The sequence below is a fragment of the Streptomyces sp. CC53 genome (genome assembly GCF_001865245.1).
Classification (GTDB): domain Bacteria; phylum Actinomycetota; class Actinomycetes; order Streptomycetales; family Streptomycetaceae; genus Streptomyces.
The window spans coordinates 29936-76114 of sequence record NZ_MKXB01000137.1; the positions used below are offsets into that span (position 1 = coordinate 29936).

Below are 46179 nucleotides of genomic sequence, written 5' to 3' on the forward strand. Positions count from 1 at the left end.
GCAGCGGTTCGAAGACGCCGGGTCCTGCGGCGACGGTCAGCTCGCGGGAGGGGCCGTTGCCGGGGCGGCCGCCGGTGAGCGCGCCGGCCTCGCGGGCGATCAGGTCGCCGGCCGCCAGGTCCCAGGGGCTGAGCCCCCGCTCGTAGTAGCCGTCGAGGCGGCCGGCGGCGACGTCGGCGAGGTCGATGGCGGCGGAGCCGCCGCGGCGGATGTCCCGCAGGCGGGGGATCAGCCGGTGGGCGACCTCCGCCTGGTGGGTGCGGACCTCGGAGACGTAGTTGAAGCCGGTCGACACCAGGGCCTTGTCGAGCGGTGCGGCGGGGCGGCAGCGCAGCCGCCGCTCCCCCAGGAACGCCCCGCGGCCCCGTACGGCGTGGAAGGTCTCGCCCCGCAAGGGGGCCTCCACGACTCCGACGAGGGTCTCGCCGTCGCGTTCGGCGGCGATGGACACCGCCCAGGTCGGCAGGCCGTACAGGTAGTTCACCGTGCCGTCCAGCGGGTCGACGACCCACCGGATGCCGCTGCTGCCCTCGGTGGCACCGCCTTCCTCGCCGAGCAGTCCGTCGTCGGGCCGGTGCTCGGCGAGGTGGCCGCTGATCAGTTTCTCGGCGGCGATGTCCATCTCGGTGACGACGTCGACGGGGCTCGACTTGGTGGCGGCGACGCCGAGGTCGGCGGGGCGGCCGTCGCGCAGCAGCGCGCCGGCCCTCCGGGCGGCCTCCAGGGCGACACGGAGGAGGTCGTCCAGGAGCTGCTCGTCGTTCTGCGGGTCGGGCACGGGGACTCCTCGTGGGGCCTACGGGGGTGCAGGGGCGCGGGACGGGGCCGGGTGCGGTCCCGTCCCGTCCGCGTCAGGCGTACGGGCTGTCGGCGCCCGCGGCCGCGGGGCGCTCGCTGCGGGCGGGGCAGCAGCCGACCGGGCACACGTCGTGGGACGGGCCGAGCGCGCCCAGGGCGCAGCGCTCCACGGTGGCGCCGCGCTCGCTCGCCGCGCGCTCCAGCAGGAGGTCCCGCACGGCGGCCGCGAACCGCGGGTCGGCGCCCACGGTGGCGGACCGGCGGACCGGCAGGCCCAGCTCGGCGGCCTTGGCGGCGGCTTCGGTGTCGAGGTCGTAGAGGACCTCCATGTGGTCGGAGACGAACCCGATCGGGACCATGACGACGGCCGGTGCCCCCGTCTTGTGGAGTTCCTCCAGGTGGTCGCAGATGTCCGGCTCCAGCCAGGGGATGTGCGGGGCGCCGCTGCGGGACTGGTAGACGAGCTGCCAGGGGTGGTCGTGGCCCGTGCGCTCGCGCACGGCGTCGGCGACGAGCCGGGCCGCATCCAGGTGCTGCTTCACGTACGCCCCGCCGTCCCCGTGGTCCCCGACGGGCCCGGAGGTGTCGGCGGCGGCGTCGGGGATGGAGTGCGTGGTGAAGGCGAGGTGGGCTCCGGCGCGGACGGGCTCGTCCAGTTCGGCGAGGGAGGCGATGACCCCGTCGATCACCGGCTCCAGGAAGCCGGGGTGGTTGAAGTAGTGCCGCAGTTTGTCGACCCGCGGCACCGCGAGGCCCTCCGCTTCGAGGGCGGCGAGGGCGTCGGCGAGGTTCTCGCGGTACTGGCGGCAGCCTGAGTACGAGGCGTACGCGCTGGTGGCGAGGACGGCGATGCGGCGCCGCCCGTCGCGCACCATCTCGCGGAGGGTGTCCGTCAGGTACGGGGTCCAGTTCCGGTTGCCCCAGTAGAGCGGCACGTCGAGCCCGGCTGCGGCGAAGTCCTCGCGCAGGGCGGCGAGCAGCGCCCGGCACTGGTCGTTGATCGGGCTGACGCCGCCGAACATGAAGTAGTGCTGCCCGACTTCCTTCAGGCGCTCCTTCGGGATGCCCCTGCCGCGGGTCACGTTCTCCAGGAACGGGACGACGTCGTCGGGGCCCTCGGGGCCGCCGAACGAGAGCAGCAGCAGGGCGTCGTAGGGGGCGGGGTCGGACCGGTCTGACTGGGCGGGCACACGCTGATCGGACATGGGGACGATCCTGCCACCCACCGTCGACGGCCGGGAAACCACCGTGCGCCGTCAGCCGTTCGGCCGTAATCTGTCAAGGCTGTCCATACGCCTTACGTGCGCCGTCGTGCCCCACGTCGTGTCCTCCGTTCGGAGCGCCCCTTGCCCAGTCCCTACCGCGCGGTCTTCGCCGCGCCCGGCGCGCTGAGGTTCTCGGCCGCCGGCTTCCTCGGCCGCATGCCGCTGGCCATGACCGGCGTCGGCATCCTGACCATGGTCTCCGAGCTGACCGGCCGCTACGGGCTCGCCGGAGCGCTGACCGCGACGGTGGCGCTGTCGGCGGCGGTGCTCGGCCCGCAGATCTCCCGGCTGGTCGACCGGCACGGGCAGCGCCGGGTCGTGCGGCCGGCCACGCTCGTGTCGGTGACGGCCGTGGGGGCCATGCTGCTGGCGGCGCGGCAGGGACTGCCGGACTGGACGCTGTTCCTGTGCGCCGCGGGGGCCGGGTGCGTGCCCAGTGTGGGTGCGATGACCCGGGCCCGGTGGGCGGAGATCTACCGCGGCAGGCCGCAGCAACTGCACACCGCCTACTCGGTGGAGTCGGTCGTCGACGAGATCTGCTTCATCCTGGGACCGCCGGTGTCCATCGGCCTGTCCACGATGTGGTTCCCCGAGGCGGGGCCGCTGCTGGCCGGGGTGTTCCTGCTGGTGGGCGTGTGGTGGCTGACGGGCCAGCGGGACACGGAGCCCGCGCCGCACCCGGTCGGCAAGGACGGGCGCCGGCAGTCCAGCGCGCTGCGCTCGCCGGGCCTTCAGGTGCTCGTGGCCGCGTTCGTGGCCACGGGGGCGATCTTCGGTGCGGTCGACGTCGTGACGGTGGCGTTCGCGGAGGAGCAGGGCAGCAAGGCCGCGTCCAGCCTGGTACTGGCGGTGTACGCGCTGGGTTCCTGCCTGGCGGGCGTGGTGTTCGGCATGCTGCACCTGAAGGGCGAGCCGGCGCGGCGCTGGGCGGTGGGCGTCTGCGCGATGGCCGTGAGCATGATCCCCCTCCAACTGGCCGGGTCGCTTCCGCTGCTGGCCGTGGCGCTCTTCGTCGCGGGTCTTGCCATCGCGCCCACGATGGTGACCACCATGGCCCTCGTCGAGGCGCACGTACCGCGCGGCAAGCTCACCGAGGGCATGTCCTGGACGACCACCGGGCTCGCGGTCGGTGTGTCGGCGGGTTCCTCCGTGGCCGGCTGGGCGGTCGACGCGCACGGAGCGGCGGCGGCGTACGCGGTTCCCGGCCTGGCCGGGGTGCTGGCGGCGGCGGTGGCGTTCCTCGGGTATCGCCGGCTGCGCAGGCCGGTACCGATGCGGGAGGGGCAGCGTGAGCAGCAGGAGCAGCGGGAGAGCGCCGGGCACGTGGAGCAGCCGGCTGGGGCTGACGGGGGCGCTGGGGGCGGCGGGGCTGACGGGACCGGCCGGGCGGAGCCGACCGGCGCGGCCGGGCGGGGCTGACCGGCCGGGGGCACCGGACGGATCTCCCGGTACGTGGCGGAACTGGGCGGGGAACGTGTCGATGCGCCCCGCCCGCGTGGCGCGGCCCGCGTCCGTGGAGGAGCTGGCCGCGGAGGTGCGGGGCGCGGCCGCGGACGGGCTGCGCGTCAAGACGGTCGGCACGGGCCATTCGTTCACCTCGATAGCGGCGACGGACGGGCTGCTGATCCGGCCCGACCTGCTGACCGGCATCCGGCGGATCGACCGCTCCGCCATGACCGTGACCGTCGAGTCGGGCACGCCGCTGAAGCGGCTGAACGCGGCGCTGGCCCGGGAGGGCCTGTCGCTCACGAACATGGGCGACATCATGGAGCAGACGGTCGCGGGGGCGACCAGCACCGGCACCCACGGCACGGGCCGTGACTCGGCGTCGATAGCGGCGCAGATCCGCGGGTTGGAGCTGGTCACCGCGGACGGGCGGGTGATGACCTGCTCGCCGGAGGGGTCCGAGGAGGAGCGTGCGGTCTTCGCTGCGGCCCGGGTCGGGCTCGGCGCGCTGGGCGTGGTCTCGGCGATCACGTTCGCGGTGGAGCCGCTGTTCCTGCTGACGGCACGTGAGGAGCCGATGAGCTTCGACCGGGTGACGGCGGAGTTCGACGCGCTGCACGCGGAGAACGAGCACTTCGAGTTCTACTGGTTCCCCCATACCGGGAACTGCAGCACCAAGCGCAACAACCGCAGCCACGGCCCCGTCGACCCGCCAGGCCGGCTGAGCGGCTGGTTCGAGGACGAGTTCCTGTCCAACGGCGTGTTCCAGGTGGCGAACTCGGTCGGCCGTGCGCTGCCCGCGGCGGTGCCGGCGATCGCCCGGGTGTCCAGCCGGGCACTGTCGGCCCGTACGTACACCGACATCCCGTACAAGGTCTTCACCAGTCCGCGGCGGGTGCGGTTCGTGGAGATGGAGTACGCCGTGCCCCGGGAGGCGGCGGTGGCGGCGCTGCGCGAGCTCAAGGCGATGGTGGAGCGCTCGCCGCTGAGGGTCAGCTTCCCGGTGGAGGTGCGGACGGCGCCGGCGGACGACATCGCGCTGTCCACGGCATCGGGCCGGGACAGCGCGTACATCGCGGTCCACATGTACCGGGGCACTCCGTACCGCGGGTACTTCACGGCGGCCGAGCGGATCCTCACGGCGCACGGCGGGCGCCCGCACTGGGGGAAGCTGCACACACGGGACGCGGCGTATCTGGAGGGCGTGTACCCGCGGTTCCGCGAGTTCACGTCGCTGCGCGACCGGCTGGACCCCGGCCGGCTGTTCGGCAACGACTACCTGCGGCGGGTGCTGGGCGCGTGACGGCGGGCACGCGGTGCCGGCGGCCTGCGGCGCGGTGCGGCCCGGCGGCACCGGGTCGGCGCGGTTCAGTCCCCGGGGCCGGGCTCGTGGGCCCCGCCGCTCCCCTGGGTGCCGGGTGCCGCCGGGGCGGTGCCGCCGGAGTCCGTCTCCGTGGCGGGCTCCTCTGCCGGGGTCCCGGAAGGGGACGGCGCGGGAGCGGACGCCCCGGGATCGGCCGGTCGCGTCGTGGACGGTGCCGTGGTGGACGGCCCCGGTGCCGAGGAGGGTGAGGCGCCCGGCGAGGACTCCTGTCCTCCGGGGGTCTCCGACGGGTCCGGGGTGCCGGACGGTGAGGCGCCGCCGTCCGTGCCGGGCCGCCCGTCCTGCGAGGCGCCGTCCGGTGCCGGGGTGCGGCCGGTCTCCTCGGCCCGGCCGGCGCCCCCGCCGCCGCCTCCCGGGCCCCCGGCCGCCGTGCCCCCGCCGACGACCGCCCCGAACGTCGTGGTCCCCTTCCCGCCGCTGAGGTTCTGCCCGGAGATCAGCTCGTACGCGGTGATGCCGGTCATGGCGACGGCGAAGACGACGACGGCGGCGAGGACGGACCGCCGCCGGCCGCGCACCCGGCTGCCGTACGTCGTGGCGTCGCCGTACCCGCCGTCGGTGGGAGGTCGGGGCGCGCCGCCCGGACGGGCCGTGCGGGTGGTGGCGCCGCGGACCTTCTCACCGGTGCGGCTGAAGAGGTGCTGCAGGAGCGGACCGCCGCAGGTGGCGATGACACTGATCACACCGGCGCCCACGACCGTGCCGTAGACGCCCAGTTCGGAGGCGAGGGTGGCGGCCAGCACGGCCGCGACGGCACTGGCCGCGACCTGGGCGCCGCTCAGATCGAGCCGCTTTCCCTCCTTGACCGCCGCTTCGCCCCCTTCCGTGGCGTCCTTCGTCTTACCCACCTTCTGATACATCTTCAGCCTCGACTCACGATCATCCCGGCTTGTTCTGTAAAGGGACTTGTGCGCCAACCGGATAGTTCCGTTTCGGTCACTTCTGTGAAGGAGGCCACGCTTCGGGACCACGGGAAACCCCGTGACCACACCGCACGGCCGCGGTTCCGGCGGCGCGCCGGTCCACTGCGGTGGCCCGAATGGAGTACTGTGACGAACCCTGGGCATCGGTCTCTTACGGGTGCCCGGGATCAACGGGAGGGGCCGAAAATGGCACTCGATCCGGCGGCGCCACGGCAGCGCACGGAGGTCTGCCACGGAGCGTGATCGACCAGTCACGTTGCGTGGTCAAACAGGCAACCGTGCCACGCGGCGCACCAGGGCCCATGCCCGACACGCCGGTTAACTCGGCAAGGTTGTGGCAGGCTGCACCCGGGCAGGCCACACTCGACTAGCGGAAGCAGCGACGCACGTGACGTCGGCAGGCACCACCCGGGAGGTCCCCATGCCCGAACTGCGTGTCGTGGCCGTCTCCAACGACGGCACACGACTGGTGCTGAAGGCTGCGGACAACACGGAGTACACGCTTCCGATTGATGAACGGCTCCGCGCCGCCGTCCGTAACGACCGCCCCCGCCTCGGGCAGATCGAGATCGAGGTGGAGAGCCACCTCCGCCCCCGGGACATCCAGGCGCGGATACGTGCCGGTGCCACCGCCGAGGAGGTCGCACAGCTCGCGGGCATCCCCGTCGAGCGGGTGCGCCGCTTCGAGGGCCCCGTGCTCGCGGAGCGCGCCTTCATGGCGGAGCGGGCCCGCAAGACCCCCGTTCGCAGGCCGGGTGAGAACACCGGGCCGCAGCTGGGTGAGGCGGTCCAGGAGCGGCTGCTGCTGCGCGGCGCCGAGAAGGACACCGTCACCTGGGACTCCTGGCGCCGCGACGACGGCACCTGGGAGGTGCTGCTGGTCTACCGCGTGGCCGGCGAGGTGCATTCGGCGAGCTGGACCTACGACCCTCCGAGGCGGCTCGTCCAGGCCGTGGACGCCGAGGCACGCGCCCTGATCGGCGAGACCGACGACACGGTGTCCGTCCAGGAGCCGAGCGGGCCGTTCGTCCCCCGGATCGCGCGGCTGCCGCGGGAGCGGATCCTGGAGCGGGCCGCCGACCGGCCGGCGTCCGGCGGCGACGAGGACGCGGAGCCCGAACGCGACTCGCTCACCAGCCTGTTGGAGGCCGTGCCGAGCTTCCGGGGCGACCTCGTCGTGCCCGACCGGCCCTCCGCGGACGCGTCGGCCGACACGGAGGAGGACGCGGAGGACGCCGTGGAGGAGCGCCCGGCATCCGCCGCCTCGGCCGGAGCGGGAGCGGCGTACGCGGACGTGCTGATGCCCCGCACGGTGAGCGGGCACCGGGACCGGCTGGTCGGCACGACGGACCGTCAGGCGGAGGCGGACGGCGTGCGCCCGGGGCGGCGCGCGGCCGTGCCGAGCTGGGACGAGATCGTCTTCGGCACCCGGAGGAAGAAGCAGGAGTAGGCGGCCGCACCCGGCATGCGGCGCACACGATCCGCGAAATCACCCGCCTGTCCACCGGCCGGATCCACCGGCACGCGGGGCGCCGACCGGGCCGTCCTCCGCGACGGCACGGTACCGGGGCAACCCCGGCCTGATCAGCCGCTATCTACTTGCGCGGAGCACCTGGTGGGCGGGCGGTCCCTGCTGCACCTCCTCCCAGGGCCCGTACCGGGGGGATGCGCCCCCGGTACCGCGTGCTCGTTCCCGGGTCGGGTCGCCTGCCCCCGGGGTGGCCGCCCCTGTGCTCCTCGGCCGCCTGACCTCCCAGCGGGCAGGTCTGCCCGGCGGGAGGGAGGACCGTCGTCCGTCGCGCCCAAGCCCGCCCGGACGCTCGCCGGGGAGGCCGTTCCGGTGCCGAGCCGGATCGGCGCTCCCTCGGCTCTCCCTTGCCGCCCGCAGAGACGGGCGCCCGGTACTCCGGCCCTTTCTGCCGCGGGACGTGGAGGTGCGTGCCCGCGGCCGCCCGGTCCGAGGCGACGGGTGAGAGCGGGGTCCGCAGGCTCGGTGGCGTGAGGAGCCGGCCAGGAGCCGGAGATCTACGATGCGGACGCTCCCCGGCCCGAGGCCGCACGCGCCACCGCGGCGCGCTCCCGTTCCACGCGTTCGACGAGCCGTTTGACCTCGACCGCGGCGAGCGCGCGGGCGTCGACGAGCGTGTCGGCCCGGAAGGGGATGCTGTAGCGGACGGGTCGGCCGGTGGCGCGGGACCGGGCCAGCGCGTCGGCCTTCAGTCGCGCGGCGACGGACGTGTAGACGGGGCCCGCTCCCGGGTCGGAGCAGGTGAGCGTGCCGGAGACGGTGCTGCCGGAGAGCGGGAAGGTGCCGCGGCGACTGGTGCACCCGCCCGCGGACCGGTCACCGATGGTGAAGGTCGCGTTCATGACGGCGGTGACCGTACCGCCGGTGATGCGGGACTTCGCCCGGGTGGTGACGCTGCCGCGGAATCTCTGGGTCGCGGTGCATCCCCTCGGGCCGCACTCCACGTCGCCCGAGCCGTCGAGCCGGAACCTGATGCCCTGGTCGGTCGCGTCCTTGAGCTGTCTGGTGTACTCCAGCAGGGTGTCGAACATCGCGTCGACGGCGTCCCCGTCGACGACGGTCAGGTCCATTCCCTCGGAGGAGTGTTCCGCGAGAGGGCCCGTGGTCACCCGGGGCATCTCGGTCGGCGTCTCGCCCTCCCGCCATGCGTCCAGCATTTCGGACAGGTCGTACGGCTGTAGGCGCAGGACCCGGTGCGGTCTGTGCCGGGTGATGAGGAGGCGGCCTGCCGAGGTGTCGAGACCGAGTGCGGGCGTGCCGTTCACGGTGAGACCGCGCCGCGGCTCGCCGGCCTGGCGCCGTGAGCCGGACTGCTCCGCCAGGGCCCGGGACAGCTGAGCGGCGAGCCGCGCCGGCGGAGGACGGTTGTCGAGGACCTCCTTCAGGATGTCGGACGTGTCGTAGGCCCCCACCGTCCAGGCGCCGGGCTTCTCCGCGGCGGGCTTGCCGTCCCCGGCGGAACGGTCGGGGGCCGGGTCCACCCGGTGGCGCGTGAACTCCTTGCCCCCGACGCGCAGGACGTCCCGGTCGTGACGCCTGACGCCGGAACCCGTCCGGCCGAACTGGCTCCCGGAGGCGGTGACGGTGATGTCCCGCTCCGTGATCCCGGCGATCGCCGTGTCCCGGTAGCGCAGTCCGGGCGCCTCACTCAGGTCGGCGACGGCCTCCTCGAACGGCTTCAGGTACGCGGGGTCCCGCCGTGCCGTCGGCGCGCCGGAGCCGGTGGAGAGGTCGCCCCATGCCAGCAGTCCCGCCACGAACGCCAGGGCCAGGACCGTGGTCGCAGCGAGCACCAGGACGCGACGGCGCCCGCTCGGCAGGCGCAACCGCCGCCCCTGCGGGGGAGGCACGGGCGTCGGCGGGTGGCCGGGGGGACTCGGAGCGGTCGGCGCGTCTGGCCGCGGCTGCCGACGGGGGCTCGGCTCGGTCATGGCAACTCCCTCGACTGGTCGACCCGGCTCCGCACAACTGCCCCTCCGGGCAGTGCGCTGCGGGCCGGACGCGGAGTCCAGTGTGAGGGCCCCGGACAAGAAATTGGAGTCCTTTCTAGAAAAAGTTTCAATACAGATGATCTAGGCTGGTCGCGATCAGGTCCAGGGGGACCCGATACGCCCGGACTGAGGAAGCCTCCCCGATGAGCCCGAAGCAGCAGCGTGGCGCGGCCACGATCGACCAGGTCCTGGATGCGGCGATGCGCATCTACGCCTCAGCCGGCGAGGACGGCCTGACCCTCGGCAACATCACCAAGGCCAGCGGGGTCAGTTCAGGGAGCATCTACCACCACTTCGGCAGTCTCGACGGTGTGATCGGCGCCCTCGCGCTGCGCCTGGTGGACCGCCTCCTGGTCGACCTCGCGGCTGCGGTGGCACGAACGACCGACGCCCGCACGGGCGTCGAGGCCGTGGTCCTGGCCTATCTGGACTTCGTGCGGGCGCATCCGGAGGAAGCCCGCCTCATGCACTCGGTGGCCGCCGACCGCGAAGGCATGGCGCACGGGGATCGGATCCGCGACTCCCAGGAGGCCCGGCTGACGCCCATCGCCCTCTGGATCCGCGCGCACCAGGAATCCGGCGAACTCGCCGAGCTGTCCGTCCCCGTGATCGAGTCCCTGGTCATGGGCCCGGTCGTGGGCGCCGTGCGCCGCTGGCTCACCCTGGGCGACATCGATCTGGAGGAGGCCGCCCGCGTCCTGCCGGATCACATCTGGCGTTCCGTCAGCCGAAGGTAGGCTGCCCGGCATCGCGTTCCGGTCATCGCGGACCAGGCGCCCTGCCCGCCCTCACCGGGACACCGTGCCCGTCGAGGAGGCGGAGCAGCACCGCAGCCTTCCGCGAGGAGCCGAGCGACGCGCTCGGCACGGGCGGGCGCGGTCAGCCGCGCCGCCGCCCCCGGCCGCCCGGCGACTCCGCCCGCACCCTGCCCACCACCGCTCCCCCTTCACACGCGCGGCCCCGGTGGCGCCGCCCCCGACCCGTTGCTGTGCGGGGGCCGATGCGCGCGACGCGGCGTCCTCCACCGGCACCGCCTCCGCGTCGGCCACGAAGGCGAGCGTCACGCGCGGCGGCCGACCCCGGTCCCGGCCACGCATGGCCTGGTGAAGAGCCCGGCGCACACGCGCACGCGCACGCGGGGGACGTTCCGGGACCCCGGGGTCCCACGGCCGTCGGCGGGGCGCGACGCGGCGGGCGTGCAGGGCGGGCCGTCCGGTGGCCGGCAGCGCGTCGGCGACCGGCGCGGCCCGGGCGCCCCTCCCGTTCCCGTGCGGGGCTCCTCCGCCGCGGCCCGACGGCGGGCGCGCGGCGCAGGCCGGACGATCACGCGGCCGTGAACGCCGCCCGCGAACAGCTGCCGCGGGGGCCGGCTCAGCCGCGTTCGGGGCCGGTGGCCACCGGGCGGGCGGGGTCCCCGCACCACTCGGACCAGGAGCCCGCGTAGAGGGCCGCCGTGATCCCCGCGACCTCCAGCGCCAGCACCTCGTGCGCGCCCGACACCCCGGACCCGCAGTAGACGCCGACTCGCGGCGCCTCCATCGCGCCCAGTTCCTTGAAGCGCCGCACCAGCGCCTCCCGCGCCAGGAAGCGCCCGTCCGGGCCGACGTTCCGGGTGGTCGGCGCCGAGGCCGCGCCCGGGATGTGCCCGGCCACCGGGTCGATGGGCTCGACCTCGCCCCGGTAGCGCTCCTCCGCCCGCGCGTCCAGCAGCAGACCCGACCTCGCCAGCTCCGCGGCACCGTCCGCGTCCAGCAGCGGCAGCGCCCCCGGAACGGGCCGGAAGTCGCCCGGAACGGGCTGCGGGACGTCGGTCGTCAACGGTCCGTGCCACGCCGCCAGGCCACCGTCCAGGACCCGGACGTCCCGGTGACCGGTCCAGCGCAACAGCCACCAGGCCCGCGCCGAGGCCCAGCCCTGCCCGCCGTCGTACACGACCACCGGCGAGTCCGCCGAGACCCCGGCCCCGCGCATCGCCGCCCCGAACGCCTCCGGGTCGGGCAGCGGATGGCGGCCGCCGGGCCCCGGCGGGCCGGCCAGCACCTCGTCGAGGTCCACGTACACGGCACCCGGGAGGTGCCCGGCCTCGTACGCGGGGCGTCCGGGCGGGCCGCCCATCTCGTAGCGGACATCCAGGAGGACCGGCGGCCGGGTCCCGGCGGCGCCGAGTCGGGCCGCAAGGTCCTCCGGCGACACGAGGGGGTGCGGGCGGTCGGCGGTGGGGTGCGCGTGGGCGTTCATGCCGCCATCCTCGCGCAGAGTCCGGGCGCGTCGGGACCCCGCGGGGAGGATGGTCCACGAAAATTCGGGCATCCTCCTGCCGGATCGCGCCAATCCGCGGCGCGACCGGGGCGCACCGCGCGACCTGCGGTGCGAGCATCTGACGGGGCGTGGAACAGCCGCCACCACGGCGTTTCCCCCGGTCCCCCCGTACGGCCACGACGATGGTCCGAGGAGAGTGTGACGATGACCGAGGCGACTCGGCGCAGTCCGGGCACCCCCTGTTGGGTGAGCTTGATGGTGCACGGCCTTGACGCGACGAAGGAGTTCTACGGGGAGTTGTTCGGCTGGGACTTCGCGCCCGGGCCGCAGCAGCTCGGCCCGTACGTGCGCGCCCTGCTCGACGGCCGGGAGGTGGCCGGCATCCGCCAGCTCCCGGCCGACCGCGACCTGCCGATCGCCTGGACCCCGTACCTGGCGTCGGACGACGCCGACGAGACCGCCGAATCGATCCACTGCAGCGGCGGCACGGTCGCCGTGGGGCCGCTCGACGCGGGCGAGGCGAGGCGCATCGTGATCTGCTCCGACCCCACCGGCGGGGTGTTCGGGGTGTGGCAGGCCGCCGTGTGTCCGGACACGCCCGCGGCGGGCACGCCCGGCACGCCGGTGTGGAACGAGCTGCTCACCCACGACACGGAGTCGGTCGCGAAGTTCTACGGGACCGTCTTCGGATACGACCTGGTTCGGGCCGAGCCCGGCGGCAGCGATCTGGTGACGCTGCGGGCGGGCGGGCGGCCGGTGGCCTCCCTCCGCGGAGTCGGCCCCGCCCTGCCCCGTGACCGGGGCGCGCACTGGATGACCTGGTTCGAAGCCGCCGACCCCGACGCGTCGGCGGCGAAGGCGGAGGAGCTGGGCGGCCGGGTGCTGGAGCCGCCGCACGCGGACCCGGCGGGGCGGCGGGCGACGGTGGCGGACCCGGAGGGCGCGGTCTTCACGCTCGTACGGTCTGCGGGGCGCTGACCGGCAGGAGGCAGGAGGCAGGCGGCAGGCGGCAGGCGGCAGGCGGCAGGCGGCAGGCGGCAGGCGGCAGGCGGCAGGCGGCAGGCGAGGGACCGTACACCGGTGGGGCGCGGGAGCCCCCTCAGGACTTCCCGGCTCCGCTTTCCGGCGTGACCCCGGTTCGCCCCGGGCGCCGCAGGCGCCGCTGAGGCCGTCTCCGGGTGCTCCCGGCTGCTGACCACGGCGCCCGTCCGACGGCCCTGTTCTCGCGACCGGACGCCGCCTGCGCACCGCCGGGAGCCCGCGTGCAGACCTGCGGGTCACCTTGCCGGTGCGCGCACCCGCGCGCCCCCGCATCACGGCGCCGCCGGCCGCCTGCCGTGCCCTCGCGACCGCTGCCGACCGGTGCCTACCGGTGCCGCCGGGACGCCCGCAGCCGTCGCGTGCGCCCGCGTACCGCCCTGCCCGCCGTGGCGATCGCTCGCTCGGCCTGCCGCCGCCGCGCACGCCCGCGTACCGACGCCCTCCGCGCACCCCCGCCGCGTGTCCCCGCACGCCGTGCCCCGGACGGGCTGTTCTCGTCCGCGGCCGCGTGTCGCCATGACGCGAGCCGGGCGGACTGGTATTCGGGTGCGCCGAAGAGCGGTCACGTAAGGGCATATGCGGCGTGACATCCGATCACAATCGGTCGCGCATGAGCCCGGCTCGGTCAAGGGCTGGATCTCGTTCTGAGGCGGTCACGCGGCGTACGCGAACTGTCTATGCTCCCTCGTGCGTTGCGCTGCTCTCACAGCGAGTAACCAGCCGCTGTGGGGTGCCCGGGCGGGACCCGGGCTCATCGGGTGCTGCCACCGGAACACGCGTGCCCGGCCGGGCGAGGTCCGGGCCGCCCTGTCGGCGTACCGCAGCACTCAGCCCTTTGATCGCAGACTGTTTGGGGACCCTCGATGGTTGGTGCAGGTTCATCTGCTGGAGCCCCGCCCCGCACAGGGGCTCCGGCATGGCTCATCCCCCCTGGCGTCCTGGCCGTGGCCTGCGGCATAGCGCTGCTCCTGGTACCCGCCCCGATACGTCCGACGGTGGCCTGGTGCGGCCTCGCAGCGACCGCTCTGGCGGCCGTGGCCTCGCTGGTGGCGACGCGCAGGGAGCGCGCGGCGGAGGCGACCCGCCACACCCGCGGGAGAGCCGCCCTGGAGCAGCACCACGCCCGGCGCGAGGCCGCCCTGCACAAGCGCCTGGCGGACCAGCACACCGCCGTGCTGTGGCTGGCCGAGGAGATGCTCCCCGTGGCGCTCAAGCGGCTGCGGAAGAACACCCCCGCGTCGGAGATCGTCCTGGCCACCAGCTTCGGCGACCACCTCGACCCGGAGTTCGCCGGGGCGCTCAGGACGGCGCTGCGCAGGCTGCTCGAAGCGGCGGAGATGGAGGAGCAGACCAGGGACTCCTCACAGCGGGCCCTGGTGGCGATCGCCCGCCGGGTGCAGGCGATCGTGCACCAGCTCGGCAAGGACCTCCACGACATGCAGATGGTGCACGGCACCGATCTGGTGCTCGCGGAGAGCCTGCAGAGCGTCGACCACCGCAACGCACTGGTCGGCCGCCTCGCCGCGAGCATCGCGGTGCTGGGCGACTCGCGGCCCGGACGCCAGTGGCAGAAGCCGATCGCCCTCTACGACGTGATCCGCGGCGGCATGTCCCGCATCGTGGACTTCCCCCGCGTGCAGCTCCAGTCGGTCGTCGAGGTGGGCGTGCTCGGCCGCGGCGCGGAGCCGCTGATGCACCTCCTCGCCGAACTGCTCGACAACGCCACCACGTTCTCGCCGCCCTCCTCCCCCGTGCTGGTGAGCGCGAGCGAGGTGCCCACCGGTGTCGCGATCGAGATCGAGGACCGCGGGGTCGGGCTGACCGAGGAGGTCCGCGAGCGCATCGAGCGGATCATGCGCGACGCCCTGGACGGCCGGCTCGACCTGTCCAAGCTCGGCGAGACGACCCAGCTGGGCATGCCGGTGATCAGCCGCCTGGCCCGCGACAACAACCTCGTCGTCGACCTGCGCAGGTCGGCGTACGGAGGCGTCCGGGCCGTCGTGCTGGTCCCCCGGGACATCCTCACCACGGTCCCCGCGTACTTCCGGCGCTGGGAGCGCATGGCGAAGTACCGCTTCCCGCCCGGCGCGGCGGCGGCGACGGCGACGACCGCCACGGACGACGTCCCGGACTCCACCGAGGGCCTTCAGACGTCCAGCGGTCTGCCGCAGCGGAGGCGCCACACGCCCGTCCAGACACCGATCGTCTCCACCTCCCCCACTCCGCCCACCCCGTCGCAGAAGTCCGGTCCGCGCCGGCCGCCGGGCCTGATGTGGGAGGCGTTCAAGGGCGTGACCTCGTACGACGAAGACCTCGACAGCCACATCAGCGAGTCATCAGACAAGGGTGAGTAACCGTGCCGCCACTGCCCAACATCGACTGGATGCTCACAGAGCTCATGACCAGTGTCCCGTACGTGCGGCACGTGGTCGTGCTGTCCGCGGACGGCCTGTGCATCGGTCAAGCGAACACGGACCCCGACACCGCCGACGCCATCGCCGCCGCGTGCTCGGGCATGCAGAGCCTGTCCAAGGCCATCGCGCAGCAGTTCCCCGACGGCGACGGCACCGTGCACCTGGTCGGCGTCGAGGTGGACAGCGGGTACTTCGCCCTCATGGCGGCGGGGCCCGGTGCCTACCTCGCGGTGCTTGCCGGCGAACGGGTGGACGTGGGCCTTCTGGGCACCTTCATGCGCCGCCTCGTGCACCGCATCGGCCAGCACATCACCAGCCCGCCCAGGGACGACATCGGGCAGGCGATGTGACATTAGAGAACCAGGGTCCCTGGGATGAATCCGCTCCGGTCCCGCTCTACCTCATCTCCGGTGCTCGTGGCAGCACGGCCAGGAGCCTCGACCTGGTCACCCTCATCACCTCGCGGTCCTCGTCCCAGTCGGGGATGCCGCCCGAGGAGTCGGCCATCCTCACCATGTGCCACTACCCGCTGTCGGTGGCCGAGCTGTCCGCACACCTCAGCCTGCCCTTCAGCGTCGTCACGGTGCTGGTCGCCAAGCTCATCGAGGACGAGCGCGTCGAGTCCACCGCTCCGGTTCCTGTCGCGGCGGTTCCCGAAATCGGCCTTCTGGAGGCGGTGATCCATGGACTACGTAAGCTCTGACGCCCCTGCCGCCGCTCCGCGCGGCGACCTGCTGCTGCCCTACGGCGCCAGGGGGGTCAAGGTGGTGGTCGTCGGCGGCTTCGGCGTCGGCAAGACGACCATGGTCGGGGCGGTGAGCGAGATCCCGCCGCTGACCACCGAGGAGACCATGACCCAGGCCGGCGTCGGGATCGACCACAACCCCGGCGTCGCCGCCAAGAACACCACCACCGTGGCCATGGACTTCGGCCGCATCAGCATCAACGAGCAACTGATCCTCTACCTCTTCGGCACCCCGGGGCAGGAGCGCTTCTGGTTCCTGTGGAACGGCATCTTCGAAGGCGCCCTCGGCGCCGTGGTCCTCGTCGACACCCGCCGGATCGAGGTCTGTTTCGACATCATCACCCGGCTGGAGGACCGCCGGGTCCCCTTCGTCGTGGCCGTCAACGCCTTCCCCGACGCCCCGGCTCACCCGATCCCCGCCCTGCGCGCCGCCCTGGCCCTCAACGACTCGGTGCCCATCGTCTCCTGCGACGCACGCGACCGTTCCTCCAGCCGCGACACCCTGCTCTCGCTGATGGGCTACCTGCGCACCCTCGCCGCCGCCCAGGAGTCCGCATGACCGTCCCCGCCCACGAGCGCACCGCCGCAGCCTCCCAGGGGCCCACCCCGCCCCCGGGCTGCCCGGCACACTCCGACACCGGCCCGGGAGGGGTGACCCGGCTCTACGGGCCGACCGCCGGCACCGACCCCATGGGGCTCTACGAGAGGCTGCGGGCCGCGCACGGCCCGGTGGCGCCCGTCCTGCTCGACGGGGACGTACGCGCCTGGCTCGTCCTCGGGTACCTGGAGAACCGGGACGTGGCCACCCGTGCCACCCAGTTCTCCCGCGACCCCCGCTACTGGCACGGGTGGCGGAGCGGCGAGATCGACCCGAACACCTCGCCGCTGGTACCGCTGATCGGCTGGCGCCCCGACTGCGTGTCCGCCGACGGGGAGGAGCACCAGCGGCTGCGCCGCGCGGTCACGGCCAGCCTCGACCAGTTCGACCACCGCGGGATCCGCCGCCACGCGGCGCGCTTCGCGCACCAGCTGGTCGACGGCTTCTGCGAGCGGGGCAGCGCGGAACTGGTCAGCGAGTTCGCCGAGCACCTGCCGATGCTCGTGCTGACCCAGCTCCTCGGCATGCCCGACGCGTACGGTCCGCAGCTCGTGCACGCCTGCCGCGACCTGATCAAGGGGTCCGAGGACGCCCTCACCCACAACGCGAACCTGCTGAGGACGCTCGAACAGCTCGTCACTTCCAAGCGGGCCATGCCGGGGCACGACATCGCGTCGGTGCTGATGGACCACCCCGCCGGCCTCACCGACGACGAGGTGATGCACCACCTGCGCCTCATCCTGCTCGCCGGGTACGAGACGACCACCAACCTGCTGGCCAACGTGCTCCGCATGGTGGTGATCGACCCGCGGTTCCGCGGCACGCTGGCCGGCGGCCACATGACGCTGCCGGAGGCGGTGGAGCAGGTGCTCTGGGACGAGCCGCCGCTGATGGTGTGCCCCGGCCGCTGGGCGACCGGGGACACCTCCCTGGGCGGGCAGGACATCAAGGCGGGGGACATGCTGCTGCTGGGCCTCGCCGCGGGCAACGCCGACCAGGCCATCCGCCCGACCCCGGGGGCGCGCGTCCACCACAACCGCGCGCATCTGTCCTTCAGCGCCGGGACCCACGAGTGCCCCGGTCAGGACATCGCCCGCGTCATCACCCACACCGGGGTGGACGTGCTGCTGGCCCGGCTGCCCGACGTCGACCTGTCCGTCCGCGAGGAGGAGCTCGACTGGCGTTCCTCCACCTGGACCCGGCATCTGACGGCGCTGCCCGTGGTGTTCGCGCCCCGGGCCCCGTACGTCGAGGAGGACGCGGACCCCATGCCGGCCCCGCCCCCGCCGAGCGCGCTCGTGCCGCTGCCGCCCGAGCGGCCGGTGCACGACCCCGTGGTTCCGGCGCCCCCGGCTCCCCGCCTCTCGCTGTGGGCCCGGCTGACGCGGTTCCTGCGGGCCCGGTAGACCGGCCGCGCGGCCTTCGCGGTCAGCCGTCGAGCCAGTCGCCGCCGGCACGGTCCGCTGCGTGGCCCCGGCCGTTCCACAGGAAGTCCGGGTGCGCGCACCCGACCATGCGGGCGAACAGGGCGGTGTCCTCCTGCCGGGTCGGCGGCCGGTGCGGCACGGGGAACGGTTCGGCGCCGACCGTACCGGAGCCGGTCTGGACCGCGCGCGCACCGGCCCCGCCCGCGAGGGCGGCGGTCACCGCGGCGACGTAGGTGCGGTGGAGGATCTCCCACACGGCGTCCGGGTCGCCGCGCCACTCACCGTGCAGGGCTTCGAAGGCAGCCGGCTCCCTGCGGAACGGGCGCCGGGCGGCCGGCCGTCCGGTGCGGCAGCGGTCCGAGAGGGCAGCCGCCCGGCCGACCAGACGCCGCGCGGTGGGCCGGGGCCCCGTCCGCAGGGTGACGCCGTCCGTCAGCAGGCCGGAGCAGGGGTGGGGCTCGGTGCCGCGCAGGGGGCAGTCCTCGCCCGGCAGGATGGTACCCGCGTACCTGCCGTCCCCGTGGGGCTCGGGCGCGAGACACCCCGGCTTCGCCACGTGGTGATCGGTCCGCCCGCTGCCAGGGCCGCGTGCCGGGCGCCGTCGTGACCGCCCGGGTTCAGCCCGACGTGACCGGCAGCACGTCGGGCGAGAGTGCCGCGGCTCGCGCCGTCGCGCTCGTCATCCGCTTGCGGTGGTGTCTGCGGCACAACACCTCGTACCCGACGACTTCCGCAGCCACGCCGACGTCCCCCACCACCACCTGCTCGCCCTCCACCACCATCTCGCCGTCGACGGTGCGGGCGTTGTGGGTGGCGCGGGCTCCGCACCAGCACATGGCCTCCACCTGGAGGGTCTCCACGCGGTCCGCGAGTTCCAGCAGGCGCTGCGAGCCGGGGAACAGTTTCGTGCGGAAGTCGGTGGTGATCCCGAAGGCGAACACGTCCAGCCCGAGGTCGTCGACGATCCGGGCGAGCTGGTCGACCTGCCCGGGGGCGAGGAACTGCGCCTCGTCGACGATCGCGTAGTCGCAGCGGCCGCCCCGGGACAGGTGGTCGACGACGTGCCCGTACAGGTCGAAGCCGTCGCCGGCCTCGACGGCCTCCGTCACCAGCCCGAGGCGCGAGGAGAGCCTGCCCTCGCCCGCACGGTCGTTGCGGGTGAAGATCATGCCCTGGAGCCCGCGTGCGGACCGGTTGTGCTCGATCTGCAGAGCCAGGGTGCTCTTTCCGCAGTCCATCGTTCCGGAGAAGAACACCAGCTCGGGCATGGGTGGGAGACGGCCTTTCAGGTCAGGGGCAGGGGTGGGACGAGGACTTCGGTACGGGCGCGGGACGCGGGTTACGAGCGTACTTCGAGCAGCGGGACGAGCTGCTCCGCCGCCGTCATGGAGCCGTGCATGCCCGCCATCGCCGACTCGTGGGGCTCCGCGGCGGACGCCGTGATCGCCACGTCGTCGTGCGCGGCGGCGACGACGTCGCCGATCCGACCGTGCACCCGCTCGTCCACGCCCGGCCCGAACCAGCCGGCGGCGACGGCCTCCTCGCGGCTCGCGACCCAGAACCGGTCGCCCAGCACCTCGCGCCAGCAGGCCAGCACGTCCGCGGCGGCGCCGGGCACCGCGTACACGTGGCGGGCGCGCCCCTCACCGCCGAGCAGGGCGACGCCGGCGCGCAGCTCCCAGTCCTCGTCGAAGTCGATGCGGCTCTCCTCGTCGAACGGGATGTCCACCATGCCGTGGTCGGCCGTCACGTACAGCGCGGCGCGGGGCGGGAGCTGCTCGGCGAGGCGGCGCACCAGCTGGTCGGCGTGCATGAGCTGGCCGCGCCAGGCGTCGGAGTCGACGCCGAAGCGGTGGCCCGCCCCGTCGACCTCGCTGTAGTACGTGTAGACGAGCGTCCGGTCGGCGGCGCCGAGCTGGCGGGCCGCGAGGTCCATGCGGTCTTCGCCGGAGAGCCTGCCGTGGAACGTCCCGCCGCTGAGCGCGATCTTGGTGAGCGGGGTGTCCTGGAACGCGGGGGACGACACCTGGGCGGTGTGCACGCCCGCCGCGTCGGCGAGCTGGAAGACCGTCGGGTAGGGCTGCCAGACGGCGGGGGACGTCCAGGGCCGCCACCGCAGCTGGTTCATCAGCCCGCCGGTGCCGGGGTCGCGCACGGTGTACCCGGCGAGACCGTGGCCGCCGGGTGGCAGTCCGGTGCCGACGGAGGCCAGCGACGTCGCGGTGGTGGCGGGGAAGCCGGAGGTCAGGGGCCTGCCGGTGCCGCCGCGTGAGGTGGCGAGGAGCGAGGCGAGGAAGGGCGCCTCGTCCGGGTGGGCCCTGACCTGCTCCCAGCCGAGTCCGTCGATGAGGAAGACGCAGACCCGGTCGGCCGGGGTCAGCTCGGCGATGCGGTGGTCGCAGCCGGGCACGCCGAGACCCGCCGCCAGGGTGGGCAGCAGGTCGGCGAGGGAGCCGGAGCCGTACGCGGGCACGGGCGCGGTGTCGAGGGCGAGCGGTACGGGCTCGTCGGGCCAGGCGGCGGCCGTGGTGGTGGGCTGGACCATCAGCGGACGGCGGCGGTGGCTTCGGACAGGGCCTGGGCGAAGACGAGGGCCTGGCGGACCGTCTCGGGGCCGTCGCCCGCCTCGCTGACGCGGAGGCTGAGGTCGTCGGCGGTGGAGTTGCCGGTGTAGCCGTGGTCCGCGTCGCAGTTCGGGTCGCCGCAGGCGGCGGGTTCCAGGTCGATGCGGGAGACCGCGCCCCAGCCGATCGTGAGGACGACCTCGCGGGGCAGGGTGCCGGGCGTGTACGCCTCCGGGTTGGCGACGACCCGGCTGAGCACCACGGACGAGATGCGGCCCAGCTTGACGGACTCGGTGGAGGTGGTCGCGTAGGGGGTCGGCGAGGTCGTGTCCGCGTTCTGCTCGTCGGTGTGGCTGACGATGAAGCGGGTGCCGGTGAGGACGAGGACGGTGACGTGCCGGCGGACCTCGTTGGCGTCGAAGGTGGTCTCCTGGTGCACGAGGTACGACGCGATCGCCTCGCCGCCGACGGCGGCCTCCACCGCCTCGGCCACCAGAGCCGGGTAGTAGCCGCTGCGCTCGATCGCCGCGCGCAGCCCCTGGGTCGTCGTACCGGTCTTCGCCATGGGCTCCATCCTAATCCCCGGGTGGGCCGCCTCAGCCCCGGCGAGAACGGCGCCGCGCGCTGCCCCCTCCCCCGGGCCGCCGCCGCGCCCGCCGCCTAGGCGGAGCCGGACGCATCGGCGCCGCGCCCTGCCCCGCCGGGGCGGGGCAGCGGGGCGCCGAGCAGCGGGGAGGGGTGGGGATGACGTACGGGCAGGAGCCGGCCCTGCGGCTCCGGGGGCCTCCGGGTGGGCCGGCTCGGCGGAGCCGGACGCGGGGGCCGCCTCCACCCGGGGTGCCGCGCTCGCCGTACGGGCGAGGGGCCGCGGCGGCGGGCGCGGCGCCTCGGCGGCAGCGGCAGGGGCCGCGGAGCGGACCGGCGCGCACCGGGCGGTGGCCCGGGGGCGGTGGCCGCGTCGTGACGGTCCGGGAAGGCCGTCGCGGGGCGGCCGGCCGCGGCTGCCTCCCTCCGGGGACCGCCGCGCGGGGTGCTGCACGCCACCCGCGGGGGTCGTCGCCCTCGCGCGGTGGCCCGTACGCCCCTTCGCCCCGGGCGCCTTACGGCCGCCGCCGCGTGCGCCGGCCCGGGGTGGGCCCGGCACCCGCGGTGCCCGGGCCGCCCCGGGCGGGGGCCGCTCAGTACGCGGGGAGGCGGCGGGGCCCGAGGTCGGTGCGGGCGGGCGGCGGGGCGAGCCGTACGGTCGCGTCGAGCACGGCGAGGCCGTGCGGGGCGACGACCACGGGCTCCAGGGCCACGGCGGTGATCTCGGGGTGGTCGTCGACCAGCCGTGAGACCCGGAGCAGCGGATCCTCCAGGGCCCGGGAGTCGACGGGGGTCGAACCGCGCCAGCCGAAGAGCAGGGGCGCGGTGCGGATGGACCGGATCTGCTCGGCCACATCGCGGTCGGTGGCGGGGACGAGGCGGTGCGCGGTGTCCCCCAGCAGCTCGGCGGGTGCCCCGGCGAGGCCGAAGGAGAGGACCGCGCCGACGCCCGGGTCGATGGCGGCGCGCACGACGGTGTCGACGCCGCGCGGCACCATCGACTGCACCACGGGGAGCGTCTCGGCGGGCTTGCCGAGCGTCTCGGTGAGCTCGGCGTACGCGGCGCACAACTGCTCCTCGCCGGCCAGGTCCAGGCGCACCCCGCCGAGGTCGGGGCGGTGGCGCAGGTGCGGAGCGGTGGCCTTGAGCGCCACGGGGTAGCCCAGGCGGGCGGCGGCCCGGACGGCGGAGTCCGGGTCGGGCGCGGCGAAGGCGGGGCGCACGGGGATGCCGTAGCGGCCGAGCAGCGACTGTGCCTCGGCCGGGGCGAGGGTGACCCCGTGCCCGCCCACTTCCTGGGCGGTGAGCAGGCGGTCGATCTGGGCGGCGGCCCCGGCTTCGTCGATGCCCTCGAACTCGGGCACGCGGCCGGGCTCCGCGGCCTTCCTGCGCCACTCGGCGTACTTCACCGCCTCGGCGAGGGCGCGGACCGCCCGCTCGGCTGCGGGGTAGGCGGGGATGTGCCGGGGGCCGGCGGGCTCACGTGGCCCGTCGGCGTCGGGGCGGTCGGGGAGCGGGCGGGCGCCGACGGTGCCGGTGCCCCCGGTGGCCGAGCCGTCGTGGCCGGGGGCGGCGGACGCCTCCGGGCGGTGCTGCCCGGCGGGGTCTGCGGGGGCTGGTCCAGCCGACCCGGCCCGTGCACGGTCGGCCTGTGTGCCGTCGGCGCGCGGGCGGTCGGTGTGCGGGCGGTCGGTGTGCGCCTTGTCGTCCTCGTGCGGCCGGGCACTGCCCGTGGGGCGGTCGTTGCCCGGCTGTCCCGTCGGCTGCCGGGCGAAGGCGCGCAGGCCGAGCGCCCACCATCCGGCGGTCCGGCGGCCGGGAGCGGGGCGGGAGCCGCCGGGGGAACTGTCGACGCCGTCCGGGTCGGCCGTCTGGTGGTCGGGCGCCGGGCGGTCAGGGTCCTGTGCCGGGGAGTCGGCACGTCGGGTCTCGTCGGCGGCCGGGTGCGGTGCCTCCGGGGCCCAGTCCGGCGGAACGGGCCGGGTCGGAGGGGCGGCGCCGCGTCCGGCGGGGGTCGCGGCCCGTTCGGACGGTGGTGCCTCCTGGTGGGACGGCACCGGGCCCCGGCCGAGCGGGGAGGCATCGGCGCCGGGCGCGGAGGGGGCGGCCTCCGGACGCAGGGCTTCGTGGGCGGGCGGGGTCGCCCGGTCGGGGCCTCCGTCCGTCCCGCCCGTGGCGGGCGGCACCGGTCCCTCGCTCGCGGGCACGGTGCCACGGTCCGGGGCGGGCGGCGGGGCGTCCTCGTCCGGCCGGGCGGCACGGTCGCCCGCCGGCGGGTGAGGGGCGGAGCCGTCGGGCACCTCCCCGTTCGCACGGGCGGGCGGCGCAGCCGTCCCGGGGTCCGCCGGGTGCGCCGGTCCTGCGGGTTCCGGTGCCGGGGCGGTGCTCGTCGCGGCGGCCAGCGCGTCGGCGAGCGCGCCCAGCTCGACGTGGACGACGACGACGGGCTTGGCCGGCGCCGTCGCGGACGCCGCGCGCAACGCCTCCGCCAGCACCTCCCCCTCGGCCTGCGGCTCCGTCGAGCCCTGCTCGCCCACCCACGGGATGGCGGTGACCACGACCGCGTCGCAGTTCTCGTCGTGCAGGGCCGCCGCGAGCGCGGCGCGGAAGTCATCGGGCGTGGCGGAGGTGGTCAGATCGCGTGGGCGAAGCGGCCGCAGCCCTTCCGCGAGGCACGCGTCGTACGTGAGGAGGCCGAGCGACTCCGAGTTGCCGAGGATCGCCACCCGCGGGCCGGCCGGCAGCGGCTGGCCCGCGAGGAGGATCCCGACGTCGACGAGTTCCGTGACGGTGTCGACGCGGATGACACCCGCCTGGCGCAGCAGTTCGGAGACCGTGGCGTGCGGGACGCGGGTGGCGGGCACGGCGTGGCCGGGGGGCGCGCTGCCGCTGTGGCGTCCGCCCTGGACGGCCACCACGGGCTTGGCCACGGCGGTGCGGCGGGCCAGCCGCGTGAACTTGCGGGGATTGCCGATCGACTCCAGGTACAGCAGGACGACGTCGGTGCCACTGTCCTCGTACCAGTACTGGAGTATGTCGTTGCCCGAGACGTCGGCGCGGTTCCCCGCGGACACGAACGAGGACACGCCGGCGCCCCGGCGGTGGAGTCCGGCGAGCAGGGCGATGCCGATGGCGCCGGACTGGGTGAAGAGACCGATCCGTCCGGCGGCCGGCAGCTGGGGCGCGAGGGAGGCGTTGAGGCGGACGTCGTCGGCGGTGTTCAGGATGCCGAAGGCGTTGGGGCCGATGACGCGCATGCCGTACGAGCGTGCCTGGCGCACCAGGGCGCGCTGCCGCTCGCGTCCGGCGGGGCCGCTCTCGGCGTATCCGGCGGAGAGGACGACGAGGCCGCGCACGCCGTGGTCGCCGCACTCGGCGACCACGGACGGCACGTGGTCCGCGGGTACGGCGACCACGGCCAGGTCGACGGGCTCGCCTATGCCGGTGACCGAGCGGTACGCGGGGACGCCGTCCAGGGTGGTCGGTGCGTCCGGGAGTGCGGTGTTCACGGCGTGGACGCGGCCCGTGTACCCGGACTCCAGGATGTTGCGCAGGACGGTGCGGCCGACGCCGCCGGGGGTGCGGCCCGCCCCGATGACGGCGATCGACCCCGGCGCGAGGAGCCGCTGCACCGAGCGGGCCTCGGCGCGCTGCTCGCGGGCCCGCTGGACGGCGAGGGCCCGGTCGGTGGGCTCCAGGTCGAGGTGGAGGCGGACGGCGCCGTCCTCGAAGCTGCGCTTCTGGGTGTACCCGGCGTCCGTGAACACCTTGATCATCTTGGTGTTCGCGGGGAGCACCTCCGCGGCGAAGCGGCGGACGCCCCGCTCGCGCGCGCAGGCGGCGATGTGCTCCAGCAGGGCGGAGGCGACGCCCCGGCCCTGGTGGGCGTCCTGGACGAGGAAGGCGACCTCGGCCTCGTCGGCCGGGGCGGCGGCGGGACGGCCGTGCGCGTCGATGCGGTCGTAGCGGACGGTGCCGATGAACTCGCCTCCGATGGTGGCGGCGAGGCCCACCCGGTCCACGTAGTCGTGGTGGGTGAAGTGGTGGACGTCCTTCGCGGAGAGCCGGGGGTAGGGCGCGAAGAACCGGTAGTACTTCGACTCGTCCGAGACCTGTTCGTAGAAGCTGACCAGGCGTTCCGCGTCGTCCGTGGTGATCGGCCGGATGCGGGCGGTGCCTCCGTCGCGGAGGACGACGTCGGCCTCCCAGTGGTCGGGGTAGGCGTGGACCGGCTGCGGGGCCGGTGGTTCCGACTGATCGGACGGGTTCCGCATGGGCCAAGCGTACGGCGCTCGTACGGATGACGGAGCGGTTCGCGGGCCCGGCGGGCGCAGCAGGGCCGGTCGCCGTACGACACGGGCCGGAAGGCCGTGCGGCGCGGGGGCCGGACGGCCCGGCGCGGGACACTGTGCCGGCGGGCCGGTCCGAGCACGGCGCACCCCGTGGCACACTGGTCTAGACAACCCCTAGCACCTGAAGGGCAACACCATGGCTGAGCGCCGCGTCAACGTCGGTTGGGCCGAGGGCCTGCACGCCCGCCCCGCCTCCATCTTCGTCCGTGCCGCCACGGCGTCCGGCGTCCCGGTGACGATCGCCAAGGCGGGCGGCGCTCCGGTCAACGCCGCGTCGATGCTCGCGGTGCTGGGTCTGGGCGCGCAGGGCGGCGAGGAGATCGTGCTCGCGTCCGACGCAGAGGGCGCGGAGGCGGCCCTGGACCGTCTGGCGAAGCTGGTCGCCGAGGGTCTTGAGGAGCTCCCCGAGACCGTCTGACCCCGCGGCGCCATCGTCGGCGCCCGCAACGGTCACGAAGCCGCGCCACCCCCGTGGGGTGGCGCGGCTTCGTGCACGCGGCGGCTCCCGGAAGCGGCGGCGGTGTGGTTCCGGCTGCCCGGCGCAGGGCGGCGCCCCGGCGGAACGTGGCGGTGGCACGACGCCTGACCCGGAAAGCCCGGCGGGCAGCGCCGGCGGCACGCCGGGCGAACCGGGCAACCCGCCGGAGCGCGACCGCCACCGCCGGACAGCGGAACCCGGAGGCCCGATGGGAACACGACGGCCGCACAGCCCGGGCGGGGGCCGGAACCGGTCCACTCCGGCCCGCCGGGCGTTCCGGCACACCGCTTTCCGGCCTCACTGCTCCCTGCACTCGGCTATTCCGGCGCAGCGATATTACCCACACCGCATTTCCCCCTCACCTGCCGACGGGGAATTCCGGGCAGCCCGGTAAAACGGCCAGGCCATTTCGCTCTCCCTTGTATACGGCACGGCCGTTAATTCCGCGGTCCCCCGGTGTTGACGGGGTGTTGCGAAGCTCTCACACGGTCCGGACGGCGCAGCCGGTGCACGCCGCGCCAGCGCTCGGCGTGCTGGGTGGCGAGCGCACGGGCCCGCTCCGCGTCGCCGCGCGCCACCGCGTCGACGATCGCGCCGTGCTCGGCCCAGACGTCGGCCGGCCGGGACGGCTGGTCGACCGCGTACATCCAGGCGATCTTCTGCCGGAGCTGGGTCAGCAGCGCCGTCAGCCCCGGGCTCGCCGCGGCCTGGGCGAGCGTCTCGTGGAACCAGGCGTCGAGCGACCGCAGGTCCTCGCCCTGACCGTGGCGGGCACGCTGCTGACCGAGCCGTACGAGCCCGCGCAGCACCTTGAGGTGGGCGTCCGTGCGGCGCTGGGCCGCGCGTGCGGCTCCGAGGGGCTCCAGGAGGGCACGCATCTCCAGCAGGTCGGCGGCCTCCTGCTCGCTCGGCTCCGCGACGAACGCCCCGACGTGCCGTCGGGAGGTGACGAAACCCTCGGACTCCAGGGTGCGCAGCGCCTCGCGGACCGGGACGCGCGACACCCCGTAGCGGCGGGCCAGCTGCTCCTCGGCGAGCCGGCTGCCGCGCGGCAGGACTCCGGAGACGATGTCCGTGCGGATCGCCGTGCATACCGAGTGCGCCGGAATGCGCATACCGGACCTCCGAATCGCTCCGCCCACCGTTTATGCCCCCGAAACCCACAAGCCGGCCGCCGCTTGGCGTGACTCTATGACAACCGCGCTGTTTTTCCGATGCCCCGCCGTAATTCATGGCGACTTTTCAGCCGAACACAGACGGGAAACGAACACGGACGGGGCTGAGGCCGCATGCGAGCCGGCCCCGGGTGGGGCAGGGACCCGGCGGCACGGATCCACCCGGCTCCCGGGAGGACCGGAACGCCGTCTCCGTCCACGCGCACCGGAGCGAGGCGAAAGCTCCGGCTCCGGCTCCGGCTCCGGCTCCGGCTCCGGCTCCGGGGCAGGCAAGAGGAAGACCCCGGCTGCTGCGCTTCGGAGCCGGGGTCTTCGCTGTGGTGTCGGGGAACGGCGTGTCAGACGCGGACGCCGCGGGCCCGCAGGTAGGCGACGGGGTCGATGTCGGAGCCGTACTCCGCGCCCGTGCGGGCCTCGAAGTGGAGGTGCGGGCCCGTCGAGTTGCCGGTCGAGCCGGAGACGCCGATCTGCTGGCCGGGCGCGACGGTCTGGCCGACGGCCACGGTGACGGAGGCGAGGTGGCCGTACTGGGTGTAGGTGCCGTCGTGCATGCGGATCACCACGTTGTTTCCGTAGGCGCCGCCCCAGCCGGCCTCCACGACGGTGCCGAGACCCACGGAGACGACGCTGGAGCCGTACGGGGCGTGGAAGTCGATGCCGGAGTGGCTGCCGGAGGACCACAGGCCACCGCCGGCCTGGTACGCGGTGGAGACGTACGAGCCGGCGACGGGCAGCTGGAAGGAGTGCAGGCGCCTGCGCTCCTCCTCACGGTCGGCGCGCTCCTTGGCCGCGCGCGCCTCCTGGAACCTGGCTTCGGCCTGGCGCCTGGCCTCCTGCTCGGCCTGGGCCTGGCGTTCGGTGGCGGTGGCGGCCTCCTCCTGCACGGCGGCCTGCTCCCGGACCTCCTCGGCGAGACCGTGACCGGTGATCGTCTTGGTCGGCCCGGTGCTGTCCAGCGCCTCCAGGGTGCCGGTGAGCGCGGCCTCCCGGCCTGCCGCGGACGCCGGGGAGGTGAGGGTTCCGATGACGCCGGTGGTGGCGAGGGCGGCGACGCCTGCGGCGTGCGCGCTCCTGCGGGTCATCCGGCCGGGGGCACGGTGCTTCCCGGTGGCACGGGTGAACGCCATGAAGTGGGGTGATCCTTTCCTTCCTTCTCGCCTACCGGGTTAGCTGACGGGTTCGGAGCAGGAAGGTCTCCTACGGCCCCCTCCGCACGGTGGCGAAGGCGGCCGATTCACCCCAGGGGACGTGTGGGTCCCCGGCTCCCCAGGCTCGCGCCTGACGGGGATTCGGCGATCGCTGTCCGGTGCCGCGGGTGCGGCGGGTGCAGCGGGCGGACAGCGACGAAGACGCTATGCGGCGGATCTTTCAATCACCAAACGGACACGGTTTTTTGTAGCGCACGCCACAGGGCAGACACCCAGGCTCCCCATCAAAACGGGCATAGTGCCGGAACGATCGGAACCCCGACGTCCGTATCGGACGTCGGGGTTCCGGGGAGCGGTGGACCGCGGGTCCGGACGGGCCGTCAATCAGCCGGAGACGACCGTCACTTCACCGATGCCGAGCGCCTCGACCGGCTCCTTGATGACCGCGGCGTCACCGACGAGGACGGTGACGAGCCGGTCCGGCGGGAAGGCGCTGACGACCGCCGCGGTGGCCTCCACGGTGCCGGTCTCGGCCAGCCTGCGGTACAGCTCCGCCTGGAAGTCGTCCGGCAGGTGCTGCTCGACCTGGTCGGCCAGGGTGCCCGCGACCGCCGCCGCCGTTTCGTACCGCAGCGGCGCGACGCCCACGAGGTTGTGGACGGCCGCGTCCCGCTCCGCGTCGGTGAGGCCCTCCTCGGCGAGGGTGCGCAGCACCTTCCACAGGTCGTCCAGGGCGGGACCGGTGTGCGGTGTGTCGACGGAGCCGTTGATCGCCAGCATCGCGGCGCCGGTGCCCTCCGGCGTGGAGCGCAGCACCTGCCCGAAGGCCCGCACGCCGTACGTGTAGCCCTTCTCCTCGCGCAGGACGCGGTCGAGCCGCGAGGTGAGGGTGCCGCCCAGGCAGTACGTGCCGACGACCTGCGCGGGCCACACGCGGTCGTGCCGGTCGGGGCCGATGCGGCCGATGAGCAGCTGTGTCTGCACCGCGCCCGGCCGGTCCACGATGACGACGCGTCCCGTGTCGTCCGCGGTCACCGGCGGGGCCGTGCGCGGCTTCGCGGCGGTGCCGGTCCAGGTGCCGAGCGACTCCGCGAGGACGGCGTCCAGGTCGATGCCCGTCAGGTCGCCCACGACCACGGCGGTGGCCGACGCGGGCCGCACGTGGGCCTCGTAGAAGGCGCGGACGGCGGCCGCGTCGATCCGTGCGACGGTCTCCTCGGTGCCCTGGCGCGGCCGGGACATCCGGGACGCCGCGGGGAACAGCTCGGCGTACAGCTGCTTGGCGGCGCGACGGCCCGGGTTGGCCGTCTCGTGCGGGATCTCGTCGAGGCGGTTGCGGACGAGGCGCTCCACCTCGCTGTCCGCGAAGGCCGGGGCCCGCAGCGCCTCGGCCAGCAGCCCCAGGGCCTTCGGCAGCCGGGAGGCGGGGACCTCCAGGGAGACCCGGACGCCGGGGTGGTCGGCGTGCGCGTCCAGGGTGGCCCCGCAGCGCTCCAGCTCGGCCGCGAACTCCTCGGCCGTGTGCTTGTCGGTGCCTTCGGAGAGGGCGCGCGCCATGATCGTGGCGACGCCGTCGAGCCCTTCGGGCTCGGCGTCGAGCGGGGCGTCGAGGTCGATCTCGACGGCGACGACCTGCTGACCGGGGCGGTGGCAGCGCAGCACGGTCAGGCCGTTGTCGAGCGTGCCGCGCTCGGGGGCGGGGAACGCCCACGGGCGCGGCGTGCCGCCGGTGGGCTGCGGGTGGAAGTCCATGCTGGTCAGAGACACGGCAGCGTCGCTCACTGGTCCGCACCCTCTTCCTGGTCGTCGCTGTCGGTCGTCTGGTCGTCGGCGGCCTTGTCCACGGGCTCGTAGACGAGCACGGCGCGGTTGTCGGGACGCAGCCGCTCCGCGGCGACCGCCTGCACCTCCTCGGCGGTCACCTCCAGGACGCGCTGGACCGCGGTGAGGGCGCGCTGCGGGTCGCCGAACAGCACCGCGTAGCGGCACAGTTCGTCGGCGCGGCCGGCGACGGTGCCGAGCCGGTCCAGCCACTCGCGCTCCAGCTGGGCCTGGGCCCGCTCCATCTCCTCGGGCGTGGGCCCCTGGGCGGCGAACCGGGCCAGCTCCTCGTCGACGGCGGCCTCGATGGCGGGCACCTCGACGTCCGCGGACGCCTTCACGTCGAGCCAGCCCAGAGACGGCGCGCCGGCGAGCCGCAGGAGGCCGAAGCCGGCCGCGACGGCCGTGCGGTCACGGCGGACGAGCCGGTTGTGGAGGCGGGAGGACTCCCCGCCGCCGAGGATGGTGAGCGCCAGGTCGGCCGCGTCGCACGCACGGGTGCCGTCCTGCGGGAGGCGGTAGGCCGCCAGGAGGGCGCGGGCCGGGACGTCCTCCTCCACGACCTGGCGGAGCTGCTCGCCGATGACGTCGGGAAGCGTGCCGTCGCGGGGGTCGGGCTTGCCGTCGTGCCCGGGGATGGAGCCGAAGTACTTCTCGACCCAGGCGAGCGTCTGCTCCGGGTCGATGTCGCCCACCACGGACAGGACGGCGTTGTTGGGCGCGTAGTAGGTCCGGAAGAAGTTCCTGGCGTCCTCCAGGGTGGCGGCGTCCAGGTCGGCCATGGAGCCGATGGGCGTGTGGTGGTAGGGGTGCCCGTCCGGGTAGGCGAGCGCGGTGAGCCGCTCGAAGGCGGTGCCGTAGGGCACGTTGTCGTACCGCTGGCGGCGCTCGTTCTTGACGACGTCCCGCTGGTTCTCCATGGACTCGTCGTCGAGGGCGGCCAGGAGGGAGCCCATCCGGTCCGCCTCCAGCCACAGCGCGAGCTCCAGCTGGTGGGCGGGCATGGTCTCGAAGTAGTTGGTGCGCTCGAAGCTGGTGGTGCCGTTGAGGGAGCCGCCGGCGCCCTGCACGAGCTCGAAGTGGCCGTTGCCCTTGACCTGCTTGGAGCCCTGGAACATCAGGTGCTCGAAGAGGTGGGCCAGGCCGGTGCGGCCCTTGACCTCGTGGCGGGAGCCGACGTCGTACCAGAGGCACACCGCGGCGACCGGGGTCAGGTGGTCCTCGGAAAGCACCACGCGCAGACCGTTGGCCAGCCGGTGCTCGGTCGCTTTCAGGCCTCCGGAGCCGGCCGGGGCTGTGGCCGTGTGACCCTTGGGCATGTACGTCCCTTCGATCGCGTCTGGGGAACCCTGGGTACGTCGGGAAGACGTCCGGGGAAAGTCCTGCCACTGTATGCAAGCGCACGGGCGCTCCGGGAAGTTCCCGGAGGCGCCGGGCGTCCCTCTTCCGGGTCGCGGTCGGCCGTGTCAGTGGGACGGTCCACAATGGTCCGCGTCAGATCAACCTTGTTGGTGAAGGAGCCGCAGCAGCGATGGCCCGCCGCAGCACGAAGACCACGCCGCCCGACGATTTCGAGGAGCGGATCCTCGACATCGACGTCGTCGACGAGATGCAGGGCTCCTTCCTCGAGTACGCGTACTCGGTGATCTACTCCCGGGCCCTGCCGGACGCCCGGGACGGCCTGAAGCCCGTGCACCGGCGCATCGTGTACCAGATGAACGAGATGGGGCTGCGGCCGGACCGCGGCTTCGTCAAGTGCGCCCGTGTCGTCGGCGAGGTGATGGGCAAGCTCCATCCGCACGGCGACGCCTCGATCTACGACGCGCTGGTGCGCATGGCGCAGCCGTTCTCGATGCGGCTGCCGCTGGTGGACGGCCACGGCAACTTCGGCTCGCTCGGCAACGACGACCCGCCGGCCGCCATGCGGTACACGGAGTGCCGCGCGGCGGACGCGGCGAGCCTGATGACGGAGTCGATCGACGAGAACACCGTCGACTTCGCCCCGAACTACGACGGGCAGGAGCGCGAGCCCGTCGCCCTGCCGGCCGCGTTCCCGAACCTGCTGGTCAACGGCGCGTCCGGAATCGCGGTCGGCATGGCGACGAACATGCCGCCGCACAACCTGGGCGAGGTCATCGCCGCCGCCCGGCACCTGATCAGGCACCCGGGCGCGGACCTGGAGACCCTGATGCGGTTCGTGCCGGGCCCCGACCTGCCGACGGGCGGGCGGATCGTCGGTCTGAACGGCATCAAGGACGCGTACGACTCCGGTCGCGGCACCTTCAAGATCCGCGCCACGGCGACGGTGGAGAACGTCACTCCGCGCCGCAAGGGCATCGTGGTCACGGAGCTGCCGTTCACGGTCGGCCCGGAGAAGGTCATCGCCAAGATCAAGGACCTGGTCGGCGCGAAGAAGCTCCAGGGCATCGCGGACGTCAAGGACCTCACGGACCGGGAGCACGGACTCCGGCTGGTCATCGAGATCAAGAACGGCTTCGTGCCCGAGGCCGTGCTGGAGCAGCTGTACAAGCTGACGCCGATGGAGAAGTCCTTCGGCATCAACAACGTGGCCCTGGTGGACGGGCAGCCCGTCACGCTCGGCCTGAAGGAGCTGCTGGAGGTCTACCTCGACCACCGCTTCGAGGTGGTGCGGCGGCGCAGCGAGTTCCGCCGCGGCAGGAAGCAGGACCGGCTGCACCTGGTCGAGGGCCTGTTGGTGGCGCTCGTCGACATCGACGAGGTGATCCGGCTGATCCGGTCGAGTGAGAACTCGGCGGAGGCCAAGCAGCGCCTGATGGAGCGGTTCGGTCTGAGCGAGGTGCAGACGCAGTACATCCTCGACACGCCGCTGCGCCGGCTCACGAAGTTCGACCGGCTGGAGCTGGAGGCGGAGCGGGACCGGCTGACCGACGAGATCGAGCAGTTGACGCGGATCCTGGACTCGGACGCCGAGCTGCGCAAGCTGGTGTCGTCCGAGCTGGCCGCGGTGGCGAAGAAGTTCGCCACGCCGCGGCGCACGGTGCTGCTGGAGTCGGCGGGCGCCGCGGCCCCCGCGATGCCGCTGGAGGTCGAGGACTCCCCCTGCCGGGTCCTGCTGTCCTCGACGGGGCTGCTGGCCCGTACGGCCTCGGGCGAACCGCTGCCGGAGGCCGGGGGCCGGCGGGTCAAGCACGACGTGGTCGTGTCGGCCGTGGCGGCGACGGTGCGGGGCACGGTGGGCGCGGTGACGTCCGCCGGCCGGCTGCTGCGCGTCTCCGTGGTCGACCTGCCGCAACTGCCGGACACGGCGGCGGCGCCGAACCTGGCGGGCGGGGCGCCGCTGTCGGAGTTCCTGACGCTGGAGAAGGACGAGACGGTCGTCTGCCTGACGACGCTGGACGAGGCGTCGCCCGGGCTGGCGCTGGGCACCCTGCAGGGCGTGGTGAAGCGGGTGGTGCCGGACTATCCCGCGAACAAGGACGAGTTGGAGGTCATGTCCCTGAAGGAGGGCGACCGGATCGTCGGGGGCGCGGAGCTGCGGACCGGCGAGGAGGACCTCGTCTTCATCACCTCGGACGCGCAGCTGCTGCGGTACCCGGCCTCGCAGGTGCGTCCGCAGGGCCGCGCCGCCGGTGGTATGGCGGGCGTGAAGCTGACGGCGGGCGCGCGGGTGCTGTCGTTCACCGCCGTGGACCCGGCGGCCGACGCGGTGGTGTTCACCGTCGCGGGGGCGACGGGGCAGCTGGACGCGTCGGCCGGTACGTCGGCGAAGCTGACGCCGTTCGACCAGTACCCGCGCAAGGGCCGGGCCACGGGAGGTGTGCGGTGCCAGCGGTTCCTGAAGGGCGAGGACGCCTTGGTGTTCGCCTGGGCGGGTGAGACCCCGGCGCGCGCCGCGCAGAAGAACGGCGCCCCGGTGGAGCTGCCGGACCCGGACCCGCGCCGGGACGGGTCCGGTGTGCCGCTGGTGAAGCCGGTGGCGGTGGTCGCCGGTCCGGCGGCGTAGCGGCTGTCCTCAGGGGGCGTCCTCCGGCACGTCGGGCTCCTCGTTGCCGGGGTCCGGTACGTAGCGGAGGACGCCCCACATGCTGTGCGGGTCGGGGACGTCGTGCGGTCCGGCGACCGTGCAGCCGTCGAGGGCCTTGCGCAGCGCCTCCCCGTCGGTGCCGGACCCGATGAGCACCAGCTGGGTGAGGCGCGGTTCGCCGGGCGGCCAGGGATGCGGGGAGAACCGCAGGAACCGGCCGACGGCGTGCAGGGTGTAGCGGTTGGCGGGGTCGGCGCTGCCGAAGTCGACGAATCCCTTGATGCGGTAGAGCCCGTCGGGGCGGGAGTCCAGGAACTCCATGAGGCGGCGCGGGTGCAGGGGCGCCTCGGCGGTGAAGGACACCGTGTCGTAAGCCGCGTGGGGGTGCCGGGCATGGTCGTGGGCGGCGTCGTACGCCTCGGCGTACAGGTCCTCGAAGGAGAGCTGGCGCCCGCCGACCAGCTCGTCCTCGGTCCTGGCGGCGCGGTCGAAGAGCAGTTCCGGGTCGATCCGGCCGTACGCGGCGTCCACGACGGCGGCGGGTCCGGCCAGCCCGGCGACGGTGTCGCGTACCCGCGCGAGTTCGCCGGCCGGGACGCGGTCGGCCTTGTTCACGACGACGAGGTCCGCGAGGGCCAGGTGCCGGTCGGTCTCGGGATGGCGGCCGCGGGTGGCGTCGAACTCGGCGGCGTCGACGACCAGCACGAGACCGCCGTAGACGATCCGTGCGTTGTCGCTGGCGAGGACCATCCTGACCAGTTCCTGCGGCTCGGCGAGCCCGCTGGCCTCGATGACGATCACGTCGATGCCGGTGGAGGGCCGGGTGAGGACGTCCAGGTAGGTGTCGAGTTCGCTCGCGTCGACGGCGCAGCACAGGCAGCCGTTGCCGAGGGAGACCGTGGAGCCGACCTGCCCGGCGACGGTCATGGCGTCGATCTCGATGGATCCGAAGTCGTTGACCATGACCCCGATGCGGGTGCCGCGCGCGGTGCGCAGCAGGTGGTTGAGCAGGGTCGTCTTGCCGGATCCGAGGAAGCCCGCGAGGACGACTACCGGGATCTGCTGCGGGCGTTGCTGCAGGCTCAAGAGGCACCTTCCTGTCGATGGCCGCCTCTCAGGATAGGCAGGGCGCCGCAGTACGGCCTCAGGCCGCAGGGTGGTGGGCCGTCGCGGGGGCGTGGTGCCCTGGCGGGCGTGGTGCCCTGGCGGGGCACATCCGGGGGCACACACGGCCACCGGGGCTCCGGTCCCGTCCGGCCGGGCCCGGCTGGCGGCCCGTGCCGGGTGACGGCGCCCACGGCCCGGGCGACGGCCGGGACCCGGCCGTTCCGGCGGGCGGCCTTGCCCGATCCGGCCGCCCGGCGGCTCTCGTGGGGCACGGCGGCCGCGGCGAGGGGGCTCCGGTCTGTCCCTGCCGAGCCCGCCCTGCTGCCCCGTGCGCATCCGCCTGGACGCGCGACACGGGAAGGGACGCGGCAGGGCCCGTCAGACGGCTCCGGCGCCTGTGAGGGCGCGGACCTCCGTCTCCGCGTGCTTCGCGGCGTCCGGCGGCTCGGGGGACGTGACCGTGCCGAGCCATCCCGCGAGGAAGCCGAGCGGGATGGAGACCACGCCCGGGTTCTGCAGCGGGAAGACATGGAAGTCCACGCCCGGGAAGAGTGCGCCGGGGCTGCCGGAGACCACCGGCGACAGCGCGACGAGCAGGACGGCCGGCACGAGCCCGCCGTAGACGGCCCACACCGCCCCACGCACGGTGAACCGGCGCCAGAACAGCGCGTACAGCAGGACGGGCAGGTTCGCCGAGGCGGCCACCGCGAAGGCCAGCCCGACGAGGAAGGCCACGTTCAGGTTCTGCGCGAGCAGTCCGAGCCCGATGGCGACCGCGCCGATCGCGACGGACGCCACCCGGGCGACGGCGACCTCGCTGTACGGCGCCCCGCCCCAGCGCCGGGCCAGCGACGCGTACAGGTCGTGCGCCACGGAGGTGGACGAGGCCAGGGTGATGCCCGCGACGACGGCGAGGATCGTCGCGAACGCCACCGCGGCGACGACCCCGAACAGCACTGCGCCGCCCGTGGAGCCCGCTCCCCCGCCGAGGTGCAGGGCGAGCAGGGGCACGGCGGTGTTTCCCGCGGCGTTCGAGTCCCGAACGGCGTCGCTGCCGAGGAGGGCCGCCGCGCCGAAGCCGAGCACGATCGTCATCAGGTAGAAGCTGCCGATGAGGCCGATCGACCAGACGGTGGAGCGGCGGGCGGAGCGTGCCGTCGGCACGGTGTAGAAGCGGGCGAGGATGTGCGGCAGCCCGGCCGTGCCGAGGACGAGGGCGAGACCGAGGCTGATGAAGTCCAGCCGGGCGGTCCAGTCGGTGCCGTACGCCAGGCCCGGGGCCAGGAAGTCCCGGCCGTGGCCGCTGCGGTCGGCCGCCGTGGTGAGCAGCGCGTCCATGTCGCCGTGGAAGCGCAGCAGGACGAGTCCGGTGAGGGTGAGCGCGCCCGCCATGAGCAGCACGGCTTTGACGATCTGGATCCAGGTGGTGGCGCGCATTCCGCCCAGCGACACGTAGACGATCATCAGGGCGCCGACGCCGACGACGGTCCACGAGCGTGCGGCCCCGCTCGTCCCGCCGAGGAGGAGGGCCACGAGGCTGCCCGCGCCGACCATCTGGGCGACCAGGTAGAGAACGGACACGGACACCGAGGAGGTTCCCACCGCGGTGCGGATCCTCGGCTCGCCCATGCGGGCGGCGATGACGTCGGCGAGGGTGAAGCGGCCGCAGTTGCGGACGAGTTCGGCGACGAGCAGCAGGACGACCAGCCAGGCCACGAGGAAGCCGACGGAATACAGCATCCCGTCGTAGCCGTAGAGGGCGATGAGCCCGGAGATGCCGAGGAAGGACGCGGCGGACATGTAGTCACCGGCGATGGCGAAACCGTTCTCCATCGGGGAGAAGAGGCGCCCGCCCGCGTAGAACTCCTCGGCGGAGCCCCGCCGCCGGCGGCCGGCCCAGGTGGTGATGGCGAGCGTCACGGCGACGAAGGCGCTGAACAGCACCAGGGCGAGGGTCTGGTGGTCGCCGGTCACCGCTGGGCCTCCCGGGTCAGCTGCTGCGTGTCCCAGCGGAGGTCGAGCGCGGCGCGGTCGCGGTGGACCCGGGCGTGCCGGGCGTAGGCCCAGGTGAGGGCGAAGGTGGTGACGAACTGCGCGAGGCAGGCGACCATCGCCACGTTCACCGCGCCCGCCACGGGGAGGGCCATCACGCCGGGGGCGACGGTGGCCGCGACGACGTAGGCCAGGTACCACCCGAGGAACGCCGCGGTGGCGGGCAGGACGAACCGCCGGTAGCGGCTGCGCACTTCCTGGAATGCGGGGCTCCGCTGCACGTCGAGGTAGATCTCGGCCGTGCTGCGGGGCGGCGCCGCGGGGTCCGGTTCCGGCCGCGGCCTCGGGGCGGCGGCCGGAACCGTCCCGGTCTGCTCGCCCCAGCCGGACGCCAGCGTGTCGTACCAAGGGTCCTCGATCCGCGTCGCAGCGGCGTCGAGTCCTTCCCACTTGTCCACCGGTCAACTCTCCTTGTCAGCGAACCGTTTCGGCCGCGTTGCCCAAGGATGGACAGAACGGGAAGATCTCGGACTCTTCTCTCCGCGCACTTCACCCCATCAGGTGACGCAGGCTGACGGAGAGAGGAACGGGGCCCAGGACGACCGCGCGGAGAGCCACGAGACCGGGCAGCAACGGGCCGGGAAGGACGCAGCGGAGGGGGCAGGCCGGGAGTGGCACGGCACCGCGCCGAGCGGCTGCGGCGCCGAGTGGCCGCCGGGCATCCGGCCCGGACGGGGCCGCGGAGGGCGACGGGCGCCAGCGGAGCATCGGAGGAGCACGGCCGAGGGGGCGGGGCGGGGAAGCGGCGCAGAGGGGGACGGACGGGACAGAGGGACGGGTGGGGAACGGCGAGCCCGCCGCCGGAGGGCTCCGGCCGGCGGGCTCGTCCCCGGGCGGTGACGGGTCAGGCGTCGATGCGGGAGCGGTCGAGGGTCGCGGCGGAGCTGGTGATGAACTCCTTGCGAGGTGCCACCTCGTTGCCCATGAGCAGGTCGAAGACCTGCTCCGCCGCCTCCAGGTCGCCGATGTTGATGCGGCGCAGGGTGCGGTGGCGCGGGTCCATGGTGGTTTCGGCCAGCTGGTCGGCGTCCATCTCGCCAAGGCCCTTGTAACGCTGGATGGAGTCCTTGTAGCGGACGCCCTTGCGCTGGAACTCCAGGAGTGTCTGGCGCAGCTCGCTGTCGGAGTACGTGTAGACGTACTTGTCCTGGCCCCTCTTGGGCTGGACGAGCTCGATGCGGTGCAGCGGCGGTACGGCGGCGAAGACCCGCCCGGCCTCCACCATGGGCCGCATGTAGCGCTGGAAGAGCGTGAGGAGCAGGCAGCGGATGTGCGCGCCGTCGACGTCGGCGTCCACGAGGAGCACGATCTTGCCGTACCGGGCTGCGTCAAGGTCGAAGGTACGGCCGGATCCAGCCCCTATGACCTGGATGATCGCGCCGCACTCGGCGTTCTTCAGCATGTCCGAGACGGACGACTTCTGGACGTTGAGGATCTTGCCTCGAATGGGCAGCAGCGCCTGGAACTCGCTGTTCCGGGCGAGCTTGGCCGTGCCGAGCGCGGAGTCGCCCTCGACGATGAACAGCTCGCTGCGCTCGACGTCGTCGCTGCGGCAGTCCGCGAGCTTCGCCGGCAGGGAGGAGGTCTCCAGGGCCGTCTTGCGGCGCTGGGCCTCCTTGTGCTGGCGCGCCGCGATCCGGGTGCGGGCGGCGGCGACGACCTTCTCCAGGACGGCACGGGCCTGGGCCTTGGCGTCGCGCTTGGTGGAGGTCAGGAATGCCTTGAGCTCCTTGGCGACGACGTTGGCCACGATCCGGTTGGCGGCGGAGGTGCCGAGCACCTCCTTGGTCTGGCCCTCGAACTGCGGCTCGGCCAGCCGCACGGTCACGACGGCGGTCAGGCCCTCCAGGGCGTCGTCCTTGACGACGTCGTCCTCGGCGACCCGCAGCAGCTTGCTGGACCGCAGCACCTCGTTGACGGTCTTCGTGACGGCGCGCTCGAAGCCGGTGACGTGGGTGCCGCCCTTGGGCGTGGCGATGATGTTGACGAACGAGCGGACGGTGCTGTCGTAGCCGGTGCCCCAGCGCAGGGCGACGTCGACGCCGAGCTCCCGGGTGACCTCGGTGGGCGTCATGTGGCCGCGCTCGTCGAGGACGGGGACGGTCTCCTTGAAGGTGCCCTGCCCGGTGAGACGCAGCACGTCGCAGACCGGCTTGTCCTGGCCGAGGTACTCGCAGAACTCGCTGATGCCGCCGTCGAAGCGGAAGATCTCCTGGCTCTTGCCGATGCCTTCGAGGTCGCGGTCGTCGCGGACGACGATGGTGAGGCCGGGCACCAGGAAGGCCGTCTGGCGGGCCCTCTGGTGCAGGGTCTCCAGGGACAGCTTCGCGTCCTTGAGGAAGATCTGGCGGTCCGCCCAGTAGCGCACGCGCGTGCCGGTGCGGGTCTTCGGGACCCGCTTGGCCTTGCGCAGGCCGCCCGTCGGGTCGAAGGGCGCGTCGGGGCCGGACTCGGTGAAGATGCCGGGCACGCCGCGGCGGAAGCTGATCGCGTGGGTGTGGCCGCCGCGGTCGACCTCCACGTCCAGGCGGGACGAGAGGGCGTTCACGACGGAGGCGCCCACGCCGTGCAGTCCGCCCGAGGCGGCGTACGAGCCGCCGCCGAACTTGCCGCCGGCGTGCAGCTTGGTCATGACGACCTCGACGCCGGAGAGGCCCGTCTTCGGCTCGACGTCGACGGGGATGCCCCGCCCGTTGTCCCGGACCTCCACCGACCCGTCGTCGTGCAGGACGACCTCGATGTGGTCGCAGTAGCCGCCCAGGGCCTCGTCGACGGAGTTGTCGATGATCTCCCAGATGCAGTGCATCAGGCCCCTGCTGTCGGTGGACCCGATGTACATGCCGGGGCGCTTGCGGACCGCCTCAAGGCCCTCAAGTACGAGCAGGTGCCGCGCGGTGTAGTTGGAACCGTCACGGTCTGCTGTCAGCAGAGCACTGGACGGAACGGACGTTTCGGCGGTCACGCGGTTCGCTCCTCGCTGAATTTGAGTTCTGGCCCCGTGGGGTAAGGCTCGGCGTCTGTCGCCGGTCCGAGCGTACAGAGCCCTGGTAGAGCGGTTGTCACGCCACCCTCGCGAACGCTCATGCTAGTCCAGGGTCGCATACGTGTTCGATCCCTCGTGCGGGTGACGTGGACATCACGTTCCCTTCCAGGCATGAACCATTTAGGCTCCGGGCACGTCCTCATGCACAACCGGCAACCCGGCCGGGAGGACGTACGAGGCAAGCAACGCGAAACCCGTAACGCACAGCGAGACAGCAATACGGCTCATTCGCCGCCAACCGGCAGCAGACGGCCAGACACCCCTCCTTCGAAAAAGTTTCGAGGAAAAGCCGCGAGCGGGAACGTTTTCGGCCTGGTTGGATGTTGACCCTGGTACGACAGCTCGTCGAGCTAGAGAAGAGGCGACGTGACTACTGTTCTGACCCCCGCGAGCCCGCTGACGGCCGCCGACCGCTGCGACCGCTGCGGCGCCCAGGCATATCTGCGCGTCGTGCTGACCAGCGGTGGCGAACTGCTCTTCTGCGCCCACCACGGCCGCAAGTTCGAGCCGGAGCTGAAGAAGATCGCCGCGGAGATACAGGATGAGACGGACCGGCTCACCACCGTGCCGGCCGGCGCAGCCACCGAGGACCGCTGACACGCGCATCCACGACGAGCCAGCAGCCGGTCGAGGACCGGCCGACGGGCGGCCGTCCCTGACCCGGGGAACGCCGCCCGTCCTCGCATCCGCACATCTCCTCCCCCGGGCCGGTCACCGGTCGCGCCCGGGCCCGGCAGCACACCCGGCGCCAGGGCCCCACGGCGTCGGTCGGCAGCCCATGCCCTTCACGCTGCCTTCGCACGCCGAGCCGGTCTTCTCCCCCGTCACCCGTGGCATCCGCAGCGGGCCGGCTGCACGGGCCTGTACGGCCCGCGTTCGGGCGACGGCGCCGAGCACCGCCGCAGCGCACCTCGGGGCCGCGGAGCCGCCTCCCCGGTACGGCGAGCCGGCCGGCCGCGCTCAGACCCTGGGCAGCACCGTCGCGGCGCGGGTGTAGACCCCGGGGCTGTCCGCCCTGCCGCAGCCGCTGCCCCACGAGACCAGACCGATGAGCCGCCCGCGGGCCACCAGCGGCCCGCCGCTGTCGCCCTGGCAGGCGTCCCGCCCGCCCTGCGGGTCTCCGGCGCACAGCATCGTGTCCGGGAGATAGCGCACACCCAGCCCGCCCGGGTACGCCCGCTCGCACGCCGCGTCCGGCAGCACACCGACCGTCGAGGCGCGCAGCCCGTACGCGTACGTCCCGAAGCCCGTGGTGTCCCCCCAGCCGTACACCCGTGCTTCCGTGCCCGGCTCGTAGGCGGGGTCCCCCGTCCGCGCGACGGGCAGGACGTGCACGGCCGGAAGCGGCTCTGCCAGCGTGAGGACGGCTGCGTCGCCCGCGTTGGTCTCCGGGTCGTACGCGGGGTTGACGACGACCTCCTTGACGTCGATCTCCCGTCCGCCGCCACTGCGCAGTTCGGTGCGGCCCACGATGACCTTGAGGTCGCGGATGTCGGCCGGGTCCACCCCGAGTACCTCCTCCTGGAGGCAGTGCGCCGCAGTGGCCACCCTGGCCGGGGCGATGACCACGCCCCCGCAGAACTGCCCCGACCTGATACGGCCGAACCGGTCACGGCTGGCCAACGCCACCACCCACGGGGCCTCGGAGGTGCTCGCCGCCTGCCCTCCGACCACCACGCCGTCAGCGGCTGCGGGCACGGGCACCACCAGCGGCGCGAACGCCGCCGCGGCAGCGAGGAAGGCGGCCGTGGCGCGCTTCCGGCCGCGTGAATGACGCGCGTACGGCTGACGGGCACGTCGCACGGACGACGAACGAGGCACACGAGGCATACGAGCTCCTGACTCCCTGAATCCTGTCGTGCACTCAGAGTCAGGCAGGACGGAGGGCGGCGCACCCCGCGCAACGCCGAAACCCGGCCCTTCCCCCGAAGAACCGGGCGCACACCGCCGGGGCCCGGCTCCCTCTCGGAAGCCGGGCCCCGGCGGTGCTGGTGTTCGCGCTGCGGTCAGTCCAGGTAGTCCCGGAGGACCTGGGAACGCGACGGGTGGCGCAGCTTCGACATGGTCTTGGACTCGATCTGGCGGATCCGCTCGCGGGTCACGCCGTAGACCTTGCCGATCTCGTCCAGCGTCTTCGGCTGGCCGTCGGTGAGGCCGAAGCGCATGGAGACGACGCCGGCCTCCCGCTCCGACAGGGTGTCTAGCACCGAGTGCAGCTGCTCCTGGAGGAGGGTGAAGCTGACGGCGTCGGCGGGGACAACCGCTTCGGAGTCCTCGATGAGGTCGCCGAACTCGCTGTCGCCGTCCTCGCCGAGCGGGGTGTGCAGGGAGATGGGCTCCCGGCCGTACTTCTGGACCTCGATGACCTTCTCCGGGGTCATGTCGAGTTCCTTGGCCAGCTCCTCCGGGGTGGGCTCGCGGCCCAGGTCCTGGAGCATCTGGCGCTGGACGCGCGCGAGCTTGTTGATGACCTCGACCATGTGCACCGGGATACGGATGGTGCGGGCCTGGTCGGCCATGGCTCGGGTGATCGCCTGACGGATCCACCAGGTGGCGTACGTGGAGAACTTGTAGCCCTTGGTGTAGTCGAACTTCTCGACGGCACGGATGAGGCCGAGGTTGCCCTCCTGGATCAGGTCCAGGAAGAGCATGCCGCGGCCGGTGTAGCGCTTGGCGAGGGAGACGACCAGTCGGAGGTTGGCCTCCAGCAGGTGGTTCTTGGCGCGACGGCCGTCCTCGGCGATGATCTCCAGCTCGCGCTTGAGCTTCGGCGCCAGCTTGTCGGCGTTCGCGAGCTTGTCCTCGGCGAACAGACCGGCCTCGATGCGCTTGGCGAGCTCGACCTCCTGCTCGGCGTTGAGCAGCGGGACCTTGCCGATCTGCTTGAGGTAGTCCTTGACCGGGTCGGCCGTGGCACCGGCGACGGCGACCTGCTGGGCGGGGGCGTCGTCCTCGTCCTCGTCGGACAGGACGAAGCCCTTGGCCTCGCCCTCGGGCTCCTCCTCCTCGCCCTTGCCGGGCTGCACCTCTTCGAGGAGTTCGTCGGCGTCGAGGAGTTCCTCGCCGTCCTTCTTGGCGGTCGTCTTCTTGGCCGCCGTCTTCTTGGCGACGGTCTTCTTCGCCGCCGTCTTCTTCGCGGCGGTCTTCTTGGCGGGCGCGGCACCGGCCTCGTCGGCCGGGGTGTCCTCGCCCTGGGCCGCCGCAACCGCCGCGTCGGTCGACGCGGCCGGCTTGGCCGCGGTCTTCCTGGCGGTGACGGTCTTCGTGGCGGTGCGCTTTGCCGGGCTCTTCGCTGCGACGCTCTTGCGGGCGCGCTTCGGCGACTCCGCTGCACTGACCATCAGCGTCACACCCTCTTCCTCGAGGATCTGATTGAGGCTGCGCAGAACATTCTTCCACTGGGTTGGCGGAATCTGGTCAGCCTCGAAGGCCCGACGCACGTCATCGCCCGCGATCTGCCCCGCAGCCTTTCCCCGCTCGATGAGCGCCATCACAGACTTGGACTCGGCGATCTCCGGCGGGAGCGTACGCGATGTGCTGGCCGACACGAACAACCTCTCGGAACGATGGGAAACGGCTTCCGGCCCCGCCCGGGAACGGGCCGGAGCCGACGACCGCCGGCGAGGGATGGCCGACGACGCGGGCTGAACCTCGGAGGTGGACAGCGCCGTCCACGGCAGCTGTATTCCCTCCTCGGCTGTCACCTCTTAGGTCATCGCCGTGCTCCGCGGAGCGTTACGCCCGTTCCGCGTGGCCCGAGTCACATCCCGAGACAGGAGGAAACGACCTAATGCGGCAAATGCCCATCAATCGCGCCGGCAACCCCGGAGTTCCGGCGCCCGCCGGGACCGGCGCGGCCGAAGCCCGACGCGGGCGGGTGCCCCGGGGGTCCGGCAACACGCCTCCGTGCGGCGCCTGAGCGGAGTCGACGTGGTCACGTTCCGCAGTTCAGTGCTCACGCGGAGCAGGGACGACCCGCTCCACGTCGGGCTGGACGGTGAGGAGCTGACGCATGGCGCCTTCCGCAGCCTGTCCGTCGCCGGCGGCCAGGGCCTCCACGATCCGGGCGTGGTGGGTCAGGCACGCCTCTCCGGGGCGGTCGCAGCTGATCGCGGGGGCGCCGGAGACCTGGAGGGCCGCGGAGACGATGCCGGAGAGGTGCTCCAGCATGCGGTTGCCGGCGAGCTGGATGACGAGGGAGTGGAACTCGGCGTCGGCGCGGGAGAACGTGAGGGCGTCGCCCTGCCCGAGGGCGTGACCCATGATCTCGACCATGTCGGCGAGGCGGCGCTGGACGTCCTCACGTCCGTGCCCGGCGGCCAGCCGGGCGGCCAGGGGCTCGATGGTCCAGCGCAGCTCGGCGAGCTCGCGGCGCTGGTCGTCGCGCTGGGGGCCGAAGGCCCGCCACTCGATGATGTCGGGGTCCAGGAGGTTCCAGTCCCCGACCGGGCGGACCCGGGTGCCGACGTTCGGGCGTGCACTGACGAGGCCCTTGGCCTCCAGGACGCGCAGCGACTCGCGGACGACGGTGCGGGACACCTCGAAGCGCTGGCCGATCTCTTCCGGAACCAGCGGGCGGTCGGCTCCGAGATCCCCGGAGACGATCATCTGGCCGAGCTGCTGGACGAGTTGGCCGTGGAGCCCGCGGCCGCGGCTGGCACCGCCGCGGCGGCCCATCCGGCCCAACTCCGTTTCTGCGGCGTCCCACGCCGGGGCGGGGGCGCGCTCCGGGGCGGACGCCTCCGCGTAGGGGTAGCGGTCCAGTCCGCCCGGGCCGGCGAGGGGGGCCTCGGCGGAGCGGGCGGCGGTCATCATGGTGTGCGCAAGGGTACTCACGCCTCCTTTGTCGGCGCGGGTTCCTGGCCCCTTGAGGTCTTTGGTGAAAAGCACACGAAAGGGTGATCGGTGCCCGTTGCCTAATTGACGCCTTATCGGAAGGAAGCGGGCAATTTCTATGGCGTCACGACCGATCGGGCCGGATCGGTCGACGCCTGGACGCAGGCGATCAACCTCCAGCCCGGCGCCGTAGCCGGGGGAACAGAAACGCGCAGACGAGCGCCGCCAACGACAAGGCCAGAGCGGCGGCGACGGGTTGGGCGAGGACCCGCACCGCGCCCTCCAGCCAGTGGTCGGTCTCCTGTGGCCGGCGGGCCCAGGTGAACTCCCTCAACCGCGCCGGCAGCCCGGTGGCCGCACGGGCGGGAGCACCGGTGAGGACCCGCTCCACGAGCGGGGCGACGAGGACGGGAACGGACAGGACCGCCGCGACGCCCGCCGCCGTCACACGGAACACCCCGGCGGCCAGCAGCCCGGCCCAGCCGCATCCGACGAGCAGTCCCGCCCATGCCGTGCACAGGCCGGGCCAGTTCGCCGGCACTGGGATCAGTGGGCCGCCGTACACCAGCCGCAGGGCTTCCAGGTCGACGACGATCACCGCCACCCCCAGCAGCAGGGCGAGGACGGCCGTGACGAGGAGTTTGGCGGCCAGCAGCCCGAGACGGCGGGGCGCCGCCCCGAGGGCGTGCTGCAGGACCGGGTAGCGGAACTCGTGCCCGTAGGAGAGGGCGCCCAGGAGTCCGGCGGCGAGCGCGGCAGGCGGCAGGGGCAGCAGGTCCGGCCAGGCCGCCAGGACGACGTGGTGAAGGGCACCGCCCCTTCGCGCCGACAGCACGGCCACCGCCGCCGAGACGAGGAGCGCGGCGACGACGGTCAGCGGGGTCGAGGGCACGCCGGTCATCCGCCGCACCTCGTACCGCAACGGCCACAACGGCCCGCGGCGCGGCCCCGCGCCGCACCGAGCGACCGCGCGCAGTCCGCCCCGCGGGGTGGGGTGGCGCGGGGCGGTGCGGCCGGACGGCGGGCAGGGGCGGTCCGGGGGCGAGGGACGGGAATGCGCGGGCCCAGGGGGTGCGGGCCGGGGACACGCGGACTGCGCACCTGCGGGCGCTGAGGGTGCCGGGCGGGCGGATGAGCGGTGGTCGGAGGGCTCGGGGACGGGGGCGTGGACTTCGGGGGCGGGTACGGCGGGG

35 protein-coding genes and 1 riboswitch are annotated in these 46179 nt (G+C 73.8%); of the genes, 13 read left to right on the forward strand and 22 right to left on the reverse strand.

What is annotated here, in order from left to right; all coding sequences use genetic code 11:
• Both BJP40_RS12625 and BJP40_RS12630 read right to left on the reverse strand, forming a co-directional pair.
• Positions 1-778, reverse strand: a 778-nt coding sequence (locus tag BJP40_RS12625) for an inositol monophosphatase family protein (RefSeq protein WP_071280443.1), incomplete at its 3' end; no start/stop codon positions are given.
• 73 nt (positions 779-851) lie between these two features.
• On the reverse strand, positions 852-2003 hold the full coding sequence (locus BJP40_RS12630) for a ferrochelatase (RefSeq protein ID WP_071280444.1): 1152 nt from the start codon (positions 2001-2003) through the stop codon (positions 852-854).
• Positions 2004-2144: 141 nt separating this feature from the next.
• Between BJP40_RS12630 and BJP40_RS12635 the strand changes: the two genes are divergently transcribed.
• Positions 2145-3482, forward strand: coding sequence for an MFS transporter (locus BJP40_RS12635; protein ID WP_079171124.1), 1338 nt, complete (start codon positions 2145-2147; stop codon positions 3480-3482).
• Between the two features lie 61 nt (positions 3483-3543).
• Positions 3544-4812 (forward strand): D-arabinono-1,4-lactone oxidase, encoded by a 1269-nt coding sequence (locus tag BJP40_RS12640; RefSeq protein ID WP_107416763.1) that lies wholly within the window; start codon positions 3544-3546, stop codon positions 4810-4812.
• Between the two features lie 65 nt (positions 4813-4877).
• Here the strand turns inward: BJP40_RS12640 and BJP40_RS32935 are convergent, their stop codons facing one another.
• Positions 4878-5741, reverse strand: a complete 864-nt coding sequence (locus BJP40_RS32935; protein ID WP_226962419.1) for a hypothetical protein — start codon at positions 5739-5741, stop codon at positions 4878-4880.
• 463 nt (positions 5742-6204) lie between these two features.
• Here BJP40_RS32935 and sepH point away from each other — a divergent pair, with 463 nt between their 5' ends.
• On the forward strand, positions 6205-7266 hold the full coding sequence (sepH, locus tag BJP40_RS12650; protein ID WP_071280447.1) for a septation protein SepH: 1062 nt from the start codon (positions 6205-6207) through the stop codon (positions 7264-7266).
• Positions 7267-7841: 575 nt separating this feature from the next.
• Here sepH and BJP40_RS12655 read toward each other — a convergent pair.
• Positions 7842-9170, reverse strand: a complete 1329-nt coding sequence (locus BJP40_RS12655; protein ID WP_143065941.1) for a hypothetical protein — start codon at positions 9168-9170, stop codon at positions 7842-7844.
• Between the two features lie 308 nt (positions 9171-9478).
• On the opposite strand from BJP40_RS12655, the gene BJP40_RS12660 reads away from it, so the two are divergent.
• The gene (locus BJP40_RS12660; protein ID WP_071280449.1) at positions 9479-10072 is read left to right on the forward strand and encodes a TetR/AcrR family transcriptional regulator; all 594 of its coding nucleotides are present in this window, start codon (positions 9479-9481) and stop codon (positions 10070-10072) included.
• Positions 10073-10706: 634 nt separating this feature from the next.
• Here the strand turns inward: BJP40_RS12660 and BJP40_RS35485 are convergent.
• Positions 10707-11573 (reverse strand): sulfurtransferase, encoded by an 867-nt coding sequence (locus tag BJP40_RS35485; RefSeq protein WP_071280450.1) that lies wholly within the window; start codon positions 11571-11573, stop codon positions 10707-10709.
• A gap of 225 nt (positions 11574-11798) precedes the next feature.
• Between BJP40_RS35485 and BJP40_RS35490 the strand changes: the two genes are divergently transcribed.
• The 6 genes from BJP40_RS35490 to BJP40_RS12695 all read left to right on the forward strand — a co-directional run bounded on the left by BJP40_RS35490 (position 11799) and on the right by BJP40_RS12695 (position 17798).
• Positions 11799-12572: a VOC family protein gene (locus tag BJP40_RS35490; protein WP_071280451.1), complete on the forward strand. Its 774-nt coding sequence runs from the start codon at positions 11799-11801 to the stop codon at positions 12570-12572.
• A 1007-nt stretch (positions 12573-13579) separates the two neighbouring features.
• Positions 13580-14989: an ATP-binding protein gene (locus tag BJP40_RS12675; RefSeq protein WP_143065942.1), complete on the forward strand. Its 1410-nt coding sequence runs from the start codon at positions 13580-13582 to the stop codon at positions 14987-14989.
• Between the two features lie 2 nt (positions 14990-14991).
• The gene (locus BJP40_RS12680; RefSeq protein ID WP_371258630.1) at positions 14992-15399 is read left to right on the forward strand and encodes a roadblock/LC7 domain-containing protein; all 408 of its coding nucleotides are present in this window, start codon (positions 14992-14994) and stop codon (positions 15397-15399) included.
• Complete coding sequence (locus tag BJP40_RS12685) at positions 15396-15752, forward strand: DUF742 domain-containing protein (RefSeq protein WP_071266145.1); 357 nt, start codon at positions 15396-15398, stop codon at positions 15750-15752. Before BJP40_RS12680 ends, BJP40_RS12685 begins: the two co-directional genes overlap by 4 nt.
• Positions 15733-16353 (forward strand): ATP/GTP-binding protein, encoded by a 621-nt coding sequence (locus tag BJP40_RS12690; RefSeq protein ID WP_071280453.1) that lies wholly within the window; start codon positions 15733-15735, stop codon positions 16351-16353. The genes BJP40_RS12685 and BJP40_RS12690 overlap by 20 nt, the downstream gene beginning before the upstream one ends.
• On the forward strand, positions 16350-17798 hold the full coding sequence (locus tag BJP40_RS12695) for a cytochrome P450 (RefSeq protein WP_071280454.1): 1449 nt from the start codon (positions 16350-16352) through the stop codon (positions 17796-17798). The genes BJP40_RS12690 and BJP40_RS12695 overlap by 4 nt, the downstream gene beginning before the upstream one ends.
• A 22-nt stretch (positions 17799-17820) precedes the next feature.
• On the opposite strand, the gene BJP40_RS12700 is transcribed toward BJP40_RS12695, so the two are convergent.
• From BJP40_RS12700 to BJP40_RS12720, 5 genes are all read right to left on the reverse strand, one after another.
• A complete protein-coding gene (locus BJP40_RS12700) occupies positions 17821-18375 on the reverse strand; it encodes a hypothetical protein (protein ID WP_071280455.1) in 555 nt (184 codons plus the stop codon).
• Between the two features lie 61 nt (positions 18376-18436).
• Positions 18437-19087, reverse strand: a complete 651-nt coding sequence (locus BJP40_RS12705) for a thymidine kinase (RefSeq protein WP_071280456.1) — start codon at positions 19085-19087, stop codon at positions 18437-18439.
• Positions 19088-19158: 71 nt separating this feature from the next.
• Positions 19159-20364, reverse strand: coding sequence for an alkaline phosphatase family protein (locus tag BJP40_RS12710; RefSeq protein WP_071271070.1), 1206 nt, complete (start codon positions 20362-20364; stop codon positions 19159-19161).
• On the reverse strand, positions 20364-20948 hold the full coding sequence (locus tag BJP40_RS12715) for a DUF5998 family protein (protein WP_071280457.1): 585 nt from the start codon (positions 20946-20948) through the stop codon (positions 20364-20366). Before BJP40_RS12715 ends, BJP40_RS12710 begins: the two co-directional genes overlap by 1 nt.
• Before the next feature lie 613 nt (positions 20949-21561).
• Positions 21562-25242 carry a bifunctional GNAT family N-acetyltransferase/acetate--CoA ligase family protein gene (locus tag BJP40_RS12720; RefSeq protein ID WP_071280458.1) on the reverse strand — a complete coding sequence of 1227 codons (3681 nt, stop codon included), beginning with the start codon at positions 25240-25242 and terminating at the stop codon, positions 21562-21564.
• Between the two features lie 214 nt (positions 25243-25456).
• Here BJP40_RS12720 and BJP40_RS12725 point away from each other — a divergent pair, with 214 nt between their 5' ends.
• Positions 25457-25738 (forward strand): HPr family phosphocarrier protein, encoded by a 282-nt coding sequence (locus tag BJP40_RS12725; RefSeq protein WP_071275165.1) that lies wholly within the window; start codon positions 25457-25459, stop codon positions 25736-25738.
• A 497-nt stretch (positions 25739-26235) separates the two neighbouring features.
• On the opposite strand, the gene BJP40_RS12730 is transcribed toward BJP40_RS12725, so the two are convergent.
• The 4 genes from BJP40_RS12730 to BJP40_RS12745 form a co-directional block, all read right to left on the reverse strand.
• Positions 26236-26913: a GntR family transcriptional regulator gene (locus BJP40_RS12730; protein ID WP_071280459.1), complete on the reverse strand. Its 678-nt coding sequence runs from the start codon at positions 26911-26913 to the stop codon at positions 26236-26238.
• 398 nt (positions 26914-27311) lie between these two features.
• Positions 27312-28100 carry a M23 family metallopeptidase gene (locus tag BJP40_RS12735; RefSeq protein WP_071280460.1) on the reverse strand — a complete coding sequence of 263 codons (789 nt, stop codon included), beginning with the start codon at positions 28098-28100 and terminating at the stop codon, positions 27312-27314.
• Between the two features lie 14 nt (positions 28101-28114).
• Positions 28115-28278: riboswitch (cyclic di-AMP (ydaO/yuaA leader) on the reverse strand.
• A 227-nt stretch (positions 28279-28505) separates the two neighbouring features.
• On the reverse strand, positions 28506-29873 hold the full coding sequence (locus BJP40_RS12740; protein ID WP_071280511.1) for a pitrilysin family protein: 1368 nt from the start codon (positions 29871-29873) through the stop codon (positions 28506-28508).
• A 26-nt stretch (positions 29874-29899) separates the two neighbouring features.
• Entirely contained in the window at positions 29900-31261 is a 1362-nt protein-coding gene (locus tag BJP40_RS12745) for a pitrilysin family protein (protein ID WP_071280461.1), read from the reverse strand.
• 212 nt (positions 31262-31473) lie between these two features.
• Here BJP40_RS12745 and BJP40_RS12750 point away from each other — a divergent pair, with 212 nt between their 5' ends.
• Positions 31474-33927, forward strand: coding sequence for a DNA topoisomerase (ATP-hydrolyzing) subunit A (locus tag BJP40_RS12750; RefSeq protein WP_071280462.1), 2454 nt, complete (start codon positions 31474-31476; stop codon positions 33925-33927).
• A 9-nt stretch (positions 33928-33936) separates the two neighbouring features.
• On the opposite strand, the gene BJP40_RS12755 is transcribed toward BJP40_RS12750, so the two are convergent.
• From BJP40_RS12755 to BJP40_RS12770, 4 genes are all read right to left on the reverse strand, one after another.
• Positions 33937-35034, reverse strand: a complete 1098-nt coding sequence (locus BJP40_RS12755) for a GTP-binding protein (RefSeq protein WP_071280463.1) — start codon at positions 35032-35034, stop codon at positions 33937-33939.
• A gap of 399 nt (positions 35035-35433) precedes the next feature.
• Entirely contained in the window at positions 35434-37029 is a 1596-nt protein-coding gene (locus tag BJP40_RS12760) for a cation acetate symporter (RefSeq protein ID WP_071280464.1), read from the reverse strand.
• Complete coding sequence (locus tag BJP40_RS12765; protein ID WP_071280465.1) at positions 37026-37505, reverse strand: DUF485 domain-containing protein; 480 nt, start codon at positions 37503-37505, stop codon at positions 37026-37028. Before BJP40_RS12765 ends, BJP40_RS12760 begins: the two co-directional genes overlap by 4 nt.
• A gap of 446 nt (positions 37506-37951) precedes the next feature.
• On the reverse strand, positions 37952-40069 hold the full coding sequence (locus BJP40_RS12770) for a type IIA DNA topoisomerase subunit B (protein ID WP_071275188.1): 2118 nt from the start codon (positions 40067-40069) through the stop codon (positions 37952-37954).
• 447 nt (positions 40070-40516) lie between these two features.
• Here BJP40_RS12770 and BJP40_RS12775 point away from each other — a divergent pair, with 447 nt between their 5' ends.
• Positions 40517-40747: a hypothetical protein gene (locus BJP40_RS12775; protein WP_071275191.1), complete on the forward strand. Its 231-nt coding sequence runs from the start codon at positions 40517-40519 to the stop codon at positions 40745-40747.
• Positions 40748-41110: 363 nt separating this feature from the next.
• Here BJP40_RS12775 and BJP40_RS12780 read toward each other — a convergent pair whose 3' ends face one another.
• From BJP40_RS12780 to BJP40_RS35495, 4 genes are all read right to left on the reverse strand, one after another.
• Positions 41111-41848, reverse strand: a complete 738-nt coding sequence (locus BJP40_RS12780) for a serine protease (protein WP_371258631.1) — start codon at positions 41846-41848, stop codon at positions 41111-41113.
• A 308-nt stretch (positions 41849-42156) separates the two neighbouring features.
• On the reverse strand, positions 42157-43698 hold the full coding sequence (locus tag BJP40_RS12785; protein ID WP_071280467.1) for an RNA polymerase sigma factor: 1542 nt from the start codon (positions 43696-43698) through the stop codon (positions 42157-42159).
• A 400-nt stretch (positions 43699-44098) separates the two neighbouring features.
• Entirely contained in the window at positions 44099-45040 is a 942-nt protein-coding gene (locus tag BJP40_RS12790) for a FadR/GntR family transcriptional regulator (RefSeq protein ID WP_079171127.1), read from the reverse strand.
• A 115-nt stretch (positions 45041-45155) separates the two neighbouring features.
• A complete protein-coding gene (locus tag BJP40_RS35495; protein WP_319020069.1) occupies positions 45156-45887 on the reverse strand; it encodes a hypothetical protein in 732 nt (243 codons plus the stop codon).
• Positions 45888-46179 lie beyond the last annotated feature (292 nt).

Excerpts from the sequence above, each read along its gene's own strand:
- BJP40_RS12705 (WP_071280456.1), bottom strand. The coding sequence starts at position 19,087 with ATGCCCGAGCTGGTGTTCTTCTCCGGAACGATGGACTGCGGAAAGAGC.
- BJP40_RS12660 (WP_071280449.1), top strand. The coding sequence starts at position 9,479 with ATGAGCCCGAAGCAGCAGCGTGGCGCGGCCACGATCGACCAGGTCCTG.
- BJP40_RS35490 (WP_071280451.1), top strand. The coding sequence starts at position 11,799 with ATGACCGAGGCGACTCGGCGCAGTCCGGGCACCCCCTGTTGGGTGAGC.
- BJP40_RS12695 (WP_071280454.1), top strand. The coding sequence starts at position 16,350 with ATGACCGTCCCCGCCCACGAGCGCACCGCCGCAGCCTCCCAGGGGCCC.
- BJP40_RS12720 (WP_071280458.1), bottom strand. The coding sequence starts at position 25,242 with ATGCGGAACCCGTCCGATCAGTCGGAACCACCGGCCCCGCAGCCGGTC.
- BJP40_RS12715 (WP_071280457.1), bottom strand. The coding sequence starts at position 20,948 with ATGGCGAAGACCGGTACGACGACCCAGGGGCTGCGCGCGGCGATCGAG.
- BJP40_RS12630 (WP_071280444.1), bottom strand. The coding sequence starts at position 2,003 with ATGTCCGATCAGCGTGTGCCCGCCCAGTCAGACCGGTCCGACCCCGCC.
- BJP40_RS12710 (WP_071271070.1), bottom strand. The coding sequence starts at position 20,364 with ATGGTCCAGCCCACCACCACGGCCGCCGCCTGGCCCGACGAGCCCGTA.
- BJP40_RS12725 (WP_071275165.1), top strand. The coding sequence starts at position 25,457 with ATGGCTGAGCGCCGCGTCAACGTCGGTTGGGCCGAGGGCCTGCACGCC.
- BJP40_RS35485 (WP_071280450.1), bottom strand. The coding sequence starts at position 11,573 with ATGAACGCCCACGCGCACCCCACCGCCGACCGCCCGCACCCCCTCGTG.
- BJP40_RS12735 (WP_071280460.1), bottom strand. The coding sequence starts at position 28,100 with ATGGCGTTCACCCGTGCCACCGGGAAGCACCGTGCCCCCGGCCGGATG.
- BJP40_RS12640 (WP_107416763.1), top strand. The coding sequence starts at position 3,544 with ATGCGCCCCGCCCGCGTGGCGCGGCCCGCGTCCGTGGAGGAGCTGGCC.
- BJP40_RS12745 (WP_071280461.1), bottom strand. The coding sequence starts at position 31,261 with ATGCCCAAGGGTCACACGGCCACAGCCCCGGCCGGCTCCGGAGGCCTG.
- BJP40_RS12690 (WP_071280453.1), top strand. The coding sequence starts at position 15,733 with ATGGACTACGTAAGCTCTGACGCCCCTGCCGCCGCTCCGCGCGGCGAC.
- BJP40_RS12740 (WP_071280511.1), bottom strand. The coding sequence starts at position 29,873 with ATGGACTTCCACCCGCAGCCCACCGGCGGCACGCCGCGCCCGTGGGCG.
- BJP40_RS35495 (WP_319020069.1), bottom strand. The coding sequence starts at position 45,887 with ATGACCGGCGTGCCCTCGACCCCGCTGACCGTCGTCGCCGCGCTCCTC.
- BJP40_RS12750 (WP_071280462.1), top strand. The coding sequence starts at position 31,474 with ATGGCCCGCCGCAGCACGAAGACCACGCCGCCCGACGATTTCGAGGAG.
- BJP40_RS12730 (WP_071280459.1), bottom strand. The coding sequence starts at position 26,913 with ATGCGCATTCCGGCGCACTCGGTATGCACGGCGATCCGCACGGACATC.